Annotated in this window: 58 protein-coding genes and 2 pseudogenes (1 of these 60 cut by a window edge); 32 read left to right on the top strand and 28 right to left on the bottom strand. The window is 59.9% G+C overall.

The window, feature by feature from the left end; translation table 11 throughout:
- Positions 1-470: the 3' portion of a hypothetical protein gene (locus CLV89_RS20025; protein WP_012187179.1), read on the top strand. The gene continues 88 nt to the left of window position 1, outside the view; only the last 470 of its 558 coding nucleotides appear in the window; its start codon lies beyond the left edge, outside the window; it ends in the stop codon at positions 468-470.
- A 76-nt stretch (positions 471-546) separates the two neighbouring features.
- Here the strand turns inward: CLV89_RS20025 and CLV89_RS20020 are convergent, their stop codons facing one another.
- The 4 genes from CLV89_RS20020 to CLV89_RS23160 all read right to left on the bottom strand — a co-directional run bounded on the left by CLV89_RS20020 (position 547) and on the right by CLV89_RS23160 (position 3,850).
- Positions 547-1,212 carry a L,D-transpeptidase gene (locus CLV89_RS20020; RefSeq protein ID WP_012187180.1) on the bottom strand — a complete coding sequence of 222 codons (666 nt, stop codon included), beginning with the start codon at positions 1,210-1,212 and terminating at the stop codon, positions 547-549.
- A 42-nt stretch (positions 1,213-1,254) separates the two neighbouring features.
- On the bottom strand, positions 1,255-1,767 hold the full coding sequence (locus CLV89_RS20015; RefSeq protein ID WP_435368869.1) for a disulfide bond formation protein B: 513 nt from the start codon (positions 1,765-1,767) through the stop codon (positions 1,255-1,257).
- A 113-nt stretch (positions 1,768-1,880) separates the two neighbouring features.
- Positions 1,881-3,143, bottom strand: a complete 1,263-nt coding sequence (locus CLV89_RS20010; protein ID WP_007803424.1) for a multicopper oxidase family protein — start codon at positions 3,141-3,143, stop codon at positions 1,881-1,883.
- A gap of 125 nt (positions 3,144-3,268) precedes the next feature.
- On the bottom strand, positions 3,269-3,850 hold the full coding sequence (locus tag CLV89_RS23160; RefSeq protein ID WP_012187183.1) for a L,D-transpeptidase: 582 nt from the start codon (positions 3,848-3,850) through the stop codon (positions 3,269-3,271).
- A gap of 296 nt (positions 3,851-4,146) precedes the next feature.
- Between CLV89_RS23160 and CLV89_RS20000 the strand changes: the two genes are divergently transcribed.
- Both CLV89_RS20000 and CLV89_RS19995 read left to right on the top strand, forming a co-directional pair.
- Entirely contained in the window at positions 4,147-4,866 is a 720-nt protein-coding gene (locus CLV89_RS20000) for a DUF305 domain-containing protein (RefSeq protein WP_481000419.1), read from the top strand.
- A gap of 12 nt (positions 4,867-4,878) precedes the next feature.
- Entirely contained in the window at positions 4,879-5,643 is a 765-nt protein-coding gene (locus tag CLV89_RS19995) for a MauE/DoxX family redox-associated membrane protein (protein WP_012187037.1), read from the top strand.
- A 21-nt stretch (positions 5,644-5,664) separates the two neighbouring features.
- Here CLV89_RS19995 and cueR read toward each other — a convergent pair whose 3' ends face one another.
- Both cueR and CLV89_RS19985 read right to left on the bottom strand, forming a co-directional pair.
- The gene (cueR, locus tag CLV89_RS19990; RefSeq protein ID WP_007803416.1) at positions 5,665-6,063 is read right to left on the bottom strand and encodes a Cu(I)-responsive transcriptional regulator; all 399 of its coding nucleotides are present in this window, start codon (positions 6,061-6,063) and stop codon (positions 5,665-5,667) included.
- A gap of 12 nt (positions 6,064-6,075) precedes the next feature.
- Positions 6,076-8,586, bottom strand: coding sequence for a heavy metal translocating P-type ATPase (locus CLV89_RS19985; protein ID WP_106165408.1), 2,511 nt, complete (start codon positions 8,584-8,586; stop codon positions 6,076-6,078).
- A gap of 152 nt (positions 8,587-8,738) precedes the next feature.
- Here CLV89_RS19985 and CLV89_RS19980 point away from each other — a divergent pair, with 152 nt between their 5' ends.
- Positions 8,739-8,939, top strand: coding sequence for a heavy-metal-associated domain-containing protein (locus CLV89_RS19980; protein WP_007803412.1), 201 nt, complete (start codon positions 8,739-8,741; stop codon positions 8,937-8,939).
- Positions 8,940-8,981: 42 nt separating this feature from the next.
- On the opposite strand, the gene CLV89_RS19975 is transcribed toward CLV89_RS19980, so the two are convergent.
- From CLV89_RS19975 to CLV89_RS19945, 7 genes are all read right to left on the bottom strand, one after another.
- On the bottom strand, positions 8,982-9,713 hold the full coding sequence (locus CLV89_RS19975; protein ID WP_009807488.1) for a DsbA family protein: 732 nt from the start codon (positions 9,711-9,713) through the stop codon (positions 8,982-8,984).
- Between the two features lies 1 nt (position 9,714).
- Positions 9,715-10,197: a c-type cytochrome gene (locus CLV89_RS19970; RefSeq protein WP_007803408.1), complete on the bottom strand. Its 483-nt coding sequence runs from the start codon at positions 10,195-10,197 to the stop codon at positions 9,715-9,717.
- Complete coding sequence (locus CLV89_RS19965) at positions 10,194-11,588, bottom strand: multicopper oxidase family protein (RefSeq protein WP_106165398.1); 1,395 nt, start codon at positions 11,586-11,588, stop codon at positions 10,194-10,196. Before CLV89_RS19965 ends, CLV89_RS19970 begins: the two co-directional genes overlap by 4 nt.
- A 43-nt stretch (positions 11,589-11,631) precedes the next feature.
- Positions 11,632-12,549, bottom strand: a complete 918-nt coding sequence (locus CLV89_RS19960) for a c-type cytochrome (protein ID WP_007803405.1) — start codon at positions 12,547-12,549, stop codon at positions 11,632-11,634.
- Positions 12,550-12,551: 2 nt separating this feature from the next.
- Positions 12,552-13,145 carry a c-type cytochrome gene (locus CLV89_RS19955; RefSeq protein ID WP_106165397.1) on the bottom strand — a complete coding sequence of 198 codons (594 nt, stop codon included), beginning with the start codon at positions 13,143-13,145 and terminating at the stop codon, positions 12,552-12,554.
- 372 nt (positions 13,146-13,517) lie between these two features.
- A complete protein-coding gene (locus CLV89_RS19950) occupies positions 13,518-13,976 on the bottom strand; it encodes a c-type cytochrome (RefSeq protein WP_096708184.1) in 459 nt (152 codons plus the stop codon).
- 28 nt (positions 13,977-14,004) lie between these two features.
- Positions 14,005-14,565: a L,D-transpeptidase gene (locus tag CLV89_RS19945; RefSeq protein ID WP_106165396.1), complete on the bottom strand. Its 561-nt coding sequence runs from the start codon at positions 14,563-14,565 to the stop codon at positions 14,005-14,007.
- 157 nt (positions 14,566-14,722) lie between these two features.
- Here CLV89_RS19945 and CLV89_RS19940 point away from each other — a divergent pair, with 157 nt between their 5' ends.
- Together CLV89_RS19940 and CLV89_RS19935 are read left to right on the top strand one after the other, a co-directional pair.
- Positions 14,723-15,025, top strand: coding sequence for a DUF2933 domain-containing protein (locus CLV89_RS19940; RefSeq protein ID WP_106165395.1), 303 nt, complete (start codon positions 14,723-14,725; stop codon positions 15,023-15,025).
- 283 nt (positions 15,026-15,308) lie between these two features.
- The gene (locus tag CLV89_RS19935; RefSeq protein ID WP_106165394.1) at positions 15,309-17,438 is read left to right on the top strand and encodes a protein-disulfide reductase DsbD family protein; all 2,130 of its coding nucleotides are present in this window, start codon (positions 15,309-15,311) and stop codon (positions 17,436-17,438) included.
- Between the two features lie 28 nt (positions 17,439-17,466).
- On the opposite strand, the gene ccmI is transcribed toward CLV89_RS19935, so the two are convergent.
- From ccmI to CLV89_RS19900, 7 genes are all read right to left on the bottom strand, one after another.
- Positions 17,467-18,618: a c-type cytochrome biogenesis protein CcmI gene (gene ccmI, locus CLV89_RS19930; protein WP_008327282.1), complete on the bottom strand. Its 1,152-nt coding sequence runs from the start codon at positions 18,616-18,618 to the stop codon at positions 17,467-17,469.
- Positions 18,615-19,088: a cytochrome c-type biogenesis protein gene (locus CLV89_RS19925; protein ID WP_009807484.1), complete on the bottom strand. Its 474-nt coding sequence runs from the start codon at positions 19,086-19,088 to the stop codon at positions 18,615-18,617. Before CLV89_RS19925 ends, ccmI begins: the two co-directional genes overlap by 4 nt.
- Complete coding sequence (locus CLV89_RS19920) at positions 19,085-19,651, bottom strand: DsbE family thiol:disulfide interchange protein (RefSeq protein ID WP_038008380.1); 567 nt, start codon at positions 19,649-19,651, stop codon at positions 19,085-19,087. The genes CLV89_RS19925 and CLV89_RS19920 overlap by 4 nt, the downstream gene beginning before the upstream one ends.
- 8 nt (positions 19,652-19,659) lie before the next feature.
- The gene (locus tag CLV89_RS19915; protein WP_040884124.1) at positions 19,660-21,660 is read right to left on the bottom strand and encodes a heme lyase CcmF/NrfE family subunit; all 2,001 of its coding nucleotides are present in this window, start codon (positions 21,658-21,660) and stop codon (positions 19,660-19,662) included.
- Between the two features lie 65 nt (positions 21,661-21,725).
- Complete coding sequence (locus tag CLV89_RS22985) at positions 21,726-22,031, bottom strand: SHOCT domain-containing protein (protein ID WP_233152327.1); 306 nt, start codon at positions 22,029-22,031, stop codon at positions 21,726-21,728.
- Positions 21,967-23,433: an ATP-binding protein gene (locus tag CLV89_RS19905; protein WP_106165393.1), complete on the bottom strand. Its 1,467-nt coding sequence runs from the start codon at positions 23,431-23,433 to the stop codon at positions 21,967-21,969. The genes CLV89_RS22985 and CLV89_RS19905 overlap by 65 nt, the downstream gene beginning before the upstream one ends.
- Positions 23,433-24,155, bottom strand: a complete 723-nt coding sequence (locus CLV89_RS19900; protein ID WP_007803380.1) for a response regulator — start codon at positions 24,153-24,155, stop codon at positions 23,433-23,435. Before CLV89_RS19900 ends, CLV89_RS19905 begins: the two co-directional genes overlap by 1 nt.
- 188 nt (positions 24,156-24,343) lie before the next feature.
- On the opposite strand from CLV89_RS19900, the gene CLV89_RS19895 reads away from it, so the two are divergent.
- The 7 genes from CLV89_RS19895 (at position 24,344) to CLV89_RS19865 (ending at position 28,975) form a co-directional block, all read left to right on the top strand.
- Complete coding sequence (locus CLV89_RS19895; RefSeq protein ID WP_008327269.1) at positions 24,344-24,817, top strand: rhodanese-like domain-containing protein; 474 nt, start codon at positions 24,344-24,346, stop codon at positions 24,815-24,817.
- A gap of 88 nt (positions 24,818-24,905) precedes the next feature.
- Positions 24,906-25,343, top strand: coding sequence for an ion channel (locus CLV89_RS19890; RefSeq protein ID WP_012187040.1), 438 nt, complete (start codon positions 24,906-24,908; stop codon positions 25,341-25,343).
- Between the two features lie 161 nt (positions 25,344-25,504).
- Positions 25,505-25,954, top strand: a complete 450-nt coding sequence (locus CLV89_RS19885; protein ID WP_012187041.1) for a DUF6010 family protein — start codon at positions 25,505-25,507, stop codon at positions 25,952-25,954.
- Positions 25,955-25,957: 3 nt separating this feature from the next.
- A complete protein-coding gene (locus tag CLV89_RS19880) occupies positions 25,958-26,620 on the top strand; it encodes a TVP38/TMEM64 family protein (protein WP_092813037.1) in 663 nt (220 codons plus the stop codon).
- 1 nt (position 26,621) lies between these two features.
- Positions 26,622-27,608 (top strand): cation diffusion facilitator family transporter, encoded by a 987-nt coding sequence (locus tag CLV89_RS19875; protein ID WP_012187043.1) that lies wholly within the window; start codon positions 26,622-26,624, stop codon positions 27,606-27,608.
- Between the two features lie 6 nt (positions 27,609-27,614).
- Positions 27,615-28,526: a sterol desaturase family protein gene (locus CLV89_RS19870; RefSeq protein WP_106165392.1), complete on the top strand. Its 912-nt coding sequence runs from the start codon at positions 27,615-27,617 to the stop codon at positions 28,524-28,526.
- Positions 28,523-28,975, top strand: a complete 453-nt coding sequence (locus CLV89_RS19865) for a DUF411 domain-containing protein (RefSeq protein ID WP_012187045.1) — start codon at positions 28,523-28,525, stop codon at positions 28,973-28,975. The genes CLV89_RS19870 and CLV89_RS19865 overlap by 4 nt, the downstream gene beginning before the upstream one ends.
- 5 nt (positions 28,976-28,980) lie before the next feature.
- Here the strand turns inward: CLV89_RS19865 and CLV89_RS19860 are convergent, their stop codons facing one another.
- Positions 28,981-29,547 (bottom strand): Crp/Fnr family transcriptional regulator, encoded by a 567-nt coding sequence (locus CLV89_RS19860; RefSeq protein WP_106165391.1) that lies wholly within the window; start codon positions 29,545-29,547, stop codon positions 28,981-28,983.
- 75 nt (positions 29,548-29,622) lie between these two features.
- Here CLV89_RS19860 and CLV89_RS19855 point away from each other — a divergent pair, with 75 nt between their 5' ends.
- Together CLV89_RS19855 and petA are read left to right on the top strand one after the other, a co-directional pair.
- Positions 29,623-30,147 carry a hypothetical protein gene (locus CLV89_RS19855; RefSeq protein ID WP_088652794.1) on the top strand — a complete coding sequence of 175 codons (525 nt, stop codon included), beginning with the start codon at positions 29,623-29,625 and terminating at the stop codon, positions 30,145-30,147.
- 103 nt (positions 30,148-30,250) lie between these two features.
- On the top strand, positions 30,251-30,811 hold the full coding sequence (gene petA / locus CLV89_RS19850) for a ubiquinol-cytochrome c reductase iron-sulfur subunit (protein ID WP_088652793.1): 561 nt from the start codon (positions 30,251-30,253) through the stop codon (positions 30,809-30,811).
- A gap of 69 nt (positions 30,812-30,880) precedes the next feature.
- Here petA and CLV89_RS19845 read toward each other — a convergent pair whose 3' ends face one another.
- Positions 30,881-31,948, bottom strand: a complete 1,068-nt coding sequence (locus CLV89_RS19845; RefSeq protein ID WP_106165390.1) for a hypothetical protein — start codon at positions 31,946-31,948, stop codon at positions 30,881-30,883.
- Between the two features lie 227 nt (positions 31,949-32,175).
- Between CLV89_RS19845 and CLV89_RS19840 the strand changes: the two genes are divergently transcribed.
- The 11 genes from CLV89_RS19840 (at position 32,176) to CLV89_RS19790 (ending at position 43,542) form a co-directional block, all read left to right on the top strand.
- Positions 32,176-33,057 (top strand): recombinase family protein, encoded by an 882-nt coding sequence (locus CLV89_RS19840; protein ID WP_106165389.1) that lies wholly within the window; start codon positions 32,176-32,178, stop codon positions 33,055-33,057.
- Between the two features lie 134 nt (positions 33,058-33,191).
- Positions 33,192-34,385, top strand: coding sequence for a plasmid partitioning protein RepA (repA, locus tag CLV89_RS19835; protein ID WP_048535388.1), 1,194 nt, complete (start codon positions 33,192-33,194; stop codon positions 34,383-34,385).
- Complete coding sequence (gene repB / locus CLV89_RS19830; protein WP_102888752.1) at positions 34,369-35,298, top strand: plasmid partitioning protein RepB; 930 nt, start codon at positions 34,369-34,371, stop codon at positions 35,296-35,298. Before repA ends, repB begins: the two co-directional genes overlap by 17 nt.
- 213 nt (positions 35,299-35,511) lie before the next feature.
- Complete coding sequence (repC, locus tag CLV89_RS19825; RefSeq protein WP_106165388.1) at positions 35,512-36,723, top strand: plasmid replication protein RepC; 1,212 nt, start codon at positions 35,512-35,514, stop codon at positions 36,721-36,723.
- A 1,180-nt stretch (positions 36,724-37,903) separates the two neighbouring features.
- Positions 37,904-38,389, top strand: a complete 486-nt coding sequence (locus tag CLV89_RS19820; protein ID WP_106165387.1) for a hypothetical protein — start codon at positions 37,904-37,906, stop codon at positions 38,387-38,389.
- 40 nt (positions 38,390-38,429) lie between these two features.
- Positions 38,430-39,371 carry an ArdC family protein gene (locus CLV89_RS19815; protein ID WP_106165386.1) on the top strand — a complete coding sequence of 314 codons (942 nt, stop codon included), beginning with the start codon at positions 38,430-38,432 and terminating at the stop codon, positions 39,369-39,371.
- Between the two features lie 23 nt (positions 39,372-39,394).
- Positions 39,395-39,604 (top strand): DUF6330 family protein, encoded by a 210-nt coding sequence (locus CLV89_RS19810; RefSeq protein ID WP_106165385.1) that lies wholly within the window; start codon positions 39,395-39,397, stop codon positions 39,602-39,604.
- A gap of 88 nt (positions 39,605-39,692) precedes the next feature.
- Positions 39,693-40,082 (top strand): DUF3768 domain-containing protein, encoded by a 390-nt coding sequence (locus CLV89_RS19805; RefSeq protein ID WP_106165384.1) that lies wholly within the window; start codon positions 39,693-39,695, stop codon positions 40,080-40,082.
- A 155-nt stretch (positions 40,083-40,237) separates the two neighbouring features.
- Positions 40,238-42,220, top strand: a complete 1,983-nt coding sequence (locus tag CLV89_RS19800) for a ParB/RepB/Spo0J family partition protein (RefSeq protein WP_106165383.1) — start codon at positions 40,238-40,240, stop codon at positions 42,218-42,220.
- Positions 42,221-42,292: 72 nt separating this feature from the next.
- Positions 42,293-42,886, top strand: coding sequence for a hypothetical protein (locus CLV89_RS19795; protein ID WP_009503761.1), 594 nt, complete (start codon positions 42,293-42,295; stop codon positions 42,884-42,886).
- Positions 42,886-43,542: a DUF6927 domain-containing protein gene (locus CLV89_RS19790; RefSeq protein ID WP_106165382.1), complete on the top strand. Its 657-nt coding sequence runs from the start codon at positions 42,886-42,888 to the stop codon at positions 43,540-43,542. Before CLV89_RS19795 ends, CLV89_RS19790 begins: the two co-directional genes overlap by 1 nt.
- On the opposite strand, the gene CLV89_RS19785 is transcribed toward CLV89_RS19790, so the two are convergent.
- Positions 43,539-44,054, bottom strand: coding sequence for a hypothetical protein (locus CLV89_RS19785; RefSeq protein WP_243395094.1), 516 nt, complete (start codon positions 44,052-44,054; stop codon positions 43,539-43,541). The two genes, CLV89_RS19790 and CLV89_RS19785, sit on opposite strands and share 4 nt — an antisense overlap.
- Before the next feature lie 406 nt (positions 44,055-44,460).
- On the opposite strand from CLV89_RS19785, the gene CLV89_RS19780 reads away from it, so the two are divergent.
- The 3 genes from CLV89_RS19780 (at position 44,461) to CLV89_RS19770 (ending at position 49,895) form a co-directional block, all read left to right on the top strand.
- Positions 44,461-48,723, top strand: coding sequence for a bifunctional class I SAM-dependent methyltransferase/DEAD/DEAH box helicase (locus CLV89_RS19780; protein ID WP_106165380.1), 4,263 nt, complete (start codon positions 44,461-44,463; stop codon positions 48,721-48,723).
- A gap of 16 nt (positions 48,724-48,739) precedes the next feature.
- Positions 48,740-49,042, top strand: a complete 303-nt coding sequence (locus tag CLV89_RS19775) for a hypothetical protein (RefSeq protein ID WP_106165407.1) — start codon at positions 48,740-48,742, stop codon at positions 49,040-49,042.
- Between the two features lie 124 nt (positions 49,043-49,166).
- On the top strand, positions 49,167-49,895 hold the full coding sequence (locus CLV89_RS19770) for a DUF736 family protein (RefSeq protein ID WP_106165379.1): 729 nt from the start codon (positions 49,167-49,169) through the stop codon (positions 49,893-49,895).
- Between the two features lie 201 nt (positions 49,896-50,096).
- On the opposite strand, the gene CLV89_RS19765 is transcribed toward CLV89_RS19770, so the two are convergent.
- The 3 genes from CLV89_RS19765 to CLV89_RS19755 are packed head-to-tail and all read right to left on the bottom strand — an operon-like array spanning position 50,097 to position 52,050.
- Positions 50,097-50,648, bottom strand: a complete 552-nt coding sequence (locus tag CLV89_RS19765) for a methyltransferase family protein (protein WP_106165378.1) — start codon at positions 50,646-50,648, stop codon at positions 50,097-50,099.
- A complete protein-coding gene (locus CLV89_RS19760) occupies positions 50,645-51,280 on the bottom strand; it encodes a cation efflux transmembrane domain-containing protein (RefSeq protein ID WP_106165377.1) in 636 nt (211 codons plus the stop codon). Before CLV89_RS19760 ends, CLV89_RS19765 begins: the two co-directional genes overlap by 4 nt.
- The gene (locus CLV89_RS19755; RefSeq protein WP_106165376.1) at positions 51,280-52,050 is read right to left on the bottom strand and encodes a transglutaminase-like domain-containing protein; all 771 of its coding nucleotides are present in this window, start codon (positions 52,048-52,050) and stop codon (positions 51,280-51,282) included. The genes CLV89_RS19760 and CLV89_RS19755 overlap by 1 nt, the downstream gene beginning before the upstream one ends.
- 70 nt (positions 52,051-52,120) lie before the next feature.
- Here CLV89_RS19755 and CLV89_RS19750 point away from each other — a divergent pair, with 70 nt between their 5' ends.
- A complete protein-coding gene (locus CLV89_RS19750; RefSeq protein WP_106165375.1) occupies positions 52,121-52,537 on the top strand; it encodes a MerR family transcriptional regulator in 417 nt (138 codons plus the stop codon).
- Between the two features lie 116 nt (positions 52,538-52,653).
- On the opposite strand, the gene CLV89_RS19745 is transcribed toward CLV89_RS19750, so the two are convergent.
- Both CLV89_RS19745 and CLV89_RS19740 read right to left on the bottom strand, forming a co-directional pair.
- Positions 52,654-52,992 carry a hypothetical protein gene (locus tag CLV89_RS19745; RefSeq protein WP_106165374.1) on the bottom strand — a complete coding sequence of 113 codons (339 nt, stop codon included), beginning with the start codon at positions 52,990-52,992 and terminating at the stop codon, positions 52,654-52,656.
- Positions 52,992-53,267 (bottom strand): hypothetical protein, encoded by a 276-nt coding sequence (locus tag CLV89_RS19740; RefSeq protein WP_106165373.1) that lies wholly within the window; start codon positions 53,265-53,267, stop codon positions 52,992-52,994. Before CLV89_RS19740 ends, CLV89_RS19745 begins: the two co-directional genes overlap by 1 nt.
- Before the next feature lie 624 nt (positions 53,268-53,891).
- On the opposite strand from CLV89_RS19740, the pseudogene CLV89_RS19735 reads away from it, so the two are divergent.
- Together CLV89_RS19735 and CLV89_RS22980 are read left to right on the top strand one after the other, a co-directional pair.
- Positions 53,892-54,665 (top strand): annotated as a pseudogene (locus tag CLV89_RS19735) (DUF2493 domain-containing protein); the annotation flags it as partial.
- A 68-nt stretch (positions 54,666-54,733) separates the two neighbouring features.
- A pseudogene (locus CLV89_RS22980) lies at positions 54,734-54,865 on the top strand (IS3 family transposase); the annotation flags it as partial.

The raw sequence follows: 54,865 nt of genomic DNA, 5'->3' as shown, positions 1-54,865 counted from the left end.
ACAACAGGTCCGGGGCGGGTGCGCATAGCAGCGTCATGATTAATGGGTCGCAGCGTGTTATCTTCGATCCGGCAGGAACGGTCCGGCTGAGCGCTGTACCGGAACGGGGAGATGTGCTTTATGGCATTACTCCACAAGTGGCCGATTTTTATGCGCGGGCTCATGCTCGCGAGACCTACCATGTCGTCATACAAGAGATCGATGTGTCTCCCGAAGTCGCGGAGCAGGCTTTGCGCCTTGCAATTGCCAGCGGCCCAGCCGCTTCCGGTTTTTGTAGTGCCAGTACCTCCGCGGTACTCAGACAATTACCAGGATTTGAATCCATCGGACGCACATTTTTTCCAAAGCGCCTGATGGCGGATTTTGGCAAGTTGCCGGGCGTGCGAACCACAAAGCTGTTCGAGAACGATGAGGACGACAAATCCGTAGCGATCGCACAGTTCGAAAGTTCACTTGCGACACAGCCGTGAGTGTTCGTCCAACAATTCATTGGAAGATGTCCCTGCACGACGCAGTCCTCGGCGTGTGAGCCAAAGATGCAATAGGTTAGCTTCGAGCGGTAACGCTGTCTTCGGCCGAGTAAAGGAACGCCGTCGATCCGACAGCGACATTCGGATAGAGATCATTGATGTGGGCCATCACCATGCGCACGCATCCCGAACTGGCCCGGCCGCCAATGCTGCGAGGGCTCGGCGTTCCGTGAATTCGAAGGTACGTATCCCGATCTCCGACGAATAGATACAAAGCCCTGCTGCCCAAGGCATTGTTGGGGCCGGGCTCCATACCGTCGGCAAACCGCTCGTAAGCCTCCGGATCGCGTTCGATCATTGACTGCGTTGGCGTCCAGTGCGGCCATTCGACCTTTCGGCGGATCGTATAGGTGCCGGGTTCATAGAGATCGCCCTTGGCAATCGCCACCCCGTATCGCATCGCGGTGCCACCTTCCTCGATATGGTACAGATAGCGCGCGATCGCATCGACGTGAATGTCACCCGGGCGCAAACCGTCATTCGCCAAAACGCGTTGCGGCAGCAGCCTGGGATGCAGCCCCCATGGGTTGGTTGTTGCCGGGTCATAGTTGGCGGGCGTGATCTGCGCATCCCAAGCTGCTTTTTCGGCTGTTGACGGCCAGGTCTTAGCGAATGCTGGCGAACTCAGAGACGCTGAAAACAGCGAGCCGGAAAGTGCAAGGAAGTGTCGTCTTGTAACCATGAAGCGAAGCCCTTTGTTTGTTTTCGATGAATGCGGGACGATTCAAGAAACGTCCGCGACCCCATGCCACCGAACCTTTTGATGTCTTGCGATCGCGACCAACCAGAGGCAAGCAAGGACACCGCTTAGGATCGCGTTCCAACTGGCCATGGACAACGTCAGAAATTCCCAGACAACCTCACTGCACAGAACAAGATTGGACGCATTTGAACTGGCAGAGGGCAGCAATTCCGATACCGACATTTGGGAAACATCGAGGCCGGATCCCGTGCAAGAAGTCGGTCCCTCCCACCAGCCGCGCTCGACACCGGTATGAAACACTCCCAACGCGGATGTGCTGAGTACCGACAGGGCACCGATTATCAGGATTGGCAAAATCGGCAGAGCAAAGAGCAACAGAGCGCCCATTCCAATGGCGATTGCGTGTGGGTAGCGTTGCCAGATGCACATTGCGCACGGCGCGTACCCAAGAGCCTGGAAAACGAAGGCCCCCAACAGCAAGGCGGCTGATCCTGCCGCCGCAGTCATGCCGAGAGATTTTGGTGTCAGGGTCAATGAACGCTCCCATTGGCAGTCGATGGACCTGTTTCTCGCTTGTCAGGTTACGTAGACGGCGAAAGGCCTGTTATCATTCAGAGATTTGTAACGGTATGTATCCGTCTCGACCCTCAGCCGACTCTGATCCACGTTGCCATACCGTCGGCTTGGTGGCTCAACATGTGGCAATGCAGCATCCACGATCCCGGATTGTCCAGGACGACGAGAATATCCCGCGTCTCGCCGGTATCCAGATAGGTCGAGTCCCGGTATGGACCGGCTTCACCCGCCGCATCGAGTTCCCAGAAATGGTGGCCATGCAGATGCATGACGTGTGGGAACCCGGTTTCGTTGCGGATCGAAATGCGCGCGGTCGTCCCCTGCGCGGCGGATAGGAAAGGCCTTCGAGGCAGGCCGGATACGTCATTGAGCGCCCATGTCCCTGTGCCGTTGTGGGACGCGCTTCCCGCACCTCCCTGGAGCACCAGCTCCGCGGTTTGGCCGGGGTCTTTCGGGGCGGGCATTCGGTTGGCGGGCAATGCGGTGATGGGCGCTTTCGCGGGCTCACGGGAACCGGAAACAGCGATTTCGCCAAGGCTCAACGTCTGTTCTCCAAAGCTGTCGTCGAATCTAATAGGCCCGGTCGCATCACCAATCACATCGCATCTTTGCCCCGGAGCGAGAAGGATCGGTTCGAGCGTCCGAGGATGCGCCAGAGGCATGCCATCCAGTGCAACGATCTTGCCTATCAAACCATCCAGGCCGACACGGTACACCCTGTCGATAGAGGGATTTATGAGACGCAGTCGCAGACGGTCGCCTCGTTTCACAGTCTTGCCGGTTCCATTGAAAACAAGTGCCGTGACCGTATTGCCGATACGGCCCTCGGTTGCGAAGTGGGCCGGGTTGAACGCTTCGTCGTACTGCCCGGACTGATCCAGCAAGACATCGAAGAACTGAACAACGATGTCATGGTCGACAGCCGGCGCATTTTGCTCCTCGACGATGAAGGCGCCGAAAAGACCGCGGCTGACCTGATCGTAAGACAGGTAATGCGAGTGATACCAATACGTGCCGGCATCCGGGACGCCGAATTGATAACGATACGAGTCGCCCGGAATGACCACATCCTGAGTGAGGACGTTGACACCATCCATCCGATTTGGAACCCGCAACCCATGCCAGTGAACGAGAGCGCCCTCCTCCAATCGGTTATCGAGGGTAATGCGGGCGGTTTGTCCTTGTCGCATTCTGACTTCTGGGCCCGGCAGACCACCGTTGAAGCCCAACATCGACACGTCGTACCCAGCAAGGTGCGCCTTGATCGATTGGGGCGCGAGGATCAACTCGTGTGTCGCTGCTGGCAAGCGGGTACCAGCCAGCGCAACGGTCATCCCGCCAAGGAAAGACCTCCGGCTCAAAGACAATTCCGTCACCTCATGAATGATAGACTGGCTTTCGCCAACTGCCGCACTTGTGCCATTTCCGGAAGAGGAACTTCAAGGCGACAGAACACTCCTCACGCCGTTGTCACTTTGGGATACAGGAAGACGCGGGCGCCGATTTCAACGCGTTCGTACAGATCCTTCACATGTTCATTCGTCAACCGCGCGCATCCATTCGACACGGCAGACCCAATTGTCTCCGGGGCGTTCGTTCCATGAATGCGAAGATAGGTATCGCGTCCCTCGGCATCGTAGAGATAGAGCGCGCGGGCCCCGAGCGGGTTGTTTGGCCCGCCTTTCAGTCCATCCTTGTACTTTGCGTATTTGCGTGGCTCGCGCCGGATCATGGCGTTCGTTGGCCGCCACCATGGCCATTTGGCCTTGCGCGCTACCGTGAACTCTCCGGGTTCGTACAAACCTTTGCGCCCTACCCCGACCCCGTAGCGGATCGCCATCCCGTCCTCGAGCATGAAATAAAGGAAAAAATCGTCGGGAACGACGTGGACATCGCCTTTAACCCAGTCACCACGACGGGTGTTTACCAATTGTGGTTCGAACCGTTCGGGCAATTTGACTTTGTGGGCCCAGGCAGTTGTGGGCAGAAAGCAACCCATCGCTCCGGCACAAATCAATTCTCGTCTCGTGAAATTCTGCATGGCGCGATCTCCTCGGACCCATGAAAATTCAGTGCGCGTCAGGGGCAAAGAAAAGAAGCCGTGAACCGGGGCAAACGACGCGCCTTTGTTGCCTTGAAACTACGAAAATTCGTGCTTTTGGAACTCTCCAGCGCTGGAATGTTGTTGTTTTACAAAGAACTGCAAGGAGGTGACTGGAAATGCACTACTCACGATTCTTTATGATGATCGGAACATCGACCGTGGTCATGTTCGTTCTGATGTACCTGAACACCTATCTTTGGGGCCATATCTTCTTTTCGGAGACACGCCTTTACATGGCCATCCTGATGGGGGCGACCATGGCCGTGATCATGTTGGCGTACATGTTGTCCATGTATCAGAACACCAAAGCCAACATCGCGATTTTCGTTGGCGCAATAGTCCTTTGCGCGGCGAGCCTCTGGCTGGTTCGCGGGCAATTCACGGTGCAGGACAGGTCCTACATGCGCGCCATGATCCCGCACCACTCGATCGCCATCATGACGTCGACTCGTGCCGAGATCACCGACCCGCGCGTCCGGGGGCTCGCAGACGACATTATCTATGCGCAGGACAAGGAAATCGCCGAAATGCGCTACCTTATTGCTGACATTGGAGCAAACGGCGAAGCATCGGCCACGCGAAGCGAAACGCCGGCGCAGGTTGTGGATGCGCAACAGGCGCTTCAAACGGAGGTCGTGTCGAAGGTCGATCCTGAGTTTCTGACGGAAGACGAAATCGCTGCGGTGTTCCCGAATGGCGGAAATTGCCGCTTTGCTTACACCTCGGACAGTCCGGCTGTACTGGTGACTGGTGAAACCGGCGAAGGGTCTGCCGCCGCAATGAAGATCAGCGGTGATCTGGTGCGCCTGAATGCGCAGGGCGAAAATGCATTTTCTGAAGGCCCGCTGTCGGCCGAGATCGCAGAGACGAACGGTGACCTGACCGATCTGATCGTCAGCGCGGGAACCGACTACGAAGCCGGGTTCCGTGGTCAACTTACGTGCAGCGGATAAGGAGGAAAGGACATGCCCCGCGACACAGACAGTAAATCCGCGCAGCTTTATCGCATGGTCATGCCGGGCCATGTCTGCCCCTACGGTCTGAAATCGAAAGACCTGCTGGAGCGGCAAGGCTTCGAGGTGGAAGACCATCCGCTTGACACCCGTGAAGACACCGATGCTTTCATGGAGAAGCACGGGGTCGAGACGACGCCGCAGACTTTCATCGGGGACGAACGGATCGGCGGTTACGATGATCTCAGGGTGTTTTTCGACATTGACCCACCCGAGGAAGAGCAAAGCGACACGACCTACCAGCCGGTCATCGCGATCTTTTCCGTTGCCGCGCTGTTGGCATTGGGCCTGTCTTGGCACCAGTACGGGTCGGTCCTTACCTTGCGGGGGTTCGAATGGTTCATTTCGCTGTCCATGACCATTCTCGCGATCCAGAAATTGCAGGATGTCGAAGGGTTTTCGACGATGTTCCTCAACTACGATCTGCTGGCGCGCAAATGGGTGCGATACGGCAAGGTCTACCCGTTCGGCGAAGCGTTGGCAGGTGTCCTGATGACTGCCGGCGCGCTGCTGTGGCTCTCGGCGCCTGTCGCCCTGTTTATCGGCACGGTCGGCGCTGTCAGCGTGTTCAAGGCTGTTTATATCGACAAGAGAGAGCTGAAATGCGCCTGCGTCGGCGGTGACAGTTCCGTCCCGCTGGGGTTCATTTCGCTGACGGAAAACCTGATGATGATCTTCATGGGTATCTGGATGCCGGTCCGCGCGATCTGGTTCTGAGGTACAGCCCCTTCTTGCCTGTCACTTGGCCAACCGCTCCGGCGACAGATCCTCGATGATGGGGCAGTCGGGCCGGTGATCCCCGGCACATTTTTCCACCAGTTCGGCGAGCGTCGCGCGCATGGATTGCAGTTTCGCGATCTTTTCCTCGATCTGGCGCAGATGGTCTTCCGCAACCGCCTTCACTTGCATGCTTTCGCGGTTTTCATCCTCGTAGAGCGACAGGAGCGTCCTGCAATCTTCGATGGTGAACCCCAAGGCCCGTGCGCGACCCAGAAACGCCAGCTTGTGAATGTGGCTCTCGGTGAACGCGCGGTAGCCGTTCTCGCTACGGTTCGGGCGGATCAGCCCGATGTCCTCGTAGTAGCGGATTGTTTTTGGGGGCACACCCGATTGTCGGGCAACGTCTCCGATGTTCATGTCGAACCTCCGTTATTCTGCTGGAGCAGGAGTGGCGGCTGCCAGCTCTGCCGGGATTGCGCGCTGCTCGTCCATCGCAGGCGCGATGCGCCGCAGCCGCAGGGCATTGGTCAGGACAAACACCGAGGACAACGCCATCGCACCCGCCGCAAGGATTGGTGACAGGAGCAACCCAAAGGCGGGATAAAGCACCCCGGCAGCGACCGGAATAAGTGCCACGTTGTAGGCAAAGGCCCAGAACAGGTTCTGCCGGATGTTGCGCATGGTCCGCCGCGATACTTCGAAGGCGTTCACCACGCCGCGCAAATCGCCCGACATCAGGACGACATCCGCAGATTCGATGGCCACATCGGTGCCGGTTCCAATGGCGATGCCCACATCGGCATGCGCCAGCGCCGGGGCGTCGTTGATCCCGTCGCCGACAAAGGCGATGCGCTTGTTCCCTTGGCGCAAACTGTCGAGCGCCGCAACCTTGCCGTCCGGCAGGACGCCGGCGACGACGTGGTCGATACCGGTTTCGCGGGCGATGGCTTCGGCGGTTTCGCGTTTGTCGCCGGTGATCATCGCAACCGCAAGACCCTTTTCGTGCAGCGCTGCGATGGCTGCGCGGCTTGCCGGTTTGACCGGATCGGCCACGCCGATCACGGCGGCGACACGCCCATCTATGGCAGCGTAAAGCGCCGTGCGACCCTTGCTTGCGATCTTCGTTTCCTCTGGAGCCAATGCCGAGACGTCAATGCCTTCGCGCGCCATGTAGCGGTCGGCCCCAACCAACACCTCCACGTCTTCGACCACGGCGCGCACGCCGTAACCTGTGACCGATTGAAAGCCTTCGGCCGCCACAAGAGGTGCGCCCTCGGCCCGCGCGGCCCGCACGATGGCGTCCGCGACAGGATGCTCGGAGAGCGACTCCACGGCAGCGATCTTCGAGAGCGTTGTTGGGCGATCGAACCCTTCCGCCAGCACAAGGTCAGTCAGTGCGGGTCGCCCCTCGGTCACCGTGCCTGTTTTGTCGAGGGCGACCACATCAACGGAATCAAGTTGCTGCAAGGCGTCACCTTTACGGAACAGGACACCCATTTCCGCAGCACGTCCCGTCCCGACCATGATCGAGGTCGGCGTCGCAAGCCCCATCGCGCAGGGGCACGCGATGATGAGCACCGACACACCGGCGACCAGCGCCATCGTCAGGGCCGGATCAGGCCCGAAAAACAGCCAGACCAGCACGGTCGCCGCCGCGATCGCCATCACGGCAGGCACGAACCACAAGGTGATCCGGTCGACCAATCCCTGGATCGGCAGTTTGGCGCCCTGGGCCTCTTCGACCATGCGAATAATCTGCGCCAGGGTCGTGTCGGCGCCGACCCGCGTGGCGAGGAACTGCAGGCTTCCGGCGCCGTTGACCGTCCCGCCGGTCACCGTATCTCCGGCACCTTTTTCAGCGGGGATCGGCTCGCCTGTCAGCATGCTTTCGTCGACGCGGCTGGTCCCCTCGATGACCTCGCCATCGACCGCGATGCGTTCACCAGGGCGCACGATGACGATGTCACCCTGAACCAGCGCATCGATCTCGATCTCGACGCTTTCTCCGTCCCGCATCACGCGTGCAGTCCGCGCCTGAAGCCCTAATAGCTTCTGGATGGCCGCGCCCGTTCTCCCCTTGGCGCGCGCTTCAAGAAACCGCCCCAGAAGGATCAGAACGACGATGACCGCTGCCGCCTCGAAATAGACGGTGCGCAGCGTGTCAGGCAGGACCGACGGTACGAATGTCGCAACCACGGAATAAAGGTAAGCCGCCCCGGTGCCGACCGCGACGAGGCTGTTCATGTCGGGGGCACCCCGGAACAAGGCCGGGAAACCCTTGGTGTAAAACGTCCGGCCCGGGCCGAAGAGAACGATTGTCGTCAGCACGAACTGAAGAAGCCAACTCGTCTGCTGGCCAATCGTGGTCTCGATCAGCATATGAACGGCCGGAATGACGTGGCCACCCATTTCGATCAGGAAGACCGGCAAGGCGAGGATGGCCGCAAAGGTGACCCGTTTGGCAAGCGCCTGAGCCTCTTCCTCCTTGCGCGCAACTCTGTCGTCACCGGCCTGGGCCGTTGCCACGGTTGCTGGATACCCTGCCGCGCCGCTTGATTCGATCAGATCGGATGTCGTGACAAGACCTTCGACGTAAACGACCGTCGCCGTCTCTGAGGCGAGGTTGACGTTCACCTCGACCACCCCGGGCACCGCGGCAAGCGCCTTATCGACCCGCCCGACGCAAGAGGCACAGGACATCGCTGCAATCGTGAGTTCGGCCCTGGCCTTCCGCGCGGGGTAGCCCAGCTCGCGAAGGGATTCGATGATGTCGGGAATGCGCTTGAGCGCGTCCACGCTCATGCGAGCAGTTTCCGAGGCAAGGTTCACCGACACATCCTCTACGCCGTCGATTGCATTCAATGCGCGATCGACCCTGCCAACGCAGGACGCGCATGACATGCCTTCGATCGGCAGGCTGATCTGTTTGGGTTCGGGCATATGTGTCACCTGTTTTTCCATTCGAAGTGGAATATGAGGCTTCCAGTTACTGGAGGGTCAATGGGAGGGCGCCAAATAAATTTCTTCACTTGACCTTCCAGCGGGGGGAAGCCCCATGTCACCGATAGAAATCAGATCAAGGAGTGGTTCCGATGAAGTTCAGCGTTCCGGACATGAGCTGTGGGCATTGCACCGCAGCAATCGAAAGCGCGGTGAAGAGCGCAGATCCGAATGCAGGCGTAGAATGTGACCTTTCTGCCCGACAGGTGCATGTCGACAGCGTGTTACCAGCCGATCAGGTCCAAGCGATCATTCGGGATGCGGGCTACAACGTGGAACCTGCGGCCGCTTGATGCAGTGCCTGGACCACCCAAGGGTGGTCCGGGCACAGAATTTCAGTCTTCGACTTTGCGGGCTTCCTCGACCAAGTCGGCAAGCTGCGCCTTTTCGACGAAGCCCGGGACCAGCGCATCCCCGATCACGAAAGACGGCGTGCCGTTAAAGCCCAGAGCTTGGGTCAGTTGCATGGAGGTCGCAATGTGCTCTTCGACCTCGGGGGCCTCCATGTCCTTGCGCAACTGCGCGATATCCAGGCCGATCTCCTCGGCCACGCGCAGCACGGAGGCCTCTTCCGCGCGGCCTTCCAGCCCCATCATTGCCCAGTGAAACTCTTCGTATTTGTCCTGCTTGCGCGCTGCCAAGGCCGCTTTCGCGGCAAACACCGATCCGTCTCCGAGAATGGGCCATTCACGATAGACGAGGCGAATGTTGGGATCGTCTTCGATCAAAGCCCGCACCTCGGGTTTGACCCGCCGACAATAGGGACAGTTGTAGTCGAAAAATTCCACAACAGTGACGTCCCCTTCCAGGTTGCCGAGAACCGGCGCATTCGGATCGTTCTCGATCAGATCGCGCTGGTCATTCAGAACTTGGGCCTGACTGAGCTCCTGCGCTTGCGCCTGCCTTTGTTCGAGGATCGCCACGGCCTCCATGACAATCTCCGGGTTCTCGCGGATTGCCTCGAGCACAAGTTCCTTGACCCGGGACTCTGACAGTTCGTCCGCGAGTGCCGGTATCGGAAGCAAGGCAGCTATCGCGACCGTCGTGAAGGCTTGTCTGAAACGCATTTTAGTTCTCTCCCCGTTGTTCGTCGGCTTCTGTCCGCGCGGCCTGGACTTCGCGGATGCGGTCTGGCCAGGTGGACCGGATGAAGGCCAGGATGTTGTGAATTTGCTGGTCGGTCAGCACGTCTGCGAAACCGGGCATGCCACTGTCGAATTCGACGCCCTGACGCGCCAGAAGCGCCGCACCCCCCAGTTTTGTGTAATCGAAGAGCAGGCTGTCAGGATGATGCCAGGTGTGACCCGTCTCATCATGTGGTGGTGCTGGCAGGCGCCCATCCGCGCCGGGCGTTCGCCATTCCGGCTGGCCTTCCAGACCCGCGCCATGACAAGACGCACAGTTTTCTGCGTAGAGCAACGCGCCTTCTTCGATGTCGTAGCTCTCCGCCCTGGACGCGCTGCCGACATCCGAGGATGCACTGGTCGAGAGCCAATACGTGAAGGCGGCTGCTGCGACAGTGATCGGAAGGGACCAAACGAGATATCTCATGTGACCCGTATCCAGGTTGTCATGCCAGATGCGGCGTGGCTGAGCATGTGGCAATGGAACAGCCACTTGCCGGGATTGTCTGCCGTAAAGGCGATCTCCCGGGACTCGTTGCCGGCCAACAGGATCGTGTCCCGCATCGGCCCGAACGCGCCGTCGGGGCGCAGCTCGCGGAAATGCATCCCGTGCAGGTGCATCGCATGTGGGAAAACGGTCTGGTTCTCGATCTTCAGGCGCACCGGCTCGTTCAGGGATAGATCGGCCAGTGGCGTGTCGGTCATTTCGGCGACATCATTCAGGGCCCAGAATTTGCCCGCTTGGGCAAGCTGACGGAATCCAAGACGTTCCCCGCCAAGCAATGCGGACTGCATTCGCCCCATTGCCCCGCCGGACATGACCAGTCGCAAATCACGCGCATCGGCAAGGTCCGGGGCGTGTGCCGCGGGGTTCGGCGGCAACGGCAGTGGCTTGCCTCTTGGTACTGAACTGGCTGTGCCGTTGACCAGAAAACTCACCAACGGGGTCAGTTGATCATCATCGCCGATGCGAAGCAATTGGGCGGTGCCGCCTTCGTCTTCGGTCACATCCACAATTAAGTCGACGCGCTGTGCCGGGCCGAGGATCAACTCGCCGTCAACCGACTGGGGTTGGCCGGTTGGCATTCCATCCACGGCCACCGTCCAGCCACTGAATCCAGAGAGCCTCAGCGGGAAAATTCGAGCGCTTGCTGCGTTGATGATCCGCAAGCGAATGCGCTCGTTGCGCTGCGCGGGCAAGGTCAGGTCATAGCGCCCGTTGGTCGTGATAAAGTTGCCGGTACGTCCACCGTGGCTCATCATCATGGGCTGTTCGAAATTGTCGAACAGCTGCCCGCTCTCAGGGTCGAGCAACCAGTCCTCCAGAACGATGACTTCCTCGCGGTCGATGTCCGGTCCATCGACCTCTTCGACGATCAAGGCACCGCGCAGACCACGCGCGACTTGCTCGTATGAGCGATTATGCGCGTGATACCAATAGGTGCCCGCGTCCGGTACGACGAAGTCGTAGTCAAAGGTTCCACCCGGCGCTACGGCCTCTTGGGTCAGCCCTGAAACGCCATCCATCGCGTTGTCGATCCGGATTCCGTGCCAGTGAACCGAACTGGGATCGGGTACCTCGTTGCGAAACCTGCGACGCACCCGATCGCCTTGTGTGACCCTGATTTCCGGGGCCGGAACGAGGCCGTCATAGCCCCAGATCTCTGTTTCCGGGTAGGTGTCCGGAAGAAGCTGTCGACGTGCAACCTTGGCAATCAGGTCCTCGAACGGGGTCGCGGCAAAAGCCGACTGCGGGATGGCCGCCGCGCAGGCCGCCAGTGTTGCATGGCGCAAGAAATCCCGACGTGTTTGTCTCATTTCGATCCTCGAGAAAGCGGGGGCGTGTTGCCCCCGCGTGGTGTTAGTTCGACGCGGGGTTCTCCGCCTCGACCGTGTCCTTGTTCAGCAGGAAAAGCGCCATCGCTTCGCGATCGGCAGGTGTCAGAAACCGAGTTCCCTCGCGAACCACTTCCGCCATGCTGCCGCCGAAAGCATCGCCCGAAGGGGTGATGCCGGTCTGGAGCGCATAAGCGAGGTTTGAAACCGTCCAGTCATTTTTGACCAGGTCTTTTGGCCGTATCGCGGGGGCCTTGCTGCCACCGGGAAGCTGGGCGTTGCCTGCAAAGGAAGCACCGATATCGCGGCCTCCCGCAAGATTGCGCGGCGTATGGCAGGCTCCGCAATGTGCCGCACCGCGCACCAATTCCCGTCCTCGATTCCATGCGTCGCTTCGCCCTTCAATCGGTTCGGTATCCGGATCGTAGAAGAACGCCGCTCGCCAGAGCTTCAGCCCCCATCGTTGGTCGAATGGGAAGCTGACATCATTTTCTGGTGCAGGCTCGTCCACGGGCGGCACGGTTTGAAACGCCGCCCAGAGGTCAGCGATATCCTGATCAGAAAAATCCGCATAGAAGGTGTACGGGAAAGACGGATAGTACGGCGTTCCATCGGGGCCGATGCCTTGCCGCACGGCTTTTGCGAACTGTTCTGCCGTCCATTCGCCCATGCCATGTTCCGGGTCTGTCGTCAGGTTGGGCGGGTAGAACGTTCCGAACGGGGTTTCGAGCGGCGCCCCTCCGGCAAGTGGTGCGCCGCCCGCTTCAAAATTGGTATGACAGGCAATGCACCCACTGGCGCGCGCCAGATATGCGCCCCGGTCGACATTGCCCTCTATTGCAATCGGAGTCACTGCACTGCCGACAGGCCATGCAATCACGACGCCGAGGCTGGCCGCGCCCAGCACGGCGGCCCCGCTGACGAGTGTCAAGAACCGGCGCATGGTCAGTCTTCTTCCGCCCGGAAGCGTTCATGGCATGCGGAACAGACCTGGGTCGTCATCGCGAATGCTGCGTCGGCGGGCATTTCGGCAATGGCGGCCGCATCCATCATGTCGCCTCGGCCCATCATCGTGCTCCCGCCCATCATGGTTGTATCGCCTCCCATCATTGACCCGCCGCCCATCATCGAGGCGCCATCCGTGGAGGTATTGCCGCCCATGCCGCCTAGCCCATTGTCGGCTGCGCGTTTCAGGCCTTCAGAGTATTCTTCCAGCTGATTTGCCAGTGCTGCGAAGCGGTCCCAATCGGTCCACACTTCGTCTTTGGCTTCCGAGGGCATGCCACCTGTGCCCTCTGGGAACAGCTTTGTCATGCTCTCACCGGCGTGCTGCTGGAACAGGCGCGCTGCATCGCCCACTATTTTTGCGTCATAGGCCGTTTCGCCCCGCATCATCGGGGCTACGGTTTTGACTGCCTTTCCCATGGCGGCCATGGCATCCATGCGTTCCTTTACGATGCCCGTGGCACCGCTATGCGCAAATGCCGCGACCGCGGTTCCTGCAATCAACACTGCCGCTGCGATAGTCGTCTTTTTCATGTCTTCGATCCTTTAATGGGTCTGCTCTAAGAGGGGTGTGAAATCAGACCCACTTCCGTGGGGGTGGAGGATCGCTGTCGGGGCGCAATTCGGTTCGTTGGGTCGCGCCGTCTTGCATGACGGCGTTCATAAAATGAGGCTCGTAAACCACCGTTGCTGGGAACAACAACGCTGCCGGAACAGAACAGTCGAGTCCCGGATGACAGTGACCAGAGGTCTCGCTCGTAGATGGCCCCACATTTTCATGACTGTGTGATTCTTGCGCCAAAGACGCTCTATCATGGAACGCTGGTGCCTCAGGGACACCGAGAACCACAAGGAACAGGCCAAAAACGATCGACAGGATCCATCTGTTCGTCTTCGACCAACGCATCAGTTGATCCCGTTGGCCCGCTGTAGTTCTCGGACATAGGCAGCCACCATCTTGACGTCTCCTTGGGTCAGCCCCTCGATCTTGGGCATATTACCGAATTTCCAGTGATGCGCACGCACGCCGTTCTGAGCGGCCAGAACAAAGGCCATATCGGAATGGTGGCCGGGTTCGTAAATCTTGTGCACCAAAGGCGGCGCAATATCGTTGCGTCCAGCAGCGTTTTCGCCGTGACACTCAGAACACTTGGTCTCGAATATGTTTTTGCCGATCGCTGCTTGCGGTGAGAGCTCGGAAGGCAGCTTGACCTGGACGATGGGGTCGCCTTGCGCGATCTCACTCGTGTCAGGTGGGGTCATCGAGTGGCCTACTGCTGTGTCCTGCGTACCAATGAACTGCCAAGCGGCAACGCCCCCGCCGATAACAAAAACGGCACCGATCAGCGCAGTCAGTTTGTCCATGCCTGTATCTTCCGCCTTGTCTCTTGGGTCAGATGAGTTTGACTTGAGTGCCGACGGGCACCCGCTCGTACAGCTCTTCAACCTGTTCGTTGAACAAACCGATGCAGCCATTTGACGACCGACGACCGATCTTTCGCGTGTCCTGTGTTCCGTGGATACGGTAGTATTGCCAGGACAGATACAATGCGCGGGTACCCAGAGGGTTGGCAGGATCGCCTCCCTCGACACGTGCCGGCCATTCTGGATTGCGTTCCCGCATGGAGGGCGTCGGCGCCCAGCTGGGGTTTTTGCGCTTTTCCACCACTTCCGTGTAACCGCGTTTGGTGAGTTCGTCAGTCAGCGGAACTGATGTTGGATAAATCCGCATTTCGCCATCAGACGTCCAATGCTGAAGCGCCATCGTCACGGTATCTGAGATGATGATCCCCTTGCCGAGCGTGTCGAAATGGTCTTGCCACTCATGAGTACGGAACGAAGATATGTTACGGCGAGTAATCTCGGCTTGAACCACGCTGGGCGCGGCCAAAGCGACGGCCGCAAATCCCAATAGGCCTCGCCGATTGATCTTGTTTTCTCGCAAGGTCGTCATGACACACTCCTGCCTTCGATCTTGTTACATCCCTTTTTACGGGAAGACCGGCATCAAACAACCTGACAAGGCCGCGAGAAGTGTATCCATTTGTATCCTTGACCTTACTCTACTGTAGGGTCGTAGATGACACTTAAAATGGTGAAAAGAGGGTATCATGGACCACCAAAACCACAGAAAAAAGCCGATCGTGGACAGGCTTATGCATTACGGAATGATGGCGTGTTGCGTCGTCATGCTGCTGCCCGTTGCGGGGTTTTTTCTTGCCGGCGGCACATTGGCGGGCATGTGGGGCAATGCAGCGGCTTTCGCCCCGCTCCTGCTGTGCGTTGGGGCGCATCTCGTGATGCACAAGTTCATGGGAAAATCGTGCCATTCCGACAAGGCAAAGGATACTATCGAGGAAACGACCGAGCCCATAACCTCCGCGATTCCAGTCGTGGTCCGCGACAGGCCGTGATGTGCGCGGGAAGGTACGCGTAGGCGCGTTGCTGTTGTCGGGTTTCATGCTTGGGGGATGTGCAGGAAGTCTTGAAGACTGCTCGGATCGCGGCGCTATCGTGTCCACGAAGCAAGCGTCAGACCTTCTGCCGGATGGGTGTCGAACCCTTTCATCTTCTGCGACTGGCGTTGCGCGAATTGTCTGTGCGGACGGTCGTCAGGGTTTTGCCACAGGTGGACTTTGACGCAATTTCCGCCGTCCTGGCGAAATCTGCGGAAAATATGGGAAGGAAGCAGGTATCTTGATCGATTGCCTTTTGATCCTGCGACGGGTTTTGCTTATTCCCTTCGTGCTCCTGGCCGTTGTCTCTGGAAGTGTCGCGGCAGCAACCTCTGCTGAATACCAGAGCGCGCCACTCACCGCGCATCTCATTAGTGTACAGGACGGCGTTCCCGAGAACACACAGACTCTGTCAGCCGGGCTTCACCTTCAACTGAACGAAAACTGGAAGACCTATTGGCGGTCGGCGGGCGAGGTGGGAATACCGCCTTCGGTCGAATGGAGCGGTTCCGAAAACGTCGCAGATGTCGAATTCATGTGGCCCGCCCCGACGCGCTTCACCGCCTTCGGCATCGAAAATTTTGGTTATGCGGGTGAAGTCGTCTTTCCGCTGCGCATAACGCTCAAAGATCCCGGCGCACCTGTGACTCTTTCCGCGCAGGTCAAACTGCTGGTGTGCTCCAATGTCTGTGTCCCGGAAGAGTTTGACCTGTCACTTCGCCTCGGACGGGGCAACGTCATCGACAGCACTTCGGCTGGGCTGATCGGTACGTTTTCCGAGCGCGTCCCCGAAGGGGCCAAGACGAGCGGCGTCAGCGAGGCAAATGCCTTCATCGACGAAGACCTCACGGAGTTGATCGTCAGCCTTCGCGTCGATGAACCACTCCAGTCGCCGGATGTGTTTCCCGAACTGGGTATGGGTGTTGCGCTTGGCAAACCCGATATCCGTTTGGGAGAAGAGGATCGTTTGCTTTGGGCGCGCTTGCCGATCCTCTCGTCGAATACGGATGTGACAGTGGCTCCGTCGATTACCGTCACCGACGGCGAGAACCGGGCCTTCACGATCATCGCGGATCGCGTGGCGCAAGGAATAGCACCACCCTTTGAACTGGCCGCCACGACACCGGACATGATGGAACTGATCTGGATTGCCGTGATCGCGCTGCTGGGCGGATTGATCCTGAATGTGATGCCCTGCGTGCTGCCGGTGCTGTCCATCAAGGTGTCGTCTGTGCTCAAACACACCGATCACGACACAACCCGTGTCCGGTTCGGTTTCGTCGCTGCCAGCGCCGGCATCATGACGTTCATGTGGGGTCTGGCGCTCGTCCTCTGGGCGCTCCAGACGGCAGGCCTCAGCGTCGGGTGGGGTTTGCAGTTTCAAAGCCCGCTGTTTCTTGCGGCGATGATCGCTGTCCTGCTCGTCTTTTCGGCAAATCTGTTCGGAGCGTTCGAGTTCGCCCTTCCACACGGCATGCAGACGCGGCTTGCAGGGGCCGGAGGACGCAACGGGTATTCCGCCGACTTTTTCACTGGCATGTTCGGTGCCGTCATGGCGACGCCTTGTTCGGCACCGTTCCTCGGCACCGCGGTGGCCTTTGCTTTGGCCGGGCGTGGCGTGGACATCCTCATCGTCTTTACGAGCCTCGGGCTCGGCCTCGCCCTGCCCTATCTCGTCATCGCCGCGTTCCCGCGTCTGGTCGCATTCATGCCCAAGCCTGGTCGATGGATGCTGATCATCAAAAGCGTCATGGGGGTTTTGTTGCTTGCAACCGCCGTGTGGCTGTTCTGGGTGCTCGACGGTGTCGCCGGGCTTGCGTCTGTCATCGCGGTCGCGGCGTTGTCCGGTCTCGCCGTTCTGATACTATCTCTCCCGAATGTGCAGTCCCAATTCAGGTGGTCTATTGCCATAGCCAGCCTTGTCCTGGCCATTGCCGCAGGTCCTCTCTTGCAGCAATCAGCACCTGCGCGTTCGACGCCGCAGTTGGCAATGGCTTGGATCGCATTTGATCGTTCGGAAATAGCGAAACGCGTGTCCGCAGGAGAGGTCGTTTTTGTCGATGTGACCGCTGACTGGTGTCTGACTTGCAAAGCGAACAAGACACTTATCATCGATCGGGAGCCAGTCCGGAGCGCGCTTGAAGCGCCTGGAGTCACGGCGATGCAGGCAGATTGGACACGCCCGGACACGCGCATTTCCCGCTACCTTGAGAGTTTCGGCAGATACGGCATCCCCTTCAATGCCGTCTACGGACCATCGGCACCGAACGGCATTGTGCTGTCCGAATTGCTAAAAACCGAGGACGTGATGAACGCCTTGGCGCAAGCCAGTGGTCGGGATGTTTCCGCAAAGGTTGCCGGACAGGAGTGACCTGCTCGACCGGGACACCGAGCAGTAGTCAGCCGCCGAGCCGCTCAAGCGCGGCACGGACCGCCGCACGCCGAGGATCACTGGCGGGCTGCTGCTCCAACAGCGCTTCAGCCTTGCGGTAGGCCTCAACGGCGCGATCGGGCTCCTGAAGGACGGTATAGGCATTTGCCAGCCGCATCCAACCATCCAGATCGTCCGGTTCATCCTCAAGACGCTCGGCCAGCCGCGAGACCATCGATCGGATGAACTCCGCGCGATCCGCGTCATTCATCTCCGACGCCGCCGCGACATCTGCGGCACTCGGGCCTGGTTGCGACGTCGGCCCGCTGGGTAGATTGACGACCGGAAGGTCAGCTGCCGCTGCAATCCGGTTGATCTGCGCTGCATAGGTCTCCATCCAGGGAACGTAAGCCTCTTCCTGATTCAGTCGTGAAACAAGCAGATCGTAGGCCTTACGCGTCTCTTCTTGCTGAAAGTAATACAGAGACTCGAAGTAGGTTGCCGCAGGATTGGATGGGTCAAGGTCCAAAGCGCGATCAATGGCCAATTTCGCCCGTGGAATAACAACGCCGTCATTGGCAACCGCGACAGCCTCTGCCAGCATGGAGAATGTCGCGGAGGTGGCATCCTCCCGTTCGGCAACGACTTCGAAGGCTTCGACGGCATCGGCTGCTCTGCCCATGCGCTGATAGGTCTGGCCCAACAGCATCCACCCTTCGCTAGGGCCGCCGGTCGGATCGGATACAAGCCTTTCGCGAAGTTGTATTGCCAGCGCCGTCACTTCATCAGTCTGTGCCCGCTCCTCTGCACGGGCAGCGAAGGCCATTGAAGGAACCTCCGGCGATCCCATCGTCAGATAGTAGCCCGCGGCAATAACCGGCGCGAGGACCGCCGCGACAACGAGAGTGACTCTGCCACCATTACGGGATGATCCGGCTTTTTCTTCCGAATTGCGGGTCGTCGCGAGGATCCGTTTCTTGATCTCGAGTCTGGCCGCTTGAGCTTCCTGTTCAGAAATCAAACCGCGGTCCATGTCTCGTTGGATTTCCCGCATCTGATCGGCGAGGATCGCCGGTACCGCATCCCCTCTGGTGAGAGTGTTCGATTTGGACAGCAGCAGCGGGTAGAGGACAATTCCGATTGCGACCAGCGTCAAAAGAACGAAAATACCCCAGATCATGACGCATCCCCCGCTTCGTTTTGCCTGAGAATTTCGGACACGGTGTTCTCATCCTCCGAGCCCAAGTCTTCAAATGCCTCTTGCTTTCGCCGACTCATCAGTAGCCCGCCACCAACGAAAACCCCGATCAGAACGAAAGCGATCGGAGCGAACCAAAGCGCGTAGGTCGCAGGCTCCAGAGGCGGTTTCAGCAGCACGTAATCCCCGTACCGCGCCCGTATGTATTCGATCACCTCCGCGTCGCTGTCTCCAACGACCAGGCGCTCGCGTACGAGCAGACGCAAGTCCCGCGCCACACCCGCGTTCGAACTGTCGATGTCCTGGTTCTGACAGACGACGCATCGTAGATCCTTGGAAATCTCCCGCGCACGCTGTTCCAATACCGGGTCGGTCAGCATTTCGTCCGGTTCCACCGCATTGGCGGCAAAGGGAAGGAGCCCGATGCAAAACGCGAAAATCAACTGTCTCATGAACCTGCTCCATTTGGCAGTGCGCCTGCCTGCTTCAGGGCTTGCGTGAACCGTTCGACGGCGTCCGGACCCACGACCGGCCCGACATAGCGAAACAAAACGGTGCCATCGCTATCGACGATGAAGGTTTCCGGCACGCCCGACAGGCCCCATTCGATCCCTGTCCGGCCTGAAAGGTCGGACCCGATCCGTTCGTAGGGATTGCCGAGGTCATTGAGCCACTTCACGGCATCTTCTGGTTTGTCTTTGTAGTTGATGCCGAACAACCGCATGCCCTCGCGTTCGACAAAGCGTGTCAACACGGCATGTTCCGCGCGGCAGGGCACGCACCAGGACGCAAAGACATTGACCACGACCGGTCGTTCGTTGCCTACAAGATCGCTTCGGGCCAGGCCGGGTGTCTCCAACCCCGGCACGGGATCGAGGTCGAACGCCGGGGCCGGTTGCGAGATCAGGACGGAAGGGATCTCGTTGGGATCCCGGTCGGGATTGAGCCCCCAGAGAAAAAAACCCCCGAATATGACCGCCGCAATAAACGGCAGCCCGGCAATGAGACGTTTCATCTTCTCTCCTACTCGGCAGGAACAGCATCGCTGGCTGGCTGTTTGGCGCGGCGCGGCGCCCCGACCCTCAAACGGCGATCCGACAAGGACAAACAGCCACCGATCACCAGCAGGATCGAGCCGATCCAGATCAGGTTGACGAGCGGTTCATAGAGGATCCGAAGGGTCCATGCTCCGGCGTTGTTCACTTGATCGGAGGCTGGCGTTGCAATCGACGTATAGAGATCACCCGCCAATGTAGAGCGGATGGCCGACTCCGTCGTCTGGCTTTCCGCGACCGGGTAATACCGGCGTTCTGGGAAAAGCGTCGTGACCAGCTCGCCATCCCGACGGACCACAAGGGTGCCGCGATCCGCGATGTAGTTCGGCCCTTGAACCTGTGTGGCCCCTTCGAAGGTGATGTCGAACCCCGCGATCGTGACTTCGGTCCCGGGGGCGGCAAAGACGATCTCCTCACTCTTCCATCCGGTCGAGCCGATCATCCCCATCATCAACACAGCGACGCCGGCATGGGCGAGTGTCATACCGTGAGAGGCGCGTGGCAGGTTGCGCGCGCGTCTCGCGCTCTCTGCAAGGGGAACCTCGAACAGGCGGATGCGTAGCGCCCATTCCCGTAGGGTTGCAAAAAGCAGCCACGCTGCGCCAAGGATGGCAAGATAGGCCATGATCGGCCCACCGTTCAGAAGATACCATGCGGCCAAAGCTGCGATGAACGCCAGAACGACCACGAACCGAATGCGATCGAGCAACCCGGCGATATCAGCCCGCTTCCACGACAGGAATGGACCAAGACCCATGAACACGACCAGCGCCAGCATCATCGGAATGAAAGCCGCATTGAAGAAAGGTGGACCCACCGAGATCTTGTCCCCCGTGATAGCCTCGAGGATCAGCGGATAAAGCGTCCCGAACAGGACCGTTCCCGTAGCGGCGGCCAGAATGAGGTTGTTCACGAGCAGCCCGGCCTCGCGGCTGATCGGGCGAAACAGACCACCCGGCTCCATTTCGGGCGCCCGCCAGGCGTAGAGCGCCAGCGACCCACCGATGGACACGGCCAGCAGACCCAGAATGTAAAGCCCGCGCTCTGGATCGACGGCGAAGGCATGCACGGATGTAAGCAGGCCTGACCGGACGATGAACGTCCCGAGCAGCGAAAGCGAGAAAGTCAGGATGGCAAGTAGGATGGTCCAGCTTTTGAACGCGTCGCGCTTTTCGGTGACGATGGCGGAATGCAGCAGCGCCGTGCCCAGAAGCCAGGGCATGAAGCTCACGTTCTCGACCGGGTCCCAGAACCACCAGCCGCCCCAGCCCAGTTCATAATAGGCCCACCACGATCCAAGAGCGATACCTGCCGTAAGGCTGACCCACGCGGCCAATGTCCACGGGCGGACCCATCTGGCCCAGGCCGGATCGACGCGCCCTTCCAGAAGAGCCGCAACGGCAAAGGAAAACACGATGGAGAAGCCGACATACCCGAAATACAAGAGCGGCGGGTGCATGGCGAGACCCATGTCCTGAAGCAACGGGTTGAGGTCATTGCCGTCGAGCGGCGGCGGAAACACCCGCTCGAAGGGGTTCGACGTCAGCAGCAGGAAGGACAGGAAGCCGACGCTGATCCACGCCTGCACCGACAAGGTGCGCGCCTTGGTCTCGGCGGGGATGTTCGATCCGAACCAGGCGACGCCCGCGCCGAACACCGCGAGTATCAGGATCCAGAGCAGCAGCGAACCCTCATGGCTGCCCCAGGTCCCGGCCACCTTGTAGAGCATTGGCTTGAGCGAATGGGAGTTCTCGACGACGTTCCTGACGGTAAAATCGCTGACGATGAAAGCCTGCATCAGCGCTGCGAAGGCGATGGCCACAAACAGCACTTGTCCTATTGCCGTCGCCTGGGCGGATTTCATCCAGACGGCATTTCTACGCGACGCACCTGCAATCGGTAGAACACTCTGAACAAGCGCAAGCGCCAGTGCGAGGGCCAGTGCGAAGTGACCAATTTCCGGGACCATGGCGTTCTTTCCTATTCAGCGTCGGTGGGCGTCGCGTCGGACGGCTTTGGCGTCCGCGGCGGGGTCTATTCGTCGAGCGTTGCTTTGCGGCGACGGAACTCTTCTTCGTCGATTTCCCCATTTGCAAAGCGGCGCCTGAGCGCTTCCTGCGCGTCCGAGTCCAGGGGACGGGTGCCATTGTCCCGCAGCCTGAACACCAGAAACACCACCAATGCGATCAGCGCACCCCAGAAGGCGAGCATCATGAAGCCGCCCATAAAGCCATAGCCACTGCCCCACATGTGCCCCGTCCAGGAGCCTGGTCCATCAGCCTGCGCCATGCTGGCGGGCAAGCTGGCCAGCAACGGCAGGATCAACGCGTTCAGTTTCATCTGTTTCTCCTTCGGTCAGTTCGGTTTCATCCAACGGGATGGTGACAACAGCGCGCAAACCCGCGCTGTTCTGATTGACCAGCTGGATATCGCCGCCATGGGATTGGACGATTGTCCTCGCGATTGAGAGCCCAAGCCCATAACCGCCCGTTTCCAGAGACCTCGATTGCTCGAGGCGATAGAACGGATCGAAGACCTTTTCCAACTGGTCGACGGGAATGCCGGGCCCATTGTCATCGATGTTGAGTACGAGGTTCGAACCGTGGGTCGCCCAGCTGACTTTTGCGGCACCACCGTAGCGAACGGCGTTCTCAAGCAGGTTCCTCAGCGCCCTTCGGAACGCGTTGGGTCGAAGCCGCACGGCAACATCATCACTCGGGGCAAAGGTGCAGTGTGCCGCCATATCGCTGCACAAGCTGTCCAGAAAATTGCGCAGATCGACCACTTCGGCACCTTCGGATCCGGTAAGGCCCCGTGCAAAGGTGAGCGTCGCTTCGACCATGCTCTGCATCTCTTCGACCGATGCGATGAGGCTGTCCCGCGTCTCTTCTTCGTCAACCAGCTCCGCGCGGACACGCATAGCAGTCAACGGCGAGCGCAAATCGTGGCCAAGGGCTGCGAGCATCCGTGTCCGATCGCTGACAAACCGGGTCAGCCGTCGTTGCATGCGGTTGAAGGCGACGGTCAGATCCTTGACCTCGGTCGGCCCCGCGACGGTCAATTCACCCACATCCTCGCCCCGGCCAAGATGGTCCGCGGCCTTGGAGAGGTGCCGCAAAGGACGCGTCAGGCGCGTCATGACAAACCAGAAGATCGCCACCAGAAGCAGTCCGGCGGAAATTCCAAAGGTCAGCATCGAATAGAAAGGCCATTGGATTGGCGGACGCTCGAACCGCGTTCCGACATTCAGCCAACGCGCTCCCTTGATGGCGATCGACAGGTTCATCTCAACCGCCGTCAACTCTCCGCGCATCATCGCGAGATGCATTTCCGTCATCTCGTCCGAGAGATTGGGAAGGGGCCGCAACGCGCCCTCGACCTCGTGCAGTTCAACGCGAATATCCCGGCTGTAGCTATCGCCCAGAAGCGCGCGTATGCGTCCTTCCACGATGCCGCCATCCGAATGACCGGTGTGTTCCACGCTCGGAACGTCCGACAGATCAAACCGGATCAATGGCGAATTCGCCGCGCGGAGGATCGAGTCCTGCAACTTCGGCGGGGCCTCCTCGATCAACCGCGCGACATTTGCTGCGCGACCGGCGGCCTCGAACCCCAATGCGGCACGAATCGCAAGGGTGCGCTCGTCAGCGAACAGGAACAGGCTGATCGCCTGGGCCACGACAAGTGCCGCGACCACAAGCAGGATCAACTGGCCGCTCAGAGACCTCATCGCACGGCGCATCACGGCGCATCCTCGACATCGGCAGCCAGACAGTATCCGCCGTTCCGCACCGTTTTGATGACACTGGGCCTAAGTACATCCGGCTCGATTTTGCGGCGGAGACGGCTGATCTGATTGTCGATGGTGCGATCCATCGGGCCTGCCGTCCGACCAGCGGTCAGGTCAAGCAACTGGTCACGGCTGAGCACCATCCTCGCGCGTTCCAGCAGGACCGCCAGCAATTTGAACTCGGAGGTCGTCAATGGGGTCTCGGTGGTGGACTCGTCAATCAGCACCTGCCGGTCGGTATCCAGTATCCAGTGCGCAAAAGAGACTTTTCTCCCAGCGAGGCTTCCGGCCACAGGTTCGTCGCGGTTGCTTCTCCGAAGAACCGACTTGATGCGGGCGAGCAGTTCTCGTGGATTGAACGGCTTGGCGAGATAATCGTCCGCACCGATTTCCAGACCCACGATCCGATCCGTTTCCTCACCAAGCGCCGTCAGCATGATGATCGGAAGATCACCCTCTGGCGCAAGTCTGCGGCAAACCGACAAACCGTCCTCGCCCGGCATCATGACATCGAGCACGAGGAGGTCGAAGTGACCAGTGGCCAGCTTGGCATCCATCTCCACGGCATCCCTGGCGACGGTCGTGCGCATTCCGTTCTTCTCCAGGAAGCGCGCGACGCTTTCGCGTATCTGAGCGTGGTCGTCCACGATAAGGATATGAGGTGGCGGTCCCATGGCGTCCTTCCTAGATCATCGTTGCATTCTGTTTCATGGGCAGAATTGTAGCCGTTTGTATCAGGTCAGTCCCTTGCTACAGATGGATACAAATCTGTGCCTGCACCGTGTCGTGCTCCCGGGTAGCGTCGCGCGTATGTTATGTGACCTTTGGGATCGCAACCGATCAAAGGATGAGGTTTTCGAATATGGCTCTTGATTTGAACCGGCGCCGTTTCGTTCTGGGTGCTCATATGACGGTGCTGACCGTCGCGGCGTCACCGCTGTTGGCGCAGAGCCGATCTGTCTGGTCGGCAGAGAATGCCTTTGACGCGCTTCTATCGGATACGGCGCGGATCATCGATGTCAGAACGCACAAAGAGTGGCAAGAAACCGGCGTAGGTGCTGGTGTATGGCCGATAAGCATGCACGCGTCCGGTTTTCCGGACCGATTGTTCAGGGCCAAGGAACTGAGCGGTGATCGCACTGTTGGACTGATCTGCGCCACTGGCGGACGCTCCGCATCGCTGCTTCGAGCGTTGAGACAAGCTGGTTATTCGGGCTACGCCGATATCTCGGAAGGGATGTTGGGATCAGGCGAAGGGCCTGGCTGGATCGCATCGAACTTGCCGACCGTTCCGGTGGATGTCGCCCTGAACGGGTTGCCCCCCGCGTTGGCCTGACCAGTGAAGAATCAATTGGTCCCGTTGTGCTAAAAGCCTGATGTATGGTCAAATTGACCTGTTTGAACAGGAAGACGGGTTTGGGTGTATGACCGAGTTGATGGCTATGTTTGTCGGAATATGCGCGGCGATCGTGATGGGAATTGTCCATCATTATGCGTTGTCGGGCATTCTGAAGTTTTCCCCGCAGCGGTCGGATGGCTCCGGCTTTCGGATCATCCTGACGTTTTCCGCGTTGCTGTTGCTGCACGTATTGGAACTTGTGACGCTCGCCGTGTTCAACACGATGGTGGTGGCAAGCGTTCTGCCGCAATCGTTCAGCAACAGCCCACCGATGTTTCAGGATGTTCTCTATGTTACGGGCATCTCGTTCTCGACCCTTGGCTATTCGTCCATAGAGGTGGTCGGGCCCTTTCGACTGTTGCTGATGCTGCAATCGCTTTTGGGCTTCATGTTGCTGACCTGGTCAGCGACGTTTCTTTACTCAGCCTGCCAGCAAGTCTGGCAGAAGGCGAAAGATGACTGAAAATCGCCACGCGCGTCGGACATGAGCTTGGCGTCAGCGTCAAATACGTCCTGATATCGGTCCTTTGACCTCACCGTGGAACGGTTGAGTGAGCGCTGCGTTGCGCGCGTGGATGAATAGCCCTTGACCTTCCAGTTGCTGGAATCCCTAGGTACAAAGCCATGGCACAGATTTTCGAAAAGACAGGCGATCACGTATCGCACCATCGACACGGGGATATCTTGAAATCTCCCGTATGGGTTGGTGTGTTGTTTGTCTTGCTCACAATGCCGGCTCACCTGTTTTTGGATGAAAAGAGCTCGATAGCTCTTGCTTCGATCACGCTTGCTTTGATTGGCGGTGCCTATATCGGCTTTGGCGCCGCGGACGGCAGAGCGCGCGTGTTCTGGGCAGAGCTCGCCGTCGCCCTTTTGTTCGGCTCGGCAGCCTTTTTGGGGCTGATATGGCATTGGGCTTTCCTTCCCTTGGGCTTGGCCCTGCACGCCCTTTGGGACATGTCACACCACAATTCTTATCGTCTCGCCCGGATTCCGAACTGGTATATTCCATTCTGCGTGGCCTTTGACCTTTTGGCAGCGACGTTCTTCGTTCTGCTCTATGCCGTGTTTTGATCCATGATGATGCGCATCCTTCTTATTGCGGTGTTCCTGATGGGAGTCGTCGCATTGGCCTTCCCGGACGTCCTTGGCGTTGACATTCGCCTGCCTGATCGCGCGGAAATTGACCGCTGGATCGAGGCGGCAGGTCTTGCCGGACCAATTGTTATCGTGGCGCTTATGACAATCGCTATCGTCGCAAGCCCCCTGCCCTCGGCGCCGATCGCACTCGCCGCCGGAGCGGCTTATGGGCACACGTTCGGGACACTCTTTGTCGTTCTTGGCGCGGAACTCGGTGCGCTTGCCGCTTTTGGTCTGGCCCGCGGTCTCGGTCGTCCCTTCGTTGAGCGTCATCTCGGTCAGAAGATTAACACAGGCCTGTTCGGATCGCAGAACACTCTGACCTTCTTGGTCTTCGGCAGTCGCCTGCTGCCGTTTCTGTCCTTCGATATGATCAGTTACGCCGCAGGTCTGAGCAAGCTGCATCTTTGGAGGTTCGCGCTGGCCACGATGGCCGGGATTATTCCAGCGAGTTTTTTGCTCGCTCACATGGGCAACCAGGCGATGAACGGAGATGCCCGCACTGCCACATGGACCGCGCTTGCGCTCGGTGGCTTTACCGGCCTGTCGGTTCTCTTCGCCGCGACGCGAAAGACCGGTACACAAGGGGAGGAGAGCTGATATGGCCAGTCATTCTCACGCCGGGCACATGCCGAGTTCCGGCAAGGCCCTTGTGATTTCGGCCTGGCTCACCGGCGTCTACTTCGTGATTGAACTGGCCGTCGGGCTCTGGACTGGCTCGATTGCCGTCCTGTCGGATGCGTTTCACACCCTGTCGGCGGTTGGCGGCGTTCTCGTGGCCATCACCGCGCAGCGGATTGCGCGCCGTCCAGCGGATTCGACGCGCAGTTTCGGATGGTACCGCGCCGAAATCATCGGGGCGCTGGTGAATGGCGGCTTTCTTCTCGGCATGGCGCTTCTGGTGATCTGGATGGGCGCGATGCGGCTCGGAGACCCGATCCACCTGGCCACAGGCCCCATGCTTTGGGTCGCCTTCGGGGGCCTGGTCACGGAAGTGGTCTCTCTGGCGCTGATGTGGCAATCGAGCAAGGACGATCTGAATGCCCGTGGCGCGCTCTGGCACATCATCCAGACCTTTGTCGGCAGCCTCCTGATCATCGTCACCGCCCTTGTGATCGAGTTCACCGGCTTTCTGGCGATTGACCCGATTCTCGGCATGGCGTTCGGGGTGGTTCTCCTCTGGGCCTCTGTGGGCGTAATCAAGGAAGCGGTCCACATTCTCATGGAAGGCACGCCCGAGGGAACGGATCTCGACGCTGTAACAGCGGACCTGAACGGGCAGGACGGGGTTCTGGATGTTCACCATGTGCATGCCTGGACGCTGACCAGCGGCAAACACGCGTTTTCCGCCCATATCCGCCATCAGTCACCCGCCGAGGCCGCGGATTTGCTGAACAGGGCCTATCGGCGGCTGACGGAACAGCATGGGTTTCACATGGTCACGCTGCAGCTCGAAACAGAGTGTCTCGACGAGCGCCACGCGCGGGATCTTGATATAGTCCAGATAGCGGCTGCAAAGGCTGCGCAAGAAAAGACTGATGTGCGAGATGCGCATCCGCACCCAAGCCCTAACACAGAAGGGCCGTAGACTGTGATGGACATAATACTAGCCGCAGAGCCGGAGATTCGTCTGACGGCGTTTTTGAGTGTGCTGGCCGCCATGGCGCTTTGGGAACTCGCCGCCCCGCGTCGGCGGCGTGACATTCCGCGTGTCATCCGTTGGTCGAACAACCTGGCACTTGTCGTGATCGATACGGCGATCCTCCGGTTGTCTTTCCCAATCCTGGCCGTCGGTCTGGCGGTCCTGGCCGAGGAGCGGGGCTGGGGCCTGTTCAACATTATCGAGGCTCCTTTCGGGTTGGCTGTGATCCTGTCCATGCTGCTGCTCGATCTGGCGATCTATCTGCAACATGTCATGTTCCACGCCGTCCCGGCCCTGTGGCGCCTGCACCGGATGCACCATGCGGATCTCGACTTCGACGCAACCACTGGATTACGCTTCCATCCGATTGAGATCCTCATCTCGATGGCGATCAAGCTCGCCCTGGTGGCAGCGCTTGGTCCGCCCGCCGTCGCGGTTTTGTTGTTCGAGATCATCCTCAACGCCACTGCCCTCTTCAACCATGCCAACATCAACCTGCCGAGACCGGTCGACCGGTGGCTCAGATGGATCGTCGTCACACCCGACATGCACCGCGTGCATCATTCTGTCGATCCGCGCGAAACCAACTCAAACTACGGCTTCAACCTGCCGTGGTGGGACCGCCTCATGGGTACTTACGTAGCCCAGCCCGCGAAGGGCCACGAGGGAATGACGATCGGTATCGAGCAGTTTCGCACGACGCGCGACCTCTGGGTCGACAGGATGTTGATCCAGCCCCTTCGCGGGCCAGCAAGCGGACACGCCCTGGATACATCCACCCTCACGCCGACAGAGCAGGAACAGCCTCTGGACTCTCGAAAACACAGTTCTAGGGTCTCGGGTAACTCAAAAAGGAACACATGATGAAACGACGTACGTTCTTGCTGGCCGGAGCGGCTGCCACACTCCCCCTGCGAGCACTGGCCAACACGGAACCGGTCATTAAAGTCCTGAAAACCCCCACCTGCGGATGCTGCACCGCTTGGGTCGATCATGTCCGGCAAGCGGGCTTCGCGGTCGAGGCGCAGGACGTCGATCAGGATGCGCTTTATGCGTTCAAAGATCGGCTGCAAATTGCACCGGAACTTGCTGGATGTCACACGGCGGTCGTGGGCGACTATTTTATCGAGGGCCACGTGCCTGCCGCGGACATCACGCGGCTGCTAGCAGAGCAACCGATGGCGCGCGGTTTGACTGTCCCCCGCATGCCGATGAGTTCGCCCGGCATGGGCGGTCCCGGGGCCGGTGACGCTTTTGACACCTTGCTTGTTGGCTCCGACGGCGCGACCTCGGTCTTCGCGAGCCACAGCTGATCAGGTCATGGGTGCAGGTGATAGATCCCGCGGGACGGGTTCATGACCCGTCCGTCTTGCACAAGCTTTCGCAGCGCCCTGTAGATCGCCTCATGGCTCAATTGTAACCGAGCGGCAAACTCGACGATGGAGCCTTCGAGCAAGCCTGCGATCAACCCTGCCATCACCCGGTCCTCTGCGCGCCGAATGCCGACGATCTCCAGCATCTGTCGCTGCGCCTGTATCTGTTGAGCCGCCTGACGGCCATAGGCGCGGGCAAATGCCGGGTCGGCAAAAGCGGCCAATACGGAAGCCTTGTCGATCCGGATCAGCGCCCCGGCCTCAACAATGACTGCGTCGCAATGATAGACCTCCGAAAACACCGAAGCTTCGGCAAAGCTTGTTCCGGCTTGGGCACGGTGGATGATGAACCGCTCGCCATCTGGATCGACCCGCTCGAGATGCACGCGCCCGGTTTGCACGACATAGAGACCGTGGGTGGGGTCGCCTTGGTGAAATACGGTATCTCCAACCGCGCCGGAGATTGGGCGCAGGGCTGAGCTCGGGATATGATCATAGGGGTTTGGCAACATATGATTGAAATCATATTACGATGCATCCGCCCCTGCTAGCGTAAACATGACACCACCCCATTGAAGGACCTGTCCATGCGTCTCATTCCCTTCGTCCTTGCCATAGTGATGGCCGCACCCGTGGCCGCGCAGCACGCCAATTCCGCGGCTGGTCACGACATGGGCGGACCGCAGGAAACCGGGCAATCGGCCTTTGCCGCCTTGGCGGAAATCGTAACGATCCTGCAGGCCGATCCCGAGACGGATTGGGAGCGGGTCGATATTGACGGATTGCGCCGCCATCTGGTCGATATGGACCTTCTGACCCAAGAGGCCGTGGTCGCCCGCACCCTGCGGCCGGAAGGGGCCCGGTTCGAGATTCGGGGCACCCCCCGTGTTCTCGAGGCCATCCGCGCCATGGTGCCCGCCCATGCGCCCTTTCTCGCGGCCGAGACCGGCTGGGACGTTGTGACAGAGGACTTAAAAGATGGCGTGGCGCTCAGTGTCGATGGCGATGCCGCGCAGATTCAGGGACTTGGTTTCTTTGGTCTGATGACCATCGGGGCGCATCACCAGGAGCACCACCTCATGATGGCAAAAGGCGCGGGCCCGCACCATTAATGCGCCGACAAGGCCTGTTTGATGATCCGTAGAGAGGTGCGCTGACAAAACGTTACATCTCGCGTGTTGACCTTCCAGCGCGGGAGGCACGGACACATGCCCGATGATGGAAGCGTCAGAGAATACCGCCCGCAGGGATTTCCTGTATTACGCAACGGCCGGGGCAGGGGTCGTGGCAACAGGGGCTGCGCTCTGGCCACTGGTGAACCAGATGAACCCCTCCGCCGATGTCCGCGCCTTGGCACAGATCACTGTTGATATTTCCGATCTCGCGCCCGGAACGCAATTGACCGTCAACTGGCGCGGAAAACCTGTCTTTATCCGTCATCGAACGGAGGCAGAAATGGCTCAGGCTCGGGCACAGGCGGTCTCTGACCTGCCTGACAGCTCGGCGCGCAACCCAAATCTGCCCGACGATGCGCTGGCAAGCGATGAGAACCGGGCCATTGCGGGTCACGAGGCATATCTGGTCATGATCGGTGTCTGTACCCATCTGGGCTGTGTCCCTCTGGGGGATGGGGCGGGGGATTTCGGGGGTTGGTTCTGCCCCTGTCACGGCTCCCATTATGACGCGGCTGGGCGCATTCGCAAAGGCCCGGCACCTGAGAACCTGCATATTCCGGACTTGTCGCTCTCGGAGGAGATGGTGCTGACTTTGGGGTGATGCAATAAAGGATAATCTGTAATCAGAGCGCTCGAAACTGGAACAGATTTCGACTGGCCGCTGGTCGGCCTAAATCGCAATACTCCACATCCGAAACCGTCCCTGCCCCGTCACTTCACGGATTAGACCCTTCGCTTCCATCCAGGCGAGATTGCGTTGAGCGGTGGCGCGGCTAGCACCGATCCACAATTCGGCCATCGGGGCGGAAACGAGGGGCCATTCGGTCAGCAGGGCGCTCAGGACCGGCGGTGTCTTGCCTGAGAGCGTTGACATCTCTGCTTTGGCCTTCGCTGACCATGATTGGATATCGTCGAGGCGCCGCATCGCCATGAGGATAGCTGTCTGCATCCCCTCGAGCCATTGTTTAAGGCGCTCTGCCGATGGCCCACTCGCGCGCAGGCCCCCTGCCCCGCCCATTGCCAACGGTGCGAAAATTGCCCCGTTTCCCTCGCTAGCCGCGATGCGCGCGGCCGTGACCGCTGCTTCCACCCGATCGCCCTGCTGCCCAAGGCCCGCAAGACTCCAGAGATGAAACCCCATGCAGGCGCGGGTGATCGGATGAAGATCGGCGGCCTGTTTCATCAAATCCAGCCAACCGCTCGCGCGATCGTCGAAGCGCTCGGCATTTTCATCGATGTTTTCAGGATCGCGGCGGTCGAGGAAGGCTGCGATATCGACTATCGGGTCAGGACCGCCTGTCAGTCGCCGAACGGCCCATCCAATTCGCGCCAAGGCATTTGGGTCATCTTGTGCGCCTGACAGGCGCATAGAAATCCATAGCGCCAGACGATCCGGGCCTACGCGATCTCCTGCAAACCAGCTCAGGTCTGCCGCCTCGATCAGTGCCAACCTATGCAGCCAGCCTTTGGGCGCGCGAGCCAATCGGTCATCGAGCGCACCCAAGCGCCCGGCCACCCTTGCCAGAAGCGCAGCCTGATCCGCTTCGGCCCTTGCCCAGTCATCAATGAGGCCCTTTTCCGGCTGTCCCGCCCGAGGTCCGGGAAGCCGGTAATCCGGTTCCTCTTCGATCGGGCCCGGCAGGTACCAGAGAACTTCTTCCGAAGCATCCTCATCCCCCTCTCCGATGTCGAGGGGTTCGTCGAAATCTTCAGGAATAATAGTCGATTGTGGCATCATATGTGCAAAATACAGATTATTTGCACATTACCCAAGCTGTTTTGTGACCGTCGACAATGCTCTTTACACATTACGTGCGCGCGACTGCCGACGGAACCTTTCAGATCGCGATCAATGCAAGGAAACTAGGGGATTGTGCATCGGCACAATGAGAAAACACTTGCTTGCATTCGTTTATAAACGGTCGTTTAGTAACGGCATATGAAATTGCAATCGGCCCCGTTTTCATGCCCCTGATAGGCTATGCCCGCGTTTCCACGGAGGATCAGACCCCCCTGCCCCAGTCTGAGGCGCTGCAATCTGCGGGCTGTGCCGAGATCTTTGAAGAGCACGCCTCAGGCGGCAATCGCGCGCGTCCTGTACTCGCGCGTTTGCTCGAACGCGTCCAGAGCGGCGATACGCTGGTCGTTGTGCGGATCGACCGGCTTGCGCGATCCCTGTCGCATCTGCTGGAGGTGATCGAACGTCTGGAGGCCAAGGGAGCTTTCTTCCGCTCGCTGCAGGATCCAATCGACACCGCCTCCCCTCAAGGAAAATTCACATTGCAGGTTCTGGGCGCCGCGGCCGAGTTCGAGCGCGCGCTGATACGTGAGCGCACAAAGGCCGGGCTTGCCTCTGCGCGCGCCAAAGGGCGCGTTGGTGGCAATCCTGGGCTTCGCACCAAAGACCCCGCCGCGCTGCGCAAGGTGCGGCTGGCACGACAGGACGGCTACATGGAGCGCCTGAACGAAACCGCGCAGGATTGGGTGCCCCACGTGCGACGCCTACGGCCGGATATGGCCTGGGAAGATGTTTTGCGAATCATTAATGGCCCCCTGCCCCACGACCGGCACTGGACCCAAAGCCGCCTACTCCGTGCTGTGAAAGTCTATGTCCGCGACGGGTTTCTACCAGATGAAGTGCTTGGCCGCGCCGGACGCCGCGAAACCGATGACCGCCTGCCAGCTATCGTGGCTGCCATCAAAGGCTCGGACCCCGAAATCACACTGCAGGCGATCTGCGACCGGCTAGAATCGATGCGTGAGCGCACCCCTCGAGGCCGTATTAGCTGGCAGCCGTCTTCGGTCAAAATGCTGCTTGAGCGTGCGGAAAAGTTGGGGCTCCTGTGAACACGACACTTGTGTTGGCTTAACGGATTGCCACTAAATCTAGAAAGTGCTTGCACGAATCTGGCTGGTCGGGCAATAGTCTCGAAAAATAACGCGCGGTCACATAAAAAACGCGCCCACGGATCGGGGCAGACATGAGCGAAGCAGAACAAGATCTAGATATCGCCATCGGGCACTACGCGGAACTTCTCGCGTCGAACCTGCATGCTCAGCGCGCTGCGCACTTCCCACCGGATGCAAAGAAGGTGATGCGCACTTTGACAAGCGGCGAAGCTGCTGAGCTCCTTGGCGTCGACCATACCTATCTTCGGAAGCTTCATCGAGAAGGAAAGATCGTTGACGTCGAGACGACGGCGGGAAGTCATCGCCGCTATACGCTCGACGATATCTGGGAAATCCGGCAGACGCTTGAAGGAAACGCAAAAAAGTCTGGAACTTACGTGCCTGGGCGTCGCGACGGTGACGAGCTTCAAGTCATTTCAGTGGTGAACTTCAAGGGCGGAAGCGGCAAAACGACGACGTCTGCTCACCTCGCTCAGCGCTTGGCGCTCAAGGGGTACAGAGTTCTTGCGATCGATCTCGACCCCCAAGCATCTCTTTCGGCTCTTCACGGAATCCAGCCAGAACTCGACCTCATGGAGGGCGGAACCCTCTATGATGCCGTTCGCTACGACGATCCGGTTCCGATCTCCGAAGTGATCCGCAAGACTTACATTCGCGGCCTTGATCTCATCCCAGGCAACCTTGAACTCATGGAGTTCGAGCACGAGACGCCTGCTGCTATCCAGCGAGGCGGAGCGAAGGCGTTCTTCGCGAGAGTTCATGACGCACTCGATAGTGTTGAAGCGAACTACGACGTTGTTGTGATCGACTGCCCGCCGCAGCTTGGTTTCTTGACGATGTCAGCACTTTCCGCGTCCTCGGGCGTCCTCGTGACGGTTCACCCGCAGATGCTTGACCTTATGTCGATGTCCCAATTCCTGCGAATGACGGCGGATCTCCTGGGAGTAATCAGGGATGCAGGCGCAAATTTGCGCTTCGATTGGCTGCGCTTCTTGCCAACGCGATACAAAGTCGGCGACGCGCCACAAACCGAAGTCATCGCCTTCATTCGCGGGCTGTTTGGGAGGTCGGTCCTGACCAATCACATGGTTGAATCGACCGCAATTTCTGATGCCGGCTTGACCAAGCAAACGCTCTACGAAGCTGACAAGAGGGACTTCACGCGTCAGACGTTTGATCGTGCGATCGAATCTATGAACGCAGTGAACGATGAGATCGCTGAAATCATCCAGAACACATGGGGGCGGAATGGCAAGAAAGCCTAAACTTGGCCTGCCGCTGCAGACCCTTCGCAACGCTCCTGACGCTCTTGAAGGGCGCCGACTGCGTGGCGGTGTTTTTGAGATCGATCCGGCGCAGATTGTTACCGAAGGACGGTTGGATGACAGGCTTCAGATTGAAGTTGAGGGACTGAAGAACTCTATTTCCAAGAACGGTCAGCGTGTGCCTGTCTTGGTCCGCCCACTGGAAGGCGATCGCTACAACCTGATCTATGGCCGCAGACGCTTAGAAGCATGTCGCGAACTCGGTATCAAAGTTCGAGCTATCGTCACAGAGGTTGAGGGTGATCAAGCGCTTCGAGATCAGCTTCTCGAGAACCAAGAGCGTCGTGATCTGAGCTTTATTGAGCGTGCGCTCGTTGCGACGGCACTTCTGGACGGTGATCATTTGGAAGGGGCTGAGCGCACCAATCGAGGTGTCGCCGAAGTCCTTAACCTCCACGAAGCTGGGGTTTCACAACTCTTGAGTGTCGTTCGGACGGTCGGCGAGGAACTCATCCAGGCAATTGGTGCGGCTCCCGGGATTGGTCGCCCGAGATGGGAAGAGCTCAAAAAGGCTTTGGGTGCCTACGACGGTGATCGAGACCAACTGCAAGCCGTAGCTCATGCAGCCAAGTCCGAAAGTTCCGGCTCGGTCGATGAGGTTTCTGAGCGTGCGTTTCTCGCAGTTCTGGCAGCCGCGAAGAGCGCAGAGAAGAAAGCAAGCCCGTCTAGAAAAGGCGTGCCTGCTTTGGCGATCCCCGGTGTCGGAGCTGCGACGGTCAAGACCGGCCGCCAAGGCAAGCAGCTTAAACTCGATCTGACTACGGATGAACCTGATTTTATCAGCTGGTTGGAGGGCAATGCCCCAAAGCTGATTACCGAGCTTCATGAGCGCTGGAAGCGTTCAGAAGACTGAGGAAGAGCAACCAACAAGAAGGAGGCACGATACAGGCAAAAAGAAAAAGGCCCCGAGAAGCTAGCTTCACGAGACCTTTGTAAGGTTTCGCACCGGGATCAGCCCGCTACAAAATCTCAGTTTTCGCACTTCTGAATGTAGCGTTCTGGCCCCTACCCCGCAAGCGCAAAGCGATTCGCGGGCCCTAGAATTTTTGTCTTCGTGAACATTTTCATGGAGTACACACCAATTTCGCCGTTTATGCGGCCGATTTCGCACGCTCATTTGCGCGTCATCGAGCGACCCGAGGCATCTGTTCCGGCCAGACCCGTTAACAAGTGGGAACTCCTGCGCGAGCTCTCCAAGGCGCAAGCGGCCTTTGGGGTCTCGGAACGTGATCTGACTGTTTTGCAGGGGCTCCTCAGCTTCTTTCCGGACGATGCGCTTGGCGGGAACGCCGAGATGGTCGTCTTCCCCTCGAACAAGGCAATCTGCGAGCGCCTCAATGGCATGCCGTGCTCAACGATGCGTCGTCACCTCGCGCGTCTCGTCGAGGCTGGCTTGCTCCAGCGGCGCGATAGCCCCAATGGGAAGCGCTACGTCCGCAAGCACGGCGAAGACCGCGTCGCCTTTGGCTTCGATCTTTCCCCGCTCTACTGCCAGTCTGAGGAGATAGCACGGGCCGCAGAGGCCGTACGTGAGGCTGAGGAGCGCGTCAGGCGCCTCAGAGAGGTCGTAAGCCTCATGCGACGCGATCTCGCGGCCCTCGCCGAGTTCGGAGACGAGATGCAGCCAGGACTAGGCTTCTGGGATCAGCTTCGCGACAAGGCTGCCCTCACAGCCCGCGCGCTTCGCCGCAAGCTTTCAATTGAGGACCTCGCGGCCTATCGAGCCGATCTTGAAGCTCTCCTTGACCAGGCACGCAACATCATTGATGGCCCTGAAACAGAAGAAATGAACACCAATGATGCCCAATCTGAGCGTCACCATCATAATTCAAATAAAGAATCTATAGATTTTGAACCTGCTTTAGAAAAAAGCGGGGTGGCGGCGGGTGTGCCAGATGTGGATGCGAATGAGCCGGTGGCTGACGTTGATGAACAGGACACAAGACATCTGCCAAAGATCCCGCTCCACCTAGTGATAGCGGCATGCCCCTCGCTTAAGACCTTCTACCAAGGTGAGATCCGGCATTGGCATCAGCTTTACGATGCGGCGTGCCATGTGCGGCCAGCCATGGGGATCAGTGCGTCTGCATGGGAAGAAGCACAGCGGTTCATGGGTCCGGAGCAAGCGTCGATCGTCGTTGCTGCGATGCTGGAACGCTTCGCCGACATAAGATCGCCTGGTGGATACTTGCGAGCTCTGACTACCAAAGCTGCGGCAGGCGAGTTTTCCTGTGGCCCAATGGTCATGGCATTGATTGGCCGGCGGAACGCGGCTTAACAGCTGTTAAACTCCGATCGCGTGCGGCTGGCATGGCATAACTTAACAGCTGTTAAGTAGGCTCTCGGCACACAAACGGTGTCTGAGAAAGAAAAGTTAGGGGGGTGAGGTATGGCGGTATTTGAGATCGTGAAAGTGGCTTTCGCCTTCGTCGCGGCGAAGATCTGATGACGAGGGCATCCCGATCACCATGGTGAAACCTCAGCTGGTGACCATCGCTGCTAGTAGCGCCAAGGCGGCTAGCGAAGAACATACAGATCGTTGCGCGCCTCCGCGGCCCCTGCCCTTTTCGATGTCTGAGATCTGATGATGCATACCCTAAATAACTGGCTCTACGCTATCCGGCGCCTGCTGACGGCGATTTGGGTCCTGGCCTCGGATATTCGCTTGGCCTTCATCGGTGCTAATGCCTGAGAGGTAGGTTGTGGATGTCTGTTGCATGATATCGTGGCTACGGGCCGTAGCGCACAAGGAGCAGACGATCGATGGTTGCCAAAACCGTTTGACCAAGGGCTCGATCCTCGAACTCCCGCGCGCGGGGAAGGGGACCCCGTAACTTCTCAGTCACTTCGATAATGGCGACATGGCCAGCGAGGCAATCGGCTCCTCAAGCGCAGCAGCTGGTTGCCAGCGGTCCCGCGTTCCGCTGATTTGGTCGTATTGGACGACGAGGACATCGCAGAACAGCGGTTGCAACTCAATCTCTTGATTTCATGACACCCGAACTCTTCAAAAGAGTGCTTTGATGTTGGCTGCGGAATGATCTGATCCGTCCGATGGTGGAAAACGATTTAATAACAATAGGTTATTGCGTTTTTGGTATTCGCGATGAGAAATCATGCCCATAATAGCCTTCATCGAAATGGCTTCCCTTTCCAGGATGCCGATCCGCTACATCGACGGGAAGCCAAAGGATCAGCACGCTTTACGAAGAAGTTGGCAGTTGCGGGCCGATTGAGCGGTCTGGGCTATCTCGTGAAGAAGAAACCGCCACAGGTCTAGCCGATAGGCCCTGTGGAAGTTCTCATCCCGTCGTGCCAGTACAGTTCGGTGGAGGTTGGGTGTTTCATGGGTTTGGTCCACGAAAAGTAAAAGTGTTCTTCGGGTTTTGTGACTGACGGATGAGGGCCTTTGGGGTCCCTCAGATGGGTCCGGGCCGGATTCCGGTCTGTCTTTCCTGATGAAGGGCATTCCGATGCAAACAGGTGTTTTGCGCGTGTTGCGCGCGACCGCTGCCTGGTGGTGGCGGCATAGAGAGCTGCGCCGAACTGGCCAGACGGCGCTGGCACAGCGGCTCGAACGCCAGACCGTCCTGCGTGATCTCGGCTATCTGAAGCAGGCGGCGTCATTGCCAAACGCGCATGTGATCTGCGGGGAGGGTGGGACATTCCTCCATCTCGGTTGGACCACCGTGTCCACCCTCGCGCCGATCGATCGCTTTCCCTTGGCCGCACTTGCGGTCGCACGAGGGACGCCGTTCATCGATAACCGACCCGTCACTGACGTCATCACCTTCGCGAACTTGCCGTGCGTGGCGCGGGACGGATCGGTCGACCCTGACCCTTGCGGTCCTGGCACGTCCGTCTCGCTGACCACCTACATCGACATGGTCGAAGCCCTCGGTGCCAGGATCGCCAACGATCCGCGCCCCCGCCAGTCAACCTGATCACCATTCCCTCTCACCAACACTCGAAAGGAGGCCAGCCATGGCCCGATCCCGCACGCCCAAATTCGATGCCTCCGAGGTCATCACAAACGAAATCATCCGCATCATCGAGCGCGGCGTGTTGCCGTGGCGCAAGCAATGGACCGCAGGTGGCAGCTCTCGTCCCCTGCGCGTGGGCGGAGAACCCTACCAAGGGGTGAACAACTTCCTGCTGACGATGCGGACCGTGATGGCGGGCCACAGCTCTCCCTTCTGGATGACGCTGCCGCAAGCCAATGCGTTGGACGCAAAGGTCCGCAAGGGCGAGAAGTCCTCTGTCGTCGTTTATTACGGTCAAAGCCGGAAAGACGCGGGCGCATATGAGCATGACCGCAGCGACGGGGATGATCACTCCGAGGAAGCCCGTATATTCCGCTTCCAGAAATCCTACCGCGTGTTCAATGCCTGCCAGATCGAGGGCTTGCCCGACAGCTTCTTTCCGGACCCGGAGCCCGTGCCCAAGCATCCGCGGTCCGAGCCAATCCCGCACATGCAGGCGTTTTTCGATGCCATCGACATCACGACCGTCTTCACGGGCACGGAGGCGTACTATTTGCCGCCCGTGGACAAGGTCTTCATGCCGTCGATCGCGCGGTTCGAGAACCCGCGGAATTTCTACGGGGTCTGGGCCCATGAGCTCGCCCATGCCACGAAAGCCCCCCATCGATTGAACCGTGATTTCGGGTTTTCGAAGTTTGGCAACACGTCCTATGCGCGCGAGGAGATCGTCGCCGAACTGACCTCGGTCTTTTTGGGTCAGACGCTCGGCTTCACAGCCCATACGCTCGAGACGAATGCCGCCTACCTCTACAACTGGCTACGCGTTCTGCGGTCGGACAAGGGCGCCATCTTCAAGCACGCCGCTGACGCGCAGCGCGCCTGCGACTACCTTATCGCCAGATCGGAGGTGGGCAGGGCAGGGCGCAGTGCCGAGGCCGCCTGACCACACGGAGAACGGAGACGCCCATGTCACGCAAGGAACCCAAGACGCTGCGGGTGGCCAGCTTCAAAGACGGCCGCCGCAAGATCATCACCTTCAAGCGCGGTGCCTATTGGTGGAGCCAGTCCGAGGGCGCTTATCCGTTCTCGGCAGCGCTCGAGAGCATCAAAGAACAAGGCGGCTGGATCGAAACCATCCCCAACCCGAATTACAGACCCAAGGGGCTGTTCGGGTAGGGCACCTTCTGCTTCGGTCCCTCCGACAAGCAGAAAAGAAAAAGCGGGCTTTGAGAAGGGTGTTTCAAACCTCTCAAAGGAGATCCCCATGTCCATGACCGTTCAACCCCTGCCAGACCATCCGGATCCGACCGTGATCGCGGCGCAGAACGACGCGTTTCGCAAGCTCGCGTGCCTTGGCGTGCCGCCCGCGCAGCCCATCCAGGGCCGGATGCATGTCACCCGCTCGCTTATGGAGGCCGGTGACGGCTTCATGGCCGAGGCGGTGAAGGCGACCGGTGCGTTCGATACATTCGAGCCTGAGAATGATCCCGAGGGCTGGCACGATTTCGGGGCGGTCGAGATCCGGGGCGAGACCGTGTTCTGGAAGATCGATCTCTATGAGGCAGATTCGGATTTCCGCTACGGCGCTGAGACCCCGGACAATCCTGCCACCACCATGCGCGTGCTGACCATCATGCTGGCGCGCGACTGGTAGGGCAGGGGACTCCTCACCCTTACATCTGAGACGATGAAGGCCCGCTGACTCCTCAAAGGGAAAGTGGGCCTTTTGTCGTGGTGATCCCTGAAGCCGGGGATTGGTCACGCGCGTGAGCGCGCGGGCCACACCTCACCCTCCTGGAAGGATATCCCATGACCACAAGCTTTGCTCCCCTTACCGTCGCTATCGGCGATCTCGTCCCGCATCCCGCCAATGTGCGCAGCAACGCGCCGGAAACCTATGACCCCGAAAACATCGCCCATCTGAAGGCCAGTATCGCTGTGCTGGGCCTGCTCCAGCCGCTTCTGGTTCAGAAGCTTGACGGCAAATATGCTGTCCTCGCCGGTGGCCGGCGCCATGCAGCCCTGAAGGAGCTGATCGCTGACAAGGCCAGCAAGGGATTCACGGCGAAAACCAAGGTCGACTGCCGCCTTGTCCCTGAGGAGTGCGACGTCACCACGGCGCTGTCGCTCGCCGAGAACATCACCCAGGCACCGATGAATGCCATCGACGAGTTCGAGGCCTTCGCCCGGATGATGGAGGTCGACGGCCAGACGCCCGAGACGATCGCAAAGACCTTCGGCGCCACGGTGGCGGCCGTGAAAGGCCGGTTGCGCTATGGCCTTATCCACCCCGACATCCGCGCCGCGGCCCGGGGCAAGGTGATCACGCTCGACACGATGAAAGCCTTCGCCGAGCACCCGAGCCAGGAGGCGCAGCGCGAGGTCTTCGAGGCGCTCACAAAAGACGGCGGCTATCTGCAGGCCTACACGGTCCGTCAGGCGCTCAAATCCCGCGGTGTGCAGGTCAGCGATGATATCGGGGCTTTCGTGCGCGCGGACTACGAGGCCCGCGGCGGCGCCGTCGCGGCTGACCTTCTGGAAGAGCATTCCGTGCTGGAGGATGCAGCGCTGGTCGAAACCATCCTGCTCGAGAAGCTCGGTGCCGCCGCCGAAGAGGCCCGCATAAAGCTGGGCTTTGCCTGGGCCGATGCGATGGTCCGCTATGATTACGCGACCATGGCCGACTACGGCCGCGTTTATCCCGGCCCGATCGAGCCTGATGAGGCTGCGCAAAAGCGCATCGATGAGATCACCGCCGAACTCGAGAAACTGCAGCTCGAGATGGAGGATGAGGGGCTCAAGGACGGTGCCTACAACGCGCTTTACGAGCGCGTGGACGCCTTGGAAGAGGAAGCCCGCGACCTGCAGGAGGCCTACAGCGCCGAGGACCTCGCGCGGTCTGGGGTAATCGCGTCCTGGTCGGGCGGGCAGGTGACCCTCCATGTTGGCCTCGTCCGCCCGGAAGACACCGTCAAAAAGGAGGGCGCGCGCGGCTCCTCGGCTAGCCCGACCGGGGAGGAGGCCCCAGACGCCGGCGAAATCACCTATCCAGCCTCACTGGCTGAGGACCTCAAGACCGAGCGAGCCATGGCGCTTGGGGCCGCGATGGCGCTGCATCCGGAAGCCACGCTCGATCTGACGCTCTTCAAGCTGATCAGTGACGTTCTGGCCAGCGGCATGAGTGTCACGCAGGCGATCAAGATCGATGCCCGCAAGGAATACCGCAGCCATGCCAAGATGGACGAGATCGACGAGACCTCGCTCGAGCAGGTGGCGGCGGCGCATGATGCGCTTGATCTCTCCTGGCTCGATGACACCCGCGCGCCCGCCGATCAGTTCGCGGCGTTTCGCGCGCTGGAGGCCGGCGAGAAGGCCAAGCTCGTGGCCTATGCCACGGCCAGCACCACGCAGTCCTGCTTCGCGCGGGACCGCCAGCGCGACAGCCTGATGCATGCGTTCGAGATCGAGATCATGCCCGACATTCGCGCCCACTGGACGCCGAATGCGGCCCTCTTCAACCGCTTCAAGAAGGCCTGGCTCCTGAAGATCCTCGGCGAGGATCTGGGTCTGGCCCAGGAGGCTGTGACGCTGGCCTCGTCGAGCAAGAAGGAGATCGTGGCCTTCTGCGACAAGCTCTTCGCCGAGCCCTTCGCCACGCTCACGGACGCGCAGCGCGCTGCCGTGGCCGCCTGGTGCCCGCCGATGATGCAGACCGCCGGTATCGCCTTTGATGAGGCGGAGCCCGCTGCGGAAACCCCCGAGCCTGACAGCGAGGTCGCGCAAGCGGCCTGAGCCATCATGCGACCCGCGCGAGGCATTCCTCGCGCGGGTCGACCCTCCCACACCCAACGGAAAGACATCCCTATGGCTATTCTCAAGTTCTCTGCCTCAGCTGTTGCGGCGCAAATCGCACATGCGCGCGCCTGCAAAACCTTCCTGCCCAACTGGAACGGGCCCGTGGACAGGCCCGCCCTGATCCTCATCGTCGGCAATGGTGTACATCTGCGCTCAAACGGCATCGATGGCACGACCACCCGTATCGTCACCACCGAACAGGCCGATCCCTCCTTCGCCTTCGCCGACGGCATGAACCCGTTTCGGGATACCGACTGGATGGCGCAGCGCCGCATGGCGTTTCGCGATCTGACCGGCCAGTTCTACACGGACATTCTAGACGATGTGCAGGTGCTCATCGACCGGGGGCAGGGGGCGATCCGGCTCGCCACCGATGGTCACAGTATCCGCGTCTTTGTGCGCCGGGCCTCGGATTATCTCATCGGCGGGACCTACGAGGTGCCCTCGGGCCTCGGCGGCACCTTCCGGGTCATCCTCAAGGATGCCTGCGACACCTTCGCGATCGTGCAGAACTGCGGCAATTGCGAGGATTTCGACGCAATGCAGCCCTACCGCGTGCCGCTGGATGCGCTGATGGAAATCGATGACCGGAGGGCGGCATAATGGGATGGCTTTTCTACACCGACGGCCGCGTCCAGACCTACGCGGATGAGAAAGCGGAGATTGCTCGGCTGTGCACCTTCGAGGGCGAAAGGCGCAAGACGGAACTGGTCAAAGCCTGCAAGGTGGGTTCGACTTGGTACGCGGCGGCAAGGGTCACCAATCTCGACGGCACCGCTGTCGAAGACGCGACCTATGTCACCGATGCGGATGGCTCCATCACTTTCGCCGCCGTATTCCTTACCCGATATGATGACGGCTGCTGGGGCTACAAGGATATGGAGGAAAGCGCTGGCCCGAACGAGTCGCGTGCCCCCCTTGGGTTGATCGAGCGCCTCTCCGACCTGAAAGACGAAGGCAGCTACGCCCAGGACTGGCGTCAGCGCTGCCGGGATTGGGCGTCGATCCCGGACTACGAGGAAGGCGACAAGATCAGGCTCGCGGCCCCTGTGACGCTCACCGATGGCAGCACCTGCCAGATTGTCACCGCGACGTACTACAAGCGGGGGCGGCAAAAACGCCGCTGCTACCGCATCGAGGAAACCGGTGGGCTCGTACGCCTGTCGAAGGCCTCGCTTGCGGGCTCAGAGCTGCTCAGCTCCGCAAAGGGCGCGGCCAGTCCTGTGCTGGCGGAATTCCTAGCGGGGCGGGACGCTTAGGGGCGCACTGCGAGTAGTGCGCGCACCGTCTCGATTTTCAGCACCCAGTTGCTGGTCGTTTCGTTGCGCCATCTTATGCAGCGGATGATCCGATCAAAATCATCCTGAAGGGCGCGCGGAAAAACAGGCTCATGGTGTGCGATTCTGTTGCGGAGCCTCCTCACGGCTTCAATGTCAGACCTTAATTCAGATCGGCGCTGGCTGGCAGCGACACCACGAGGCGCGTCCGGAAACACTGCGTAGAAATGATCGTCCCACAGTCTGCCTTGGTGCCTGTTTGTCAGCATCTTCTCCCAAAACACGAACTTCAGTTCGGCGACGACCTTTCCGGCAGTGGGTTGCTGTGCTGCGCAACCTTCGAGGTCTCGTTTGGGGCTGTATGCCGGACCGCGCGGGTTCGGTAACGAACGGATGAAGCCTTGTGTCCAAGGCCATGTTCCTCCATGGACAGCTTCGATTGCTTCCACGATCGCGTTTCGCAGCGCAACTTCCAAAACATGGAGTGGAACCATGAACGCGGCTGATACTTGAAGATTCCAGTGGTATAGGTGGAGAGCTCGCGTCCTATCATTGCCGGTTTCGCGCAGATAGGTCGCAAACCTAGGTGCGGATAGGACGTTCGGAAGGTGGTGTTCTTCATCAGCCGTGAACGGTGGATACATTGACAGTAAAGACTTTCGGTGCCATATAGAGCGTGAGCTTTGAGATTGCGGGCACTATGCCTCCCCTCATTGCACAAAGAAAGCAAAAGCCCGTCGCATTGCGGCGGGTTTTTCAGTTTTCTAATCCAACTCCGAAAAACCGTTTGATTGGCCGGCCGTAGATTGGATGCCTCTTGGTCTGAGCTCATCATCCCGAAAAGCGAAAGAGGGCTTTTTGTCCTTTGGAACTCAGACCCTGATCCAAAGGAAAATCCCCATGTCCAAGCCCAAATCGGCAAACCCGGCTCTCTCAATCTCCCACCCTGACCTCGCCTCTGCCATCGCGCAAATCGGCGCGGAGGTCGACCACCAACCCCTGCGCAGCTCAGTGCTCGCGCGCATCATGCGCGAGACGTTTCACGGCAGCGATGCCGGCGGTGCCTGGGACTGGCGTATGGCCTATGACCTGATGCAAGCCGCTGCCGTCCGAGTGCTGCTACGTGGGGACGGTGCAGCAGGTGACATCGCCGCTGCAAAGCTGCTTGCCTCACGGCTCCTGACGGAAACCCGCCGGTCGGAACAGCAGATCCGGCTGCAGCAGTTTTCCACGCCGTTGCCATTTGCGGCGCTGGTCTTGCGGGCTGCGGCGATCCGCAAGGGCGAGACCGTGCTGGAGCCCTCGGCTGGCACTGGTGCTCTGGCTGCTTTCGCCGTCCGGGCCGGTGCCACGCTTTTGCTCAACGACATCGACCCCTTTCGCCAGCGCCTCCTGCGGGCCCTCTTCGGCGGCGAGGTGACGGGCCATGACGGCGAGCATATCGACGATCTGCTGCAAACGCCGGTTCTACCCGACGTCGTGGTGATGAATCCGCCCTTCGCCTCCTCGGTCGACCGCTCCCGGGACAAGCACATCGCCGCCAAACATCTTATCGCGGCTGCAAAGCGTCTCGCGCCCGGTGGGCGGCTGGTGGCGATCATGCCGCCGGGATTCACGCCCGACCGTGATGCCGCGCATTGGTCCCGCGCCTTCGGTCTCCTGACGCCGCGACTGGCGTTGACGATGCCGGGGCAGGTCTACCGCAAGCTCGGCACCTCTGTCGAAACCCAGCTGATGGTCTTCGACAAGGTGCAGGAGGACGGCGAAATGATCCGCGTCCCTGTGCGGGATCTGGATGAAGCCTTGGCATATGTCGATGCTGTGGCCGCTACCCGGCCCGAGATGCGCCCCGTACAACAGGCAGCGGCGATCCCTCATGCTCGGCCGACCGTTCCATCCTCTGCTCCGCGCAACCGCCGCGCTGCGCCTGTCGCCGCCTCCAAACCTCGGGCCAATGCCGTTGTCCCGCTAACTTTCACGAGCCTTGATATCCCGCGCGACAACACGCCCATCTCGGACATCTACGCGCGCTACCGTCCGCAGCGGATCGAGATCGCGGGTGCGCAGGGACATCCCACCCCGCTCGTCGAGAGCATCGCCATGGCCTCGGTCGCGCCGCCGGTGCCCTCAAACACGGCAAATGCGGAATTGCGCCTGCCCGCCAGGCTGATCGAGGAGGGACATCTCTCCGAGGCGCAGCTGGAAACCATCATCATGGCGCATGATGCCCATGGGCGCGACCTGCCCGGTCGGTTTACCATCGATGACGACCAGACCAAGCTGACGCGCGCCGATGATGATCCAGACGCACGTGCCTATCGCCTCGGCTATTTCCTCGGCGACGGCACCGGCTGCGGCAAGGGTCGCGAGTGCGCGGGTCTTATCCTTGTCAACTGGCTTTCCGGGCGTAGGAAGGCGATCTGGGTCTCCAAATCCGCCACGCTTATCGAGGACGCGATCCGCGACTGGACCGATCTCGGCGGCTCGCCAGCTGACATCCAGCCGCTCTCCAAATGGAAACCGGACCAGCCCGTCCCGATGGGCGACGGAATCCTCTTCGTCACCTACGCCACGCTGCGGTCCGCGGGCAAATGCGGCACCACACGGCTGAGCCAGATCCTCGACTGGATGGGTGAAGACTTCGAAGGCGTCCTCGCTTTTGATGAGGCCCATGCCATGCAGAACGCGGCAGGGTCTGAGCAGGGCAGGGGGGTCAAACCCTCCCAGCAGGGCCTTGCTGGCCTGCGGATGCAACTGGCAGCACCCCGCGCTCGCGTCTTCTACATCTCAGCCACGGGCGCCACGAGCGTGCACAACCTCGCCTATGCCGCGCGGCTGGGGCTCTGGGGGCAGGGCCCCGAATATCCCTTCCCGAGCCGCGAGAGCTTTGTGTCGGCGATGGAAGCCGGCGGCGTTGCCGCCATGGAGGTGGTCGCCCGCGATCTCAAGACGCTCGGGCTCTACACGGCCCGCGCCCTCAGATTCGACGGCGTGGAGTATGACGTGCTCGAACACGCGCTCACTCCGGCCCAGATCGAGATCTACGACGCATACGCGACTTCGTTTCGGACGATCCATCACAATCTCGAGGCCGCGCTGACAGCGACCGGCGTCAACGACGCCTCGGGAGAGACTAATGCCTCGGCCGCACGCGCCTCGGCCAAGTCCCGCTTCGAGAGCACGAAACAGCGCTTCTTCAACCATCTCTTGATGGGCATGAAAGCCCCGACCATCATCCGCGCAGTCAAGGACGATCTGGCGGCGGGCAAGGCTTGCGTCATCCAGGTGGTCTCGACGGGTGAGAGCCTGCTGAAACGCCGACTTGAGACAATGGATCCGGAGGACGACCTCGTTGAGGGCGCCTTGACGCCGCGCGACTATGTTCTCGGCTACCTCGAACAGGCTTTCCCGATCCATGCGCAAAAGCTGGTCGAGATCGACGGCAATATGGTGGCAGAACCGTTGCGGGATGAGACCGGGGCGCTGGTCGTCTCGCGCGAGGCGCTCGCTTTGCGTGACGCGGCCATGATGGAGTTGATGACGCTGGCGCCGATCCCCTCGGCGCTCGATCAGATCCTCTGGGCCTTTGGCGACGATGCCGTGGCCGAAGTGACCGGAAGGTCGATCCGACCTCTGAAGGCGGACGATGGCCACCTCTTCATCGAGAAGCGCTCCGCCAGCAGCAATTCGTCGGAGACCCAAGCCTTTATGGACGGCGAAAAGGATATCCTGATCTTCTCCGATGCAGGCGGCACGGGCCGATCCTATCATGCGGCGCAAACGGCGAAGAACCAGAAACGGCGGCGGCACTACCTGTTGGAGCCCGGCTGGCGCGCCGATGCGGCCATCCAGGGGCTGGGCCGCACGCATCGCTCTGCCCAAGTCAGCGCGCCCTTCTTCCGGGTCTGCACCTCGGATGTGCATGGCGAAAAGCGTTTCACCTCGACTATAGCCAAGCGCCTCGACCAGCTGGGGGCCTTGACCAAGGGTCAGCGCGAGACCGGCTCGCAGGGTATGTTCCGCGAGGAGGACAATCTCGAAAGCCCGATCGCGCGGGCGGCGCTGCGTGGGTATTTCGCCGATCTTGCCGCCGGGCGCGCTGAGGCGATGAGCTACGAGAGCTTCACCGACTGGACGGCCCTGCGGCTGATCGACAAGGACGGGGTGCTCCTTGAAGAGCTTCCCCCGATCCAGCGGTTTCTCAACCGGGTGCTTGCCCTGCCCATCCACATGCAGAACGCGCTCTTTGCTGAGTTCATGAGGCGGATTGCCGATCAGTCTGAGCGGGCGCGCGCGGCGGGCACGCTCGATCTCGGTGTGGAAACCCTGCGTGGCGAAAAGATCGAACAGGTCTCCACCGAGGATCTCTGGACCTGCCCGAAATCCGGCGCGGTGACGCGGATCATCGGACTTGAGGTGACGGACCCGGTCCACGTGCTGTCGGCGGATGACGCCCTGTCGCGCAATCCGGACAAGCTACCGATGGTCAACCGCGCCTCCGGTCGCGCGGCGCTTATCTCGGCGCGCCCGATGCAGTTGTATGACGAGGACATTGTCACGCTGATGCGCAAGGCGGTGCGGCCAAACGGGTCGAGTTATCTCGAAGAGGCGCGGTTCGAGTCCTCGGCTTGGGAAGACATTGAGCGGCCCGAGTTCACCCAGCTTTGGGATGCCGAGGCTGCGTCCCTGCCAAAAACCACCACGACCAAGCTCTACCTGCTGACCGGGCTGCTGCTGCCGATCTGGAAGGATATTCCGACCACCAATGAGCGCATCTACCGGGTCACGCCCGATGGGGCGACCGCCATGATCGGGCGCACGCTGAGCGAGGAAGGGGCGGCCGCGCTGCGCGCCCGCTTCCTCGTCTCCAATCCGCAAACGCCGCAGGAGATGTTGACCGCCGCCCTCGGCACCACCGCACCTGTCGATCTGGGCCGGGGTCTGACCCTGACCCGTCGCCGGGTCGCAGGCGAGATGCGTCTCGAGCTTGGCGGTGCGGATCGGGGCATGATTGATGGCCTCAAGGCCATGGGGTGTTTCACGGAGATCATCGCCTTCCAGTTGCGGGTGTTCCTGCCGCATGGGGACGGGATCGACACGGGCCGCATTCTGGCCCGGATCGTCGGGCAGGCACCAGATGCCGCTTCAGTTGCAGCAGAATAGGCAAGGGGGGAAGATCATGACACTCGATGAAATCAAGTCCGCCGTCGACGCTGGGCAGACCGTGCATTGGGCCAATACCGGCTACGTTGTCCACAAGGACCGGCTCGGTCAGTACCTCATCACCTATCTGCCGAACGGCAGCTGCATCGGCCTGACCGACGGGGAAGGGCACCGGTTGAACGGCAAAGAGGCGGAGTTCTTCATCGTGCAATCGAAGGACGCCGCAGAAAATCCGGGCAGCCAATCAAGACCAGATGGGCAGGGGAGGGGCGTAGCACCCGGAGGCGAGGGGGCATTCCCACTCGGACGGCAGCTCTGACCCGTGGGCGGTGCTGAAAGGAAAGCAGGCTTTCTGATTTGTGATCCCTCAAGGGGTCGAGAAAGCAATCCCGGATGCGCTGGCAAGGATGTCAGACACTGGCCAATCCATAAGGAACCATCCCATGTTCGCAGGAACCCTCACCCGCAATGTCGAGACCGCAGCCGCACAGTACACCGGCATGATCCACTCGACGCGCTTCGATATCGCCATCCAACTTGAAACCCGCCCGAAGATGTCCGCGCGCAGCCCGGATTTTGACGTGACGGCGATCAACAAATCAGGCCGCAAGGTGCGCATCGGCACGGCCTGGAACGAGACCGGCAATACCAGCGGCAACCCCTACATCTCGATGCAGATCGATGTCGGCCTCGGCCCGTTCTGGGTCAACGCGGTGCAGACGAAAGAGGCGCGCGCAGCCCAGAGCGGCGAGTTCGAGATCATCCCGCTGGTCTCGAATGGCCTGATGAAATCCGGCTCGATCTCGGGCGAACTCGCCGCCATGGACGCCGACAACGCCTTCACCGGCTACATCGCCAACATGATGTTCGATCTGGAGTTTATGCTGATCGAGAACAGCTACAAATCCGAGGAGACCCACCCCGATTACCGCATCGAGGTCAGCTCGCCCCGGGGCACATCGATCCGCGTCGGCTCGGCCTGGATGGCGAAAAGCAGCCGCACGGGCAATGACTACCTGTCGCTGCTGATCAACACGCCCGATGGCGACCTGCGCGTGAACGCCGTGCAAAACGAAGAACAGCGCGGTGGGCAGACCTTCTCGATCATCCCGTTCATCGACAGCGGTGAGCAGCCGCAGGACGCGGGCGCGGGGCTCTCGCTGGTCGCCTAATTGGCACGCGAGGGGGGAGACCATCTGAACCCAAAGGGGAACCGTGGGATCGCGGTTCCCCTTTTTCTGTGCTGGTGGTTTGAATGAACCCGGCCTACATTGCAGACGTTCGTGTCGCCCGCAGCTAATGCTACCGAAGAGCCCATTTTGACCGATGCTGCACAATACACGAGTGTCCGCTTTGAAGAATTTGGCTCTACCTCAGAGGAACCGCCGCACGCGCGCCGAGTAGTCTTCGAATGCGTCGCCATATTGGTCTTTAAGCCAAGGTTCCTCGGCAAACGGCGCGGCAAAAAGCACTGCTATTCCAGCCAACCCGACAACCATTGCCCACGGCGCTGCTGACAAGATCATCCAGCCACTTACGATGCCAATGTCAGCCATGTACTGGGGGTTCCGAGAGTAGCGATACATGCCCTCGGTGCGCAGGCTGCCTTTGGCTCCACCGGTCTGCGGTACTCCAAAATGTGAGACTTCCATCCACACGATGATGTTGCCGATCAGGATGAGTGGCAGGCCGACGCCAAACCGCAACCAACTCGGTATGTCCAGATCAGCCCAACCCCAGACACCAAGCAGGATGAGAACCCCGAACAGCGTGAATGTTGGCACCCAGACAAAGAAAGGCGTGAGTGTCGTGTAGCGTTGTGGCGGCCATATCCGCCGTTTAGGAAAGGCAATCGACCATAAAATTGCTGCCAGAGTCATGGCGGCAACCACTAGGCCCAGAATAATGAGAAAGCCTTGCATCATGCCTCCGCGTGTTTGTGGTCGGTTAATTCCCGTCGTTCTGCGAGGGCCTGCCGCACGATCTGGAATGCGGACGACAGGAACAGCCCGGCCATGACTGTTGCGACAATCAAATCAGGCCAACCCGTTGCCGTGCCCCAGACGCCCAAGGCCGCGAACATGACAGCGACGTTGCCGATGGCGTCATTGCGCGAGCAGAGCCAGACTGACCGCACATTGGCGTCGCCATCCTTGTAGCGTACCAATAGGAACACACTGGCAAGGTTGGTGAGCAACGCCAGAAAGCCGACCGCCCCCATGATCTCGGCTGCTGGCACCCCGACATAGAAAACACGATAGACGGTCGACCCGAACACCCAAAGTCCCATCAACAAGAGGCTGAAGCCCTTGAACAACGCAGCATTGGTGCGGGCGCGAAGGGACGCCCCGATGACGGCCAGAGAGATACCGTAGGTCATGGCATCGCCTGCGAAGTCGAGAGCATCGGCTTGCAACGCCTGTGACTTCGCCAAGTGGCCCGCAGTCATTTCAACCGCAAACATCGTCGCGTTGAGGGCAATGACAATCCAGAGCCGTCGTTTGTAATCGTCTGATACGCCGTCAAACTTGGCGTCGTGTCCGCAGCAACCGGCCATTAGATTACCTCCTGCGTTTCAAGGTCTGATTGAGTTGGAACGAGGCTTGCCTCGCCACCGGGAATGCTCGGCATATGACCGCTCCGCATCTTCCTGACGCGGTGATTCATCCAGTGGCGAATGAGCAGGCGGTAGATAAGGCCTTTCACGCCAGTTAACTGATGATGAGTCGCATAAAATGTATCGGGGTCGTCGAAAGTGCCGAAGTCGTGGTTAATACCGGTTTTTTGGATGTAGGTGCTGGCCCCGCGCCATTCTACTTGTGGACTTTGCAGGCAATCCGTGCCCGCACCATAGGCGCACAAGGATTGACGCTGTGGGAAGGCGTTTTGCAGGGCCGCGAGAACGGGCGCATCCAGTATGAAGCCCTCCAGCTCGAGCCATTGTCCTTCGTGTTGGATTTCGACCCACGAATGGATGATGTTTGCGGGGGCGAGCGGGTAGACCAACTCCGGCACCACCCCGCGCTGCAACCGTTTGTCGATGGTGAAACCATGGAAGCGGCACTGCACACCAAGGGCGCGCAAGAGCGCCATAAGCAAAGTGCCCTTGGTATTACATTGCCCGTAGCCGTCAGCCAGCACACTGGATGCTGGCAACGCATCATCGGAGTTATATCCGAACAGAATTTCGCTGCGGACAAAGTCATACGCTGCGCCAATCCGGTCGGTTTGTGAAAGCGACAGCCAGCCACGGTCCGCGATCAGGCGCTGAATGCGTGTCGCTTCGAAATCCAGAAGGGGAGTCGGGGACAGGTATTGGTCGGTCATGGTGGCCTCTTGAGTCTATGTCCCACCCTATCTACAAGCTCTAGTGACTAGAGGTTCAAGAGGTTTCTTCATGTTTTCTATCGGCGAGCTTTCAAAGCGCACCAAGGTCAAAGTTCCAACCATCCGTTATTACGAGCAGATGGGGCTATTGGCAGAGGCCGAGCGCACAAGCGGCAATCAAAGACGCTATGACAAGAAAGGATTGGAACGGCTGAGTTTCATCCGCCATGCGCGCGATCTGGGCTTTTCAATAGAGGCGATCTCATCGCTCATCGAATTGCAGGACCACCCGGACCGGTCCTGCGAGGCAGCAACAGACATAGCCATTTCGCAGCTTGCAGATGTGCGCGCCAAAATCAAACGACTGAAATTGTTGGAGAAGGAACTGACCCGAATTTCTGAATGCTGCGATGGCCACGGCGTATCGGAAGACTGTTATGTGCTCGCGGCTTTGGCCGATCATGAGCTCTGTAGCAGGGAACACTGACAGCGATAGCAGACATTCAAAATCGCAACGGCAAAGTCGGCAAAGTCCCGCATCTTATCCGTTCAGCTCAAGCGCGGCGAAGGTCCGGTCTACAATTTCCCCGCCGCTCCACGGCTCTAAGGTTGGTCAGCGAACACCTGTCTCGCTGACGCCAGTCTCATCCAATCCCGGCCGCCGAACGCAACAAGAGCGAGATATATCTGTGCGGCGTCCACATCCGGTTTGAATACGATGGTCAGTCGCTGACCGGTGCCGCCATGGCGCACCAGCCATCCGTCCAACTTGCCGCTGAGGCGAGCACCAGATTTTGGGTTTGCGGCAATGTTCTGGATAAGGGCATCGATTTCATCTAGTCGACGGCTCGCCGCTGCAAGGTCACCGTCAGTCACGTCGACAATATGATCAACGATACCGATAAGGTCCCGTTCGAAGAACGGATGCCGAATAAATCGCATCAGGTCTTTTTGGCCATCGCGGCAAGATGGGCCCGGGCGCCTTTAGTGACGTCGGCGGCATCGCCGACGGGTTCCCATTGGTCGAGTGGCAGGGATAGTCGGCGCTCCAGTTCTGCTTCAAGCAAAGTACGCTCACGGTCACGTTCTGCCTTGGCCTTCGCCAATTCACCCGAAACAGCCGCACTCACATTGGGGTACTCGCCTGCTTCGACCAGTTCCCTTGCGAAGGTGTAGGCGGTGTCGGTAAAGCTGACGGATTGCTTTTGAACGCTCATTGCGGACTCCTTGGTACTCCAATAGACTACCAAGTAGTGCTATATCTGGCAAGCTTGGCAGGCCGACCACGAGAAATGCGTCAACAGCCTTTCGGCCTCCCTTGCTCGGCTTCGCGTGTCGCAGGGGAGAACGGCCCTTCGGTCCGTCGCGCATTCGGCCATGCGGCCTCACCGCGGCGTCGCGCCTGGCATCCCGGTTTGCCCGCCTCGCGAGCACGTCCCTCCCCGGCCGCTCCGCCGGATTGCGCTCTGGTCTGTTTTGCGGGGCAAAACGATCCCGCCGCTTCATCCGTCTTCCGCGTCCGGTCGGGCCGTTTGCCTGCTCGGGTCGGGCAAACCTACCGTCAAAACACACACACATGAGTGCGGAAGCATATCCTCCGGATGGCCCCCAAATCAGCCCGCGTCAAGGATCGCAAAACTTTTCGGCGAGGGCGTAGCCTGTGGCATGGGGCGGTCCCTTGCGTGAGCGCGCGCATGTGTCGGATGCCGCGCTCGGAAAACTTTTGCGCCCGGCAAGCCGGCGGCTGCGCCGTCCATGACCCGGGCAGATTCGGAAACCAGGCATTCGGCCATGCCCCACACTCACGTGGTGGCCTTGGAACTGAATACTGGAGACCAGACATGGCTTACGACACAGCAAACACCTACGAGACCATCGAGCTTTTCGGACTGACCGAGAAGGACGCGCAGCTGCCGATCCCGGAAGATCACATCCTGACCGACCGCATCATCCGCGAAAGCTTCGAGGCTTTGCTCGGGCAGCTGCGCGGGACCGGGCTTGAAGCCGAAATCGAACCGCTGGCCCATGGGCTCGCGACGATCCTGCAGCGCCGCAAGGTGGCGCTTGGCAAGGAGGTCGACCGCACCGCCGACAAGATCGGCGCGCTGGCAAAATCCCACGACGGATCGGAGATCGCCGAGACCGCGCTCGAAGAGGCGCAGGCGCGCTTTGTGCAGCTGCGCGAGATTGTCAGCGCCATCGAGGTGATGAGCGAGGCAGCGGCGGAATGCTACGAGATCGAGACGGGCCACGCCTACATCCCGGCAGCCGGCTCGCGCGCAAGCGTCCGGGCGAAAGAGACCGGGGCGGTCTTCGAGGCACGGCAGCTCCTGGAGCAGCACGACCGCGAGACTGCCGAGAAGTCGAAAGTCGAGGGGGTGCCCCTGATCGTCTCAGGCGCCACCGACTGGACCGATGTCGATGTGATCTTCAACACGCTCGACAAGGTTTGCGAACGGATTAAGCAGAACCGCAACCAGGAGATCTTCCTCTGCCACAAGGGTGGCAAGTACGGGGCGGAGATGATTGCGGCTCGGTGGGCCCGGGCACGCGGCGTCGCACAGGCGCGCTTTGATCCTCGCTGGTCCGCGCATGGGCGGGCGGCACCGTTCAAGTGGAGTGCCCCCACTGAAGTGGTCCACCTTTTGGGATAGGAATATCCCGTTTTCAGGAGGACGACGAGATGTCAGGCAAACGAGAGAAGCCCGAGGACATCGTGCTGAAGCTGCGACAGGTTGAGGTGCTGCAAGGACAAGGGAGCTCGGTTCAGGAAGCCGTTCGGCAAATCGGTGTGACGGTTCAGACTTACTACCGG

The sequence above is a fragment of the Tritonibacter scottomollicae genome, assembly GCF_003003215.1.
In the GTDB taxonomy this organism is placed as follows: domain Bacteria; phylum Pseudomonadota; class Alphaproteobacteria; order Rhodobacterales; family Rhodobacteraceae; genus Epibacterium; species Epibacterium scottomollicae.
The sequence above is the reverse complement of the archived record's forward strand: the minus strand, read 5'-3'. Positions and strand labels throughout refer to the sequence as shown.

What these genes read in the sequence shown, in the direction of transcription:
- CLV89_RS19810 (WP_106165385.1), top strand. Translation starts at nt 39,395, where the DNA reads ATGTCACGCAAGGAACCCAAGACGCTGCGGGTGGCCAGCTTCAAAGAC.
- CLV89_RS19890 (WP_012187040.1), top strand. Translation starts at nt 24,906, where the DNA reads ATGACCGAGTTGATGGCTATGTTTGTCGGAATATGCGCGGCGATCGTG.
- CLV89_RS19975 (WP_009807488.1), bottom strand. Translation starts at nt 9,713, where the DNA reads ATGCGTTTCAGACAAGCCTTCACGACGGTCGCGATAGCTGCCTTGCTT.
- CLV89_RS19770 (WP_106165379.1), top strand. Translation starts at nt 49,167, where the DNA reads ATGTTCGCAGGAACCCTCACCCGCAATGTCGAGACCGCAGCCGCACAG.
- CLV89_RS23160 (WP_012187183.1), bottom strand. Translation starts at nt 3,850, where the DNA reads ATGCAGAATTTCACGAGACGAGAATTGATTTGTGCCGGAGCGATGGGT.
- CLV89_RS19980 (WP_007803412.1), top strand. Translation starts at nt 8,739, where the DNA reads ATGAAGTTCAGCGTTCCGGACATGAGCTGTGGGCATTGCACCGCAGCA.
- CLV89_RS19960 (WP_007803405.1), bottom strand. Translation starts at nt 12,549, where the DNA reads ATGCGCCGGTTCTTGACACTCGTCAGCGGGGCCGCCGTGCTGGGCGCG.
- CLV89_RS19925 (WP_009807484.1), bottom strand. Translation starts at nt 19,088, where the DNA reads ATGAGACAGTTGATTTTCGCGTTTTGCATCGGGCTCCTTCCCTTTGCC.
- CLV89_RS19860 (WP_106165391.1), bottom strand. Translation starts at nt 29,547, where the DNA reads ATGTTGCCAAACCCCTATGATCATATCCCGAGCTCAGCCCTGCGCCCA.
- CLV89_RS19740 (WP_106165373.1), bottom strand. Translation starts at nt 53,267, where the DNA reads ATGAGCGTTCAAAAGCAATCCGTCAGCTTTACCGACACCGCCTACACC.
- ccmI (WP_008327282.1), bottom strand. Translation starts at nt 18,618, where the DNA reads ATGATCTGGGGTATTTTCGTTCTTTTGACGCTGGTCGCAATCGGAATT.
- CLV89_RS19995 (WP_012187037.1), top strand. Translation starts at nt 4,879, where the DNA reads ATGCCCCGCGACACAGACAGTAAATCCGCGCAGCTTTATCGCATGGTC.
- CLV89_RS20010 (WP_007803424.1), bottom strand. Translation starts at nt 3,143, where the DNA reads ATGACCGTTGCGCTGGCTGGTACCCGCTTGCCAGCAGCGACACACGAG.
- CLV89_RS19775 (WP_106165407.1), top strand. Translation starts at nt 48,740, where the DNA reads ATGACACTCGATGAAATCAAGTCCGCCGTCGACGCTGGGCAGACCGTG.
- CLV89_RS19785 (WP_243395094.1), bottom strand. Translation starts at nt 44,054, where the DNA reads ATGGTTCCACTCCATGTTTTGGAAGTTGCGCTGCGAAACGCGATCGTG.
- CLV89_RS19840 (WP_106165389.1), top strand. Translation starts at nt 32,176, where the DNA reads ATGCCCCTGATAGGCTATGCCCGCGTTTCCACGGAGGATCAGACCCCC.
- CLV89_RS19750 (WP_106165375.1), top strand. Translation starts at nt 52,121, where the DNA reads ATGTTTTCTATCGGCGAGCTTTCAAAGCGCACCAAGGTCAAAGTTCCA.
- CLV89_RS19865 (WP_012187045.1), top strand. Translation starts at nt 28,523, where the DNA reads ATGATGAAACGACGTACGTTCTTGCTGGCCGGAGCGGCTGCCACACTC.
- CLV89_RS19790 (WP_106165382.1), top strand. Translation starts at nt 42,886, where the DNA reads ATGGGATGGCTTTTCTACACCGACGGCCGCGTCCAGACCTACGCGGAT.
- CLV89_RS19875 (WP_012187043.1), top strand. Translation starts at nt 26,622, where the DNA reads ATGGCCAGTCATTCTCACGCCGGGCACATGCCGAGTTCCGGCAAGGCC.
- CLV89_RS19760 (WP_106165377.1), bottom strand. Translation starts at nt 51,280, where the DNA reads ATGGCCGGTTGCTGCGGACACGACGCCAAGTTTGACGGCGTATCAGAC.
- CLV89_RS19915 (WP_040884124.1), bottom strand. Translation starts at nt 21,660, where the DNA reads ATGGTCCCGGAAATTGGTCACTTCGCACTGGCCCTCGCACTGGCGCTT.
- CLV89_RS19940 (WP_106165395.1), top strand. Translation starts at nt 14,723, where the DNA reads ATGGACCACCAAAACCACAGAAAAAAGCCGATCGTGGACAGGCTTATG.
- CLV89_RS20020 (WP_012187180.1), bottom strand. Translation starts at nt 1,212, where the DNA reads ATGGTTACAAGACGACACTTCCTTGCACTTTCCGGCTCGCTGTTTTCA.
- CLV89_RS19765 (WP_106165378.1), bottom strand. Translation starts at nt 50,648, where the DNA reads ATGATGCAAGGCTTTCTCATTATTCTGGGCCTAGTGGTTGCCGCCATG.
- CLV89_RS19800 (WP_106165383.1), top strand. Translation starts at nt 40,238, where the DNA reads ATGACCACAAGCTTTGCTCCCCTTACCGTCGCTATCGGCGATCTCGTC.
- CLV89_RS19805 (WP_106165384.1), top strand. Translation starts at nt 39,693, where the DNA reads ATGTCCATGACCGTTCAACCCCTGCCAGACCATCCGGATCCGACCGTG.
- CLV89_RS19900 (WP_007803380.1), bottom strand. Translation starts at nt 24,155, where the DNA reads ATGGGACCGCCACCTCATATCCTTATCGTGGACGACCACGCTCAGATA.
- CLV89_RS19905 (WP_106165393.1), bottom strand. Translation starts at nt 23,433, where the DNA reads ATGCGCCGTGCGATGAGGTCTCTGAGCGGCCAGTTGATCCTGCTTGTG.
- CLV89_RS19845 (WP_106165390.1), bottom strand. Translation starts at nt 31,948, where the DNA reads ATGATGCCACAATCGACTATTATTCCTGAAGATTTCGACGAACCCCTC.
- CLV89_RS19870 (WP_106165392.1), top strand. Translation starts at nt 27,615, where the DNA reads ATGGACATAATACTAGCCGCAGAGCCGGAGATTCGTCTGACGGCGTTT.
- CLV89_RS19945 (WP_106165396.1), bottom strand. Translation starts at nt 14,565, where the DNA reads ATGACGACCTTGCGAGAAAACAAGATCAATCGGCGAGGCCTATTGGGA.
- CLV89_RS19985 (WP_106165408.1), bottom strand. Translation starts at nt 8,586, where the DNA reads ATGCCCGAACCCAAACAGATCAGCCTGCCGATCGAAGGCATGTCATGC.
- CLV89_RS19780 (WP_106165380.1), top strand. Translation starts at nt 44,461, where the DNA reads ATGTCCAAGCCCAAATCGGCAAACCCGGCTCTCTCAATCTCCCACCCT.
- CLV89_RS20000 (WP_481000419.1), top strand. Translation starts at nt 4,147, where the DNA reads ATGGCCATCCTGATGGGGGCGACCATGGCCGTGATCATGTTGGCGTAC.
- CLV89_RS22985 (WP_233152327.1), bottom strand. Translation starts at nt 22,031, where the DNA reads ATGAAACTGAACGCGTTGATCCTGCCGTTGCTGGCCAGCTTGCCCGCC.
- CLV89_RS19755 (WP_106165376.1), bottom strand. Translation starts at nt 52,050, where the DNA reads ATGACCGACCAATACCTGTCCCCGACTCCCCTTCTGGATTTCGAAGCG.
- CLV89_RS19795 (WP_009503761.1), top strand. Translation starts at nt 42,293, where the DNA reads ATGGCTATTCTCAAGTTCTCTGCCTCAGCTGTTGCGGCGCAAATCGCA.
- CLV89_RS19745 (WP_106165374.1), bottom strand. Translation starts at nt 52,992, where the DNA reads ATGCGATTTATTCGGCATCCGTTCTTCGAACGGGACCTTATCGGTATC.
- CLV89_RS19880 (WP_092813037.1), top strand. Translation starts at nt 25,958, where the DNA reads ATGATGATGCGCATCCTTCTTATTGCGGTGTTCCTGATGGGAGTCGTC.
- repA (WP_048535388.1), top strand. Translation starts at nt 33,192, where the DNA reads ATGAGCGAAGCAGAACAAGATCTAGATATCGCCATCGGGCACTACGCG.
- CLV89_RS19955 (WP_106165397.1), bottom strand. Translation starts at nt 13,145, where the DNA reads ATGAAAAAGACGACTATCGCAGCGGCAGTGTTGATTGCAGGAACCGCG.
- CLV89_RS19950 (WP_096708184.1), bottom strand. Translation starts at nt 13,976, where the DNA reads ATGGACAAACTGACTGCGCTGATCGGTGCCGTTTTTGTTATCGGCGGG.
- CLV89_RS19855 (WP_088652794.1), top strand. Translation starts at nt 29,623, where the DNA reads ATGCGTCTCATTCCCTTCGTCCTTGCCATAGTGATGGCCGCACCCGTG.
- CLV89_RS19820 (WP_106165387.1), top strand. Translation starts at nt 37,904, where the DNA reads ATGAAGGGCATTCCGATGCAAACAGGTGTTTTGCGCGTGTTGCGCGCG.
- CLV89_RS19970 (WP_007803408.1), bottom strand. Translation starts at nt 10,197, where the DNA reads ATGAGATATCTCGTTTGGTCCCTTCCGATCACTGTCGCAGCAGCCGCC.
- CLV89_RS19815 (WP_106165386.1), top strand. Translation starts at nt 38,430, where the DNA reads ATGGCCCGATCCCGCACGCCCAAATTCGATGCCTCCGAGGTCATCACA.
- repC (WP_106165388.1), top strand. Translation starts at nt 35,512, where the DNA reads ATGGAGTACACACCAATTTCGCCGTTTATGCGGCCGATTTCGCACGCT.
- CLV89_RS19920 (WP_038008380.1), bottom strand. Translation starts at nt 19,651, where the DNA reads ATGAAACGTCTCATTGCCGGGCTGCCGTTTATTGCGGCGGTCATATTC.
- cueR (WP_007803416.1), bottom strand. Translation starts at nt 6,063, where the DNA reads ATGAACATCGGAGACGTTGCCCGACAATCGGGTGTGCCCCCAAAAACA.
- CLV89_RS19895 (WP_008327269.1), top strand. Translation starts at nt 24,344, where the DNA reads ATGGCTCTTGATTTGAACCGGCGCCGTTTCGTTCTGGGTGCTCATATG.
- CLV89_RS19885 (WP_012187041.1), top strand. Translation starts at nt 25,505, where the DNA reads ATGGCACAGATTTTCGAAAAGACAGGCGATCACGTATCGCACCATCGA.
- CLV89_RS19965 (WP_106165398.1), bottom strand. Translation starts at nt 11,588, where the DNA reads ATGAGACAAACACGTCGGGATTTCTTGCGCCATGCAACACTGGCGGCC.
- repB (WP_102888752.1), top strand. Translation starts at nt 34,369, where the DNA reads ATGGCAAGAAAGCCTAAACTTGGCCTGCCGCTGCAGACCCTTCGCAAC.
- petA (WP_088652793.1), top strand. Translation starts at nt 30,251, where the DNA reads ATGATGGAAGCGTCAGAGAATACCGCCCGCAGGGATTTCCTGTATTAC.